Source organism: Nitrospira sp. (genome assembly GCA_029194665.1).
Taxonomy (GTDB): domain Bacteria; phylum Nitrospirota; class Nitrospiria; order Nitrospirales; family Nitrospiraceae; genus Nitrospira_D.
The window spans coordinates 1-57,671 of the sequence record JARFXO010000007.1 but is presented as its reverse complement, the minus strand read 5'-3'; the positions used below and the strand labels follow the sequence as shown (position 1 = coordinate 57,671).

56 protein-coding genes (1 of these 56 running past the window's edge) are annotated in these 57,671 nt (G+C 55.7%); 7 read left to right on the top strand and 49 right to left on the bottom strand.

The features are described from left to right. The 43 genes from P0119_20160 to bamA form a co-directional block, all read right to left on the bottom strand. Positions 1-608, bottom strand: the 5' portion of a protein-coding gene (locus P0119_20160) for an ABC transporter permease (GenBank protein ID MDF0668369.1). It extends 256 nt beyond the left edge of the window; the window shows 608 of its 864 coding nt (coding positions 1-608); it begins with the start codon at positions 606-608; its stop codon lies off the left edge, out of view. 88 nt (positions 609-696) lie between these two features. Continuing rightward, on the bottom strand, positions 697-1,581 hold the full coding sequence (gene rfbA / locus P0119_20155) for a glucose-1-phosphate thymidylyltransferase RfbA (protein ID MDF0668368.1): 885 nt from the start codon (positions 1,579-1,581) through the stop codon (positions 697-699). Continuing rightward, entirely contained in the window at positions 1,578-2,474 is an 897-nt protein-coding gene (rfbD, locus tag P0119_20150; protein ID MDF0668367.1) for a dTDP-4-dehydrorhamnose reductase, read from the bottom strand. Before rfbD ends, rfbA begins: the two co-directional genes overlap by 4 nt. A gap of 5 nt (positions 2,475-2,479) precedes the next feature. Next, positions 2,480-3,541 (bottom strand): dTDP-glucose 4,6-dehydratase, encoded by a 1,062-nt coding sequence (rfbB, locus tag P0119_20145; GenBank protein ID MDF0668366.1) that lies wholly within the window; start codon positions 3,539-3,541, stop codon positions 2,480-2,482. A gap of 74 nt (positions 3,542-3,615) precedes the next feature. Continuing rightward, positions 3,616-5,511: a nucleoside-diphosphate sugar epimerase/dehydratase gene (locus P0119_20140; GenBank protein MDF0668365.1), complete on the bottom strand. Its 1,896-nt coding sequence runs from the start codon at positions 5,509-5,511 to the stop codon at positions 3,616-3,618. Then, positions 5,508-6,608, bottom strand: a complete 1,101-nt coding sequence (locus P0119_20135; protein ID MDF0668364.1) for a glycosyltransferase family 9 protein — start codon at positions 6,606-6,608, stop codon at positions 5,508-5,510. The genes P0119_20140 and P0119_20135 overlap by 4 nt, the downstream gene beginning before the upstream one ends. A 55-nt stretch (positions 6,609-6,663) precedes the next feature. Further along, positions 6,664-7,479 (bottom strand): glycosyltransferase family 2 protein, encoded by an 816-nt coding sequence (locus tag P0119_20130; GenBank protein ID MDF0668363.1) that lies wholly within the window; start codon positions 7,477-7,479, stop codon positions 6,664-6,666. Continuing rightward, positions 7,476-8,276, bottom strand: a complete 801-nt coding sequence (locus tag P0119_20125; protein MDF0668362.1) for a glycosyltransferase family 2 protein — start codon at positions 8,274-8,276, stop codon at positions 7,476-7,478. Before P0119_20125 ends, P0119_20130 begins: the two co-directional genes overlap by 4 nt. After that, positions 8,273-9,484 (bottom strand): O-antigen ligase family protein, encoded by a 1,212-nt coding sequence (locus P0119_20120; GenBank protein MDF0668361.1) that lies wholly within the window; start codon positions 9,482-9,484, stop codon positions 8,273-8,275. The genes P0119_20125 and P0119_20120 overlap by 4 nt, the downstream gene beginning before the upstream one ends. Positions 9,485-9,504: 20 nt before the next feature. Beyond that, the gene (locus P0119_20115; protein ID MDF0668360.1) at positions 9,505-10,323 is read right to left on the bottom strand and encodes a class I SAM-dependent methyltransferase; all 819 of its coding nucleotides are present in this window, start codon (positions 10,321-10,323) and stop codon (positions 9,505-9,507) included. After that, positions 10,304-11,332, bottom strand: coding sequence for a glycosyltransferase family 4 protein (locus P0119_20110; protein ID MDF0668359.1), 1,029 nt, complete (start codon positions 11,330-11,332; stop codon positions 10,304-10,306). The genes P0119_20115 and P0119_20110 overlap by 20 nt, the downstream gene beginning before the upstream one ends. 214 nt (positions 11,333-11,546) lie before the next feature. Next, positions 11,547-12,554, bottom strand: coding sequence for an NAD-dependent epimerase/dehydratase family protein (locus tag P0119_20105; GenBank protein MDF0668358.1), 1,008 nt, complete (start codon positions 12,552-12,554; stop codon positions 11,547-11,549). Between the two features lie 53 nt (positions 12,555-12,607). Further along, a complete protein-coding gene (locus tag P0119_20100; protein ID MDF0668357.1) occupies positions 12,608-13,768 on the bottom strand; it encodes a glycosyltransferase family 4 protein in 1,161 nt (386 codons plus the stop codon). Between the two features lie 10 nt (positions 13,769-13,778). Beyond that, complete coding sequence (locus tag P0119_20095; GenBank protein MDF0668356.1) at positions 13,779-14,681, bottom strand: glycosyltransferase family 2 protein; 903 nt, start codon at positions 14,679-14,681, stop codon at positions 13,779-13,781. Between the two features lie 155 nt (positions 14,682-14,836). Next, on the bottom strand, positions 14,837-16,039 hold the full coding sequence (locus tag P0119_20090) for a glycosyltransferase (GenBank protein ID MDF0668355.1): 1,203 nt from the start codon (positions 16,037-16,039) through the stop codon (positions 14,837-14,839). 4 nt (positions 16,040-16,043) lie between these two features. Beyond that, entirely contained in the window at positions 16,044-16,787 is a 744-nt protein-coding gene (locus tag P0119_20085) for a class I SAM-dependent methyltransferase (protein MDF0668354.1), read from the bottom strand. Continuing rightward, complete coding sequence (locus tag P0119_20080) at positions 16,780-17,661, bottom strand: DUF268 domain-containing protein (protein ID MDF0668353.1); 882 nt, start codon at positions 17,659-17,661, stop codon at positions 16,780-16,782. The genes P0119_20085 and P0119_20080 overlap by 8 nt, the downstream gene beginning before the upstream one ends. Before the next feature lie 209 nt (positions 17,662-17,870). After that, positions 17,871-18,773 carry a glycosyltransferase family 2 protein gene (locus P0119_20075; protein MDF0668352.1) on the bottom strand — a complete coding sequence of 301 codons (903 nt, stop codon included), beginning with the start codon at positions 18,771-18,773 and terminating at the stop codon, positions 17,871-17,873. Continuing rightward, entirely contained in the window at positions 18,770-19,951 is a 1,182-nt protein-coding gene (locus P0119_20070; GenBank protein MDF0668351.1) for a glycosyltransferase, read from the bottom strand. The genes P0119_20075 and P0119_20070 overlap by 4 nt, the downstream gene beginning before the upstream one ends. Beyond that, complete coding sequence (locus P0119_20065) at positions 19,927-20,844, bottom strand: NAD-dependent epimerase/dehydratase family protein (protein ID MDF0668350.1); 918 nt, start codon at positions 20,842-20,844, stop codon at positions 19,927-19,929. The genes P0119_20070 and P0119_20065 overlap by 25 nt, the downstream gene beginning before the upstream one ends. After that, positions 20,837-21,676: a class I SAM-dependent methyltransferase gene (locus P0119_20060; GenBank protein MDF0668349.1), complete on the bottom strand. Its 840-nt coding sequence runs from the start codon at positions 21,674-21,676 to the stop codon at positions 20,837-20,839. Before P0119_20060 ends, P0119_20065 begins: the two co-directional genes overlap by 8 nt. Further along, positions 21,648-22,121: an acyltransferase gene (locus P0119_20055; protein MDF0668348.1), complete on the bottom strand. Its 474-nt coding sequence runs from the start codon at positions 22,119-22,121 to the stop codon at positions 21,648-21,650. The genes P0119_20060 and P0119_20055 overlap by 29 nt, the downstream gene beginning before the upstream one ends. 89 nt (positions 22,122-22,210) lie before the next feature. Next, positions 22,211-23,035 (bottom strand): methyltransferase domain-containing protein, encoded by an 825-nt coding sequence (locus P0119_20050; protein ID MDF0668347.1) that lies wholly within the window; start codon positions 23,033-23,035, stop codon positions 22,211-22,213. A gap of 35 nt (positions 23,036-23,070) precedes the next feature. Next, positions 23,071-24,339, bottom strand: coding sequence for a flippase (locus P0119_20045; GenBank protein MDF0668346.1), 1,269 nt, complete (start codon positions 24,337-24,339; stop codon positions 23,071-23,073). A gap of 210 nt (positions 24,340-24,549) precedes the next feature. Next, entirely contained in the window at positions 24,550-25,056 is a 507-nt protein-coding gene (locus tag P0119_20040; GenBank protein MDF0668345.1) for a UpxY family transcription antiterminator, read from the bottom strand. An 85-nt stretch (positions 25,057-25,141) separates the two neighbouring features. Beyond that, complete coding sequence (locus P0119_20035) at positions 25,142-25,504, bottom strand: four helix bundle protein (GenBank protein ID MDF0668344.1); 363 nt, start codon at positions 25,502-25,504, stop codon at positions 25,142-25,144. 132 nt (positions 25,505-25,636) lie between these two features. Further along, complete coding sequence (locus tag P0119_20030) at positions 25,637-26,194, bottom strand: winged helix-turn-helix transcriptional regulator (GenBank protein MDF0668343.1); 558 nt, start codon at positions 26,192-26,194, stop codon at positions 25,637-25,639. Between the two features lie 133 nt (positions 26,195-26,327). Next, on the bottom strand, positions 26,328-27,353 hold the full coding sequence (locus P0119_20025; GenBank protein ID MDF0668342.1) for a glycosyltransferase family 9 protein: 1,026 nt from the start codon (positions 27,351-27,353) through the stop codon (positions 26,328-26,330). Continuing rightward, on the bottom strand, positions 27,344-28,492 hold the full coding sequence (waaF, locus tag P0119_20020; protein ID MDF0668341.1) for a lipopolysaccharide heptosyltransferase II: 1,149 nt from the start codon (positions 28,490-28,492) through the stop codon (positions 27,344-27,346). The genes P0119_20025 and waaF (P0119_20020) overlap by 10 nt, the downstream gene beginning before the upstream one ends. 13 nt (positions 28,493-28,505) lie before the next feature. Beyond that, positions 28,506-29,405, bottom strand: coding sequence for a class I SAM-dependent methyltransferase (locus P0119_20015; protein MDF0668340.1), 900 nt, complete (start codon positions 29,403-29,405; stop codon positions 28,506-28,508). Between the two features lie 223 nt (positions 29,406-29,628). Next, on the bottom strand, positions 29,629-31,362 hold the full coding sequence (gene waaF, locus P0119_20010; GenBank protein MDF0668339.1) for a lipopolysaccharide heptosyltransferase II: 1,734 nt from the start codon (positions 31,360-31,362) through the stop codon (positions 29,629-29,631). A gap of 10 nt (positions 31,363-31,372) precedes the next feature. Beyond that, complete coding sequence (gene lpxK / locus P0119_20005; protein ID MDF0668338.1) at positions 31,373-32,446, bottom strand: tetraacyldisaccharide 4'-kinase; 1,074 nt, start codon at positions 32,444-32,446, stop codon at positions 31,373-31,375. Between the two features lies 1 nt (position 32,447). Then, a complete protein-coding gene (locus tag P0119_20000) occupies positions 32,448-33,785 on the bottom strand; it encodes a 3-deoxy-D-manno-octulosonic acid transferase (protein MDF0668337.1) in 1,338 nt (445 codons plus the stop codon). Between the two features lie 111 nt (positions 33,786-33,896). After that, positions 33,897-34,553: a lysophospholipid acyltransferase family protein gene (locus tag P0119_19995; protein MDF0668336.1), complete on the bottom strand. Its 657-nt coding sequence runs from the start codon at positions 34,551-34,553 to the stop codon at positions 33,897-33,899. Between the two features lie 16 nt (positions 34,554-34,569). Next, positions 34,570-36,285 (bottom strand): lipid A export permease/ATP-binding protein MsbA, encoded by a 1,716-nt coding sequence (msbA, locus tag P0119_19990; protein ID MDF0668335.1) that lies wholly within the window; start codon positions 36,283-36,285, stop codon positions 34,570-34,572. 17 nt (positions 36,286-36,302) lie between these two features. Then, the gene (gene lpxB, locus P0119_19985; protein MDF0668334.1) at positions 36,303-37,445 is read right to left on the bottom strand and encodes a lipid-A-disaccharide synthase; all 1,143 of its coding nucleotides are present in this window, start codon (positions 37,443-37,445) and stop codon (positions 36,303-36,305) included. 83 nt (positions 37,446-37,528) lie between these two features. After that, positions 37,529-38,542, bottom strand: a complete 1,014-nt coding sequence (locus tag P0119_19980) for a Gfo/Idh/MocA family oxidoreductase (protein MDF0668333.1) — start codon at positions 38,540-38,542, stop codon at positions 37,529-37,531. A 41-nt stretch (positions 38,543-38,583) separates the two neighbouring features. After that, a complete protein-coding gene (gene lpxI, locus P0119_19975; protein MDF0668332.1) occupies positions 38,584-39,426 on the bottom strand; it encodes a UDP-2,3-diacylglucosamine diphosphatase LpxI in 843 nt (280 codons plus the stop codon). 22 nt (positions 39,427-39,448) lie between these two features. After that, positions 39,449-40,267 carry an acyl-ACP--UDP-N-acetylglucosamine O-acyltransferase gene (gene lpxA, locus P0119_19970; protein ID MDF0668331.1) on the bottom strand — a complete coding sequence of 273 codons (819 nt, stop codon included), beginning with the start codon at positions 40,265-40,267 and terminating at the stop codon, positions 39,449-39,451. A 115-nt stretch (positions 40,268-40,382) separates the two neighbouring features. Continuing rightward, a complete protein-coding gene (gene fabZ / locus P0119_19965; protein ID MDF0668330.1) occupies positions 40,383-40,835 on the bottom strand; it encodes a 3-hydroxyacyl-ACP dehydratase FabZ in 453 nt (150 codons plus the stop codon). Between the two features lie 38 nt (positions 40,836-40,873). Next, a complete protein-coding gene (locus P0119_19960; GenBank protein ID MDF0668329.1) occupies positions 40,874-41,416 on the bottom strand; it encodes an OmpH family outer membrane protein in 543 nt (180 codons plus the stop codon). 19 nt (positions 41,417-41,435) lie between these two features. Then, a complete protein-coding gene (locus tag P0119_19955; GenBank protein ID MDF0668328.1) occupies positions 41,436-42,011 on the bottom strand; it encodes an OmpH family outer membrane protein in 576 nt (191 codons plus the stop codon). A 13-nt stretch (positions 42,012-42,024) separates the two neighbouring features. Then, a complete protein-coding gene (gene bamA, locus P0119_19950; protein MDF0668327.1) occupies positions 42,025-44,346 on the bottom strand; it encodes an outer membrane protein assembly factor BamA in 2,322 nt (773 codons plus the stop codon). Between the two features lie 490 nt (positions 44,347-44,836). Here bamA and galU point away from each other — a divergent pair, with 490 nt between their 5' ends. The 5 genes from galU (at position 44,837) to P0119_19925 (ending at position 51,490) form a co-directional block, all read left to right on the top strand. Next, positions 44,837-45,733, top strand: coding sequence for a UTP--glucose-1-phosphate uridylyltransferase GalU (gene galU / locus P0119_19945; protein ID MDF0668326.1), 897 nt, complete (start codon positions 44,837-44,839; stop codon positions 45,731-45,733). Positions 45,734-45,990: 257 nt separating this feature from the next. Further along, complete coding sequence (gene lon, locus P0119_19940; GenBank protein ID MDF0668325.1) at positions 45,991-48,489, top strand: endopeptidase La; 2,499 nt, start codon at positions 45,991-45,993, stop codon at positions 48,487-48,489. A gap of 9 nt (positions 48,490-48,498) precedes the next feature. After that, complete coding sequence (thiL, locus tag P0119_19935) at positions 48,499-49,542, top strand: thiamine-phosphate kinase (protein ID MDF0668324.1); 1,044 nt, start codon at positions 48,499-48,501, stop codon at positions 49,540-49,542. Positions 49,543-49,550: 8 nt separating this feature from the next. Continuing rightward, complete coding sequence (locus P0119_19930) at positions 49,551-50,057, top strand: DUF2062 domain-containing protein (protein MDF0668323.1); 507 nt, start codon at positions 49,551-49,553, stop codon at positions 50,055-50,057. 14 nt (positions 50,058-50,071) lie between these two features. Further along, the gene (locus tag P0119_19925) at positions 50,072-51,490 is read left to right on the top strand and encodes an HD domain-containing protein (protein MDF0668322.1); all 1,419 of its coding nucleotides are present in this window, start codon (positions 50,072-50,074) and stop codon (positions 51,488-51,490) included. A gap of 104 nt (positions 51,491-51,594) precedes the next feature. Here the strand turns inward: P0119_19925 and P0119_19920 are convergent, their stop codons facing one another. Further along, complete coding sequence (locus P0119_19920; GenBank protein ID MDF0668321.1) at positions 51,595-52,362, bottom strand: hypothetical protein; 768 nt, start codon at positions 52,360-52,362, stop codon at positions 51,595-51,597. A 187-nt stretch (positions 52,363-52,549) separates the two neighbouring features. On the opposite strand from P0119_19920, the gene P0119_19915 reads away from it, so the two are divergent. Both P0119_19915 and P0119_19910 read left to right on the top strand, forming a co-directional pair. Beyond that, positions 52,550-52,945 carry a hypothetical protein gene (locus tag P0119_19915; GenBank protein MDF0668320.1) on the top strand — a complete coding sequence of 132 codons (396 nt, stop codon included), beginning with the start codon at positions 52,550-52,552 and terminating at the stop codon, positions 52,943-52,945. Between the two features lie 53 nt (positions 52,946-52,998). After that, positions 52,999-53,322: a hypothetical protein gene (locus P0119_19910; GenBank protein ID MDF0668319.1), complete on the top strand. Its 324-nt coding sequence runs from the start codon at positions 52,999-53,001 to the stop codon at positions 53,320-53,322. A gap of 168 nt (positions 53,323-53,490) precedes the next feature. Here the strand turns inward: P0119_19910 and P0119_19905 are convergent, their stop codons facing one another. The 5 genes from P0119_19905 to prcA form a co-directional block, all read right to left on the bottom strand. Then, positions 53,491-54,102, bottom strand: coding sequence for a hypothetical protein (locus tag P0119_19905; protein ID MDF0668318.1), 612 nt, complete (start codon positions 54,100-54,102; stop codon positions 53,491-53,493). A gap of 164 nt (positions 54,103-54,266) precedes the next feature. Then, a complete protein-coding gene (locus P0119_19900) occupies positions 54,267-54,530 on the bottom strand; it encodes a hypothetical protein (protein MDF0668317.1) in 264 nt (87 codons plus the stop codon). A gap of 89 nt (positions 54,531-54,619) precedes the next feature. Then, the gene (locus P0119_19895) at positions 54,620-55,564 is read right to left on the bottom strand and encodes a M23 family metallopeptidase (GenBank protein ID MDF0668316.1); all 945 of its coding nucleotides are present in this window, start codon (positions 55,562-55,564) and stop codon (positions 54,620-54,622) included. Positions 55,565-55,614: 50 nt separating this feature from the next. After that, positions 55,615-57,009, bottom strand: a complete 1,395-nt coding sequence (gene pafA / locus P0119_19890) for a Pup--protein ligase (protein MDF0668315.1) — start codon at positions 57,007-57,009, stop codon at positions 55,615-55,617. 73 nt (positions 57,010-57,082) lie between these two features. Then, on the bottom strand, positions 57,083-57,671 hold a 589-nt coding region (gene prcA / locus P0119_19885; protein ID MDF0668314.1), incomplete at its 5' end, for a proteasome subunit alpha.

Here is a 57,671-nt window from a genome sequence, read left to right as displayed (position 1 = left end):
ATCGTTTGCCCCACATCCCGCACAAACACTCCCAAGGATGCCAGCATCCAGGCCAGGCCAAGCGTTATGATGATCAGTAGCATCAATACGAATGGAGCGAACACTGCGGTCCATTGCACGTACCCATTCAATAGGGCAAACGCTGCCAGCCAGATTCCAACACTGATAAGACTGTGAAACAATGCCGCCCCCATGGTCACGACCGGCAATATCTCCAATGGAAACACAACTTTCTTGACGTAATTGACGTTAGAATAAATAAGCGCCGGCGCTCGATTCAAGACCTCTGCAAACAAACCGTGCACGATCATGCCGACAAACAGCACAAGGGCAAACTGCGTTCTGGTTTCATCCTCTCCTCCGCCCCAGCGGGCCTTGAACACCACGGAAAATACAAAGGTGTAGACAGTCAGCATAAACACGGGATGAAGGAATGACCACCCCAGACCCATCATTGATCCTTTATAGCGACCGATCACCTCGCGCCTGGTCATCTGTACAATAAGCCCTCGGTTCCTCCAGAGGCTCCGCAGCAAGGCCGCAATCGATACCGCGTGCGCGGCATGAGGATTGACGCTCTGAGATAAGGACCTGGTTGCGCTGGTCACTCGAAACACTCCGCTTCTAACAAGACAGCCCCTTCACGAGACGCACCACCTTGCCCTGCAATTGTCGGATCGAGCAGCGTGGCCTTCATTAAAAGACGTTTTCTTCCAGCAGGCGACACAGATACCGCCCGTAACCGGTTTTGTCCAGCGGCTTGGCGAGTCTTTCAAGCTGAGTGGCATCGATCCATCGCTGTCTGTAGGCGATCTCTTCGGGACATGCCACCTTCAATCCTTGCCTGTTTTCTAGTGTGGCGATGAACTGGCTCGCATCGAGGAGCGATTCATGCGTGCCAGTGTCCAGCCAGGCATACCCACGCCCCATGATTTCGACTTTGAGTGTGCCTTGTTCCAGATACAAGCGATTTAGGTCCGTAATTTCCAGTTCACCGCGTCGGGAAGGTCTGAGGCTCTTGGCAAACTCAACCACCTGATGGTCGTAAAAATAGAGTCCGGTCACGGCATAGTGCGACTTGGGCTGCCTCGGCTTTTCTTCCAACGAGAGGACGTTGCCCTTTGCATCAAATTCGACCACACCGTACCGCTCCGGGTCATGCACATGGTAGGCAAAGACCGTCGCCCCTTTCGTGCGCAGCATGGCGTTGCCGAGCAGATTGTGAAAATCATGGCCATAAAAGATGTTATCGCCCAGCACCAAGGCAGAGGGATTGTTCCCGATGAACGACCCGCCGATCAGAAACGCCTGTGCCAGCCCATCGGGCGAGGGCTGTACGGCATACTGGATATCCAGCCCCCACTGATTACCGCTCCCCAGCAGCTGCTCGAAGCGTGGGGTGTCCTGAGGTGTGGAGATGATGAGGATATCCCGGATCCCCGCTAACATGAGCGCACTGAGCGGATAGTAGATCATCGGTTTGTCGAAGACCGGGAGCAACTGCTTGGAGACCGCTTGCGTCACCGGATACAGACGAGTGCCGGAGCCACCGGCGAGGATGATGCCTTTGCGTGTGCTCATGAGTCAGTCAGAATCTGTTGAAGAATGTGCCGGACGCCGCTTTGCCACTCAGGCAATTCCAGGCCAAAGCAACGGCGTAGCTTCGTGGTATCCAACCGTGAATTGGTAGGACGCTTCGCGGCGGTGAAATATTCCGACGAGGCAATCGCACAGATCGAATCCGGTGAAAGTTTGAGCGACTTGCCAAGAGCCTTGGCCTCCGACAGGACCACCCGCGCATACTCACACCAGTTTGTCTCCCCACCTGGCACGAGATGATACAGGCCGAAGGGAAAGTTTTCAGCCCCCTCACGCTGTCTCTGCCTAACCAACTGCGCCGTCACGTCCGCGAGCAAGGCCGCAGATGTCGGCACCCCATATTGATCCGCCACGACGTTCAAACTTTCTCGTTCACGAGCCAATCGCAGGATCGTTTTCGCAAAGTTTTTCCCCTGGGCTCCGACCACCCAACTCGTGCGAAGGATCAGATGCCGCGCGCCGGTTGCTTCCAGCGCGATCTCGCCGTCCCTTTTGGTGCGCCCATAGACATTGAGGGGGTTCGTCAGGTCCTCTTCTGTATAGGCACCTAGCTTGGTGCCATCGAACACATAGTCGGTTGAATAATGCACCACCCATGCACCCAGCTTCGCCGCTTCTTCTCCAAGGACACCCGGCGCGACAGTATTGACGGCGTGAGCCAGCTCGGGCTCTGCTTCTGCCTTGTCCACGGCAGTGTAGGCTCCAGGATTGATCACCAGGCCTGGTTTAACCGATCGTACCAAACCGGAGATCGCAGAGGCGTCGGACAAATCACACTCAGCGTAACCCACAGCGACGATCTCACCCAAGGGAGCCAATGCACGTTGCAACTCAAAACCGACCTGACCCTGCTTGCCGGTTAACAGTATCCTCATCGCACTCAGGTGCCGTATTGCTTGTCGATCCAATTGCGGTAGGTACCGCTGGTGACGTTGGCAACCCAACTCTGGTTATCCAGATACCAAGCAACCGTCTTGCGGATGCCTGTTTCAAATGTTTCTTGGGGCTTCCACCCTAGTTCCCGTTCGAGTTTGCTCGCGTCGATGGCATAGCGGCGGTCGTGACCGGGACGATCTTTGACGAAGGTGATCTGGTCGGCATACCTCTTGGCATCGGAACGTGGGCGGAGTCCGTCTAGGATATCGCAGAGGGTTTGCACAACATCGAGATTGGCTTTTTCGTTCCAGCCGCCGATGTTATACGTTTCGCCCACGCGCCCGCTTTCGAGCACGAGCCGGATGGCACTGCAGTGGTCCTTGACGTACAGCCAGTCTCGCACTTGCCGGCCGTCGCCATACAGAGGAAGCGGTTTGCCTGCCAACGCATTCAGGATACAGAGTGGAATGAGTTTTTCGGGAAAGTGATAGGGACCGTAATTATTTGAACAATTGGTCGTAAGAACCGGCAACCCATAGGTATGGTGGTAGGCGCGCACCAGATGATCGCTGGCCGCCTTACTGGCCGAATAGGGACTGTTGGGCTCGTAGCGACTCGTTTCGCTGAAGGATGGAGCCTCTCTCGTTAACGAGCCGTACACTTCGTCGGTGGACACGTGTAGAAAACGGAAGCCCTCTTTGGCCTCGCCGTCCAGCGCTTGCCAATAGGCCCGCAGGGATTCAAGCAAGTGAAAGGTGCCGACGATGTTGGTCTGGATGAATTCGCCGGGACCGTGAATGGAGCGATCGACATGACTCTCAGCCGCGAAATTGACCACCGCACGAGGACGGTGCTCGGCCAGCAGTCGATCGACGAGCGCCGTATCTCCGATATCGCCTCGCACGAACAGATGCCTCGTATCCCCTTGTAGGCCGGCAAGATTGTCCAGATTGCCCGCATAGGTGAGCTTGTCGAGATTGATCAGGCGCTCCTCGTGTTGCGCCAGCCAGTCAAGAACGAAGTTGGCACCGATAAACCCGGCACCGCCGGTGACCAGAATGCTCATGCCTCTATTGGGATGCTTGTATGTTGCATGTGAACGATGCGCGACCGACGATGGTGGGCTCTGTCAACATGCTGTCAGGCCATCCGTTGAGATAGGACAGGGTGAAAACTTGGAACAAGTCGCTTAAGATCTTGAAGCAGCTCTTCTTCGTCCAGCTTCGAAAGAGTAGTCTCCAACGACTCCAGCCATTCACTCAGCTCGCTGACGGGAACAGGAGATCCAATGGCGCGATGAATTTTCGGATGGACGGTCGGCTCGACCCGTTCACAGTCCTCAAACAGCTCCTCGTACAATTTTTCTCCCGGCCGCAGTCCGGTAAAGACTATGTCGACGTCCTTCCCTGGAACGAGGCCGGCCAGCACGATCATGTTTCTGGCCAGATCGGCGACTTTGATCTGTTCCCCCATATCGAGGACGAAGACTTCTCCTCTCCGTCCCATCACGCTCGCTTGGAGAACCAGCTGCACGGCCTCCGGAATCGTCATAAAGAACCGCTTGACCTCCGGATGGGTCACGGTCACCGGACCACCCTTCCGGATCTGTTCGGAGAACAGGGGCACCACGCTCCCATTGCTGCCCAACACATTGCCGAACCGCACGACCGTAAACTTCGTGAGACCGGTGTGATTGAACTCCTGCACCAAATGCTCCGCAATTCTCTTGGTGACACCCATGACGCTCGACGGATTGACGGCCTTATCCGTAGAGATCAGCACAAATCGGTCAACGCCGGTTTGCAAGGCGACTTCGGCGACCACACGAGTCCCAAGGATATTGTTCCGGATCGCTTCCTTCGGGTTCAGCTCCATAAGCGGAACATGTTTGTGCGCAGCAGCATGGAACACGATATCCGGACGCGTCTGATTGAACACCTCCGATACTCGGTCCGGCACCGTAACATCTCCGATGACGGGGAGGATCATCGCCTCAGGATGTTCCTCTCTCAACTCGAGCAGGAGCGAATGGAGGGCATTTTCATACCGTTCGAACAACACCAGACATGCCGGTTTGTATCGCGCGATCTGCCGGCACAATTCCGATCCGATCGACCCCCCCGCTCCGGTCACCAATGCCGCCTTTCCAGCGATGAGAGGGCGCAGTTCCTGACGATCCGTTTGGATCGGTTCGCGCTGCAGCAAATCTTCCAGTTTCATCGGCCGTACTTGCTGCAGAGAGATGGGATCGACCAAGAGTTGCTTGATATCGGGCAAGGTTTTAATCGGCACGCTGCACCCTTCTGAAGCCGCCAGAATTTTCTGTTTCACCGCCGTCGAAGCCGATGGAATGGCGACGATGATTTCTTGGGCATCCAGCCTATCGGCTGCCTGCTTGGTATCGGCAATGGTCCCTACAACCGGGATTCCATGGATCCTTTTTTTACGCTTGATAGGATCGTCGTCCACGAACCCCACCGGACGGCAGTCATAATTTGCATCGGACAACATGTCCCTGACCAACAGCTCGCCCGCATTTCCGGCACCGACGATCAACACGCGTCGTGCACGAGGACCGACGACCTGGAGCCACTCACGGAACCCCCGCACGGCTAATCGGATGCCCGCCAAATACAATCCATTCAACAGCCCGGTCAAGATGATCACGGATCGAGGATACTGGGTAATACCTCCGATAAGATGGATCACTCCGTAAAATACCGCTGCGCTGGTCAGAGAGGCCAAAAGGATCTTGCCCAGATCGTGAAGACCGACATATCTCCAAAGCCCTCGATGAACCCCAAATGCCCATAGACCGGCACCGAATATCAGCAAAAGGGCGGGCAGATGATCCCACATGATCTGCCGATATTCGTGAGGAATATCGCCCTCAAAGCGCAGCGCAAAGGCGGTCACATTGGCCGTCAGGATCAGAACCAGCTGCGCGCCGATAACGAGAATCGAGCGATGATCGAGCACCCGGCTCCCATACCGACCGGCGATGGAGTGAAATAATTTGGCTACGGCCTGTTTCATGCGAATCCTGATGTCCGAACGAAGGACTCACGCTCCGCCAACAGTATTTCGACGACCTGAATGACACGATTCACGGACAACTCTTGCAGACACTTGCTCAAACTATTGATATGGCGATCGCAGCCCTCGCCCAAGCAAGGCACGCAGTCTCCTTCTCCTTGAAGCAAGTAGACATTCTCCAGCCGTTGCGATCCATGGGTTTTCCACGGACTCTGTGCTGTGACAGGGAAGTTCTTCGGCCAGGGCCCCCACTTCACCGGGTTCGATGGCCCAAACAGGACGACGGTCGGTGCACCGATGGCTGCTGCCATATGACTCACGGCGGTATCCGTTCCGACATACAGAGCTGCGCGGCTGAGCAGATACCCGAGCGCCGGCAAGGTCAGATGACCGACAAGATTCACCGCATCCCGGAGACCCTCGACCACTTGTTCGCTGTAGGCTCGTTGATCCGACGCCCCTCCTGCCACCACGACCACAAGCCCCTGATCGACTAGCCACCGTCCAAGCGCGACCCAACCGGCCACCGACCAGGTTTTGTAGACAAACTTCGGCGAGACATGCAGAACGGCATATCGCCGATGAGTCTCTACCCCGGGAAACCGGCGATGAACGGTTGCTTCATCCTCGTTTTTCCAACTGACAACCGGTGTCCCTAGCGGTTTGACTCCTAACGGTGCAAGCAACCGCAGATTCATCACGACCGTATGAGTAGACAAGTTATCGAACGGAATCCATTCATGGAGCAGGGTCCGTTTCCACCACGACTTGCCGTCCGGTAACAACGTTCCCACGCGATATCGGCCGGCGACCCACGCGTGAAAGGTGGGGCGATCGCCGGCTAAGACTGAAAGGGCGACATCATAGCGGCGCCAGATCGAACGGAGCAATCTCAGATGAGTCCCGATCGGAGGATGTTCAGGAATGGTCCAGATTCGTCGGATATCACGATTAGACGATACGATATCCTGAGTCCCTTCGAACACGAGCATATCGATCATCAGATGGGGCAACGCCGCCTTGAGCGAACGAACGACCGGCGTGGCCAACAGCACATCTCCGATCCGACGCGTGCACACCACCAATGCACTATGCATTTCGCCCTTCATTTCGCAATCCGGATTTTGTCATCGAGACGATGGCCTGTCGGCATCAGCGACCACCATAGTGGTCGAGTCCAATGGCGGCTCGAACCTTGGTCGACCGCAAAAGATCATCCAGGCGTTGCTGATTGTCGGGTAGCCTCATGCGATCCTGTTCAGGATGCCATAAATGAAACACCGTCGCAGCCATGCGAGCATTCTTATGCTTGACTCCGGCACGGCGAAGCCGAATGATCAAGTCTGAATCCTCCAACCCCCACCCTTCGTAGGACTCGTCCAGTCCGTTCACACGGATCAAGTCGGTCCTCCATATGGAGAGATTGCAGGTCTTGATCCCTCTCCAACGATCCGGCATCCATTTTCGGAACGGAGCATCGGGCAGTGTGATCAGGGGAAGCAGCCGATTGACTTCGCGCCGAGACCAGGATTGTATCCAATCGATACCACTCCAGGCGTGAATCGGCAGCCGCTGACCCAACACATGGCTCGTCAACCCGGCCGAGAGCAACACACGATTCGATCCGAGAAAGTAGCCTGGTTCGGCGAGCTGCTTATGGACACGCACGAAATGACGCGAAGGAACACAGTCGCCATCTGTGAACACCACATAGTCGGCATCCGTCGACGCGACGGCTCGATTGCGGATGGCGGCCGCTCGAAATCCCCGGTCTTCGTGCCACACATGCGTCAGCGGAAACGGCGTGCGCCGTGCATATTGCTTCACGACCTCAGCCGTCTCCTCCTTCGACCCGTCATCCGCGACCACAAGCCCGAAATCGTGATCGCTTTGACTACTGTAACCTTCCAGTACAGCTGCCAGTGCATCAGGGCGATTGTATGTCGTCACGATCACCGCTGTTTTCATTTCGATCGTGAGTTGCCATGGCGTTGAAGAGGCACTTGTTTAGGAAGCGGCCACCCCTCTTGCTGTTCAAACCGCTTGGCATAGCGATAAAACGTTCCTTCGAAATTTCCGAAGGCAATGACAAACCCGGCCCAGCCATCCAGAAACCCCCGCTTTGCCACATAATGTTTGAGGAACGACCAGATGCCATGAAACAACGCGGTCCCCATCGACACCTTTTGATCGGCCAACTTCAGCGCCCCGAGCGACGAATACCGGTTGGCCTTCTTGACGACCTCTTCGAAGTCCCTGAACGGAATCTGCCAAATCGCATGCTCCAACCGACCGACCGGCTTGGCAGTCAATACTTCGTACCCTTCATGGACGGGAGATTCCGCGTATTTCATAGACCCCTTTCGAAACAATTGAGGCTGTCGGAAATTCGGATACCAGCCGGAATGTTCGATCCAACGTCCCATGAAGTAATTCTGTCTCGGCACAAGATATGCGTCATGAGCGGGAGTTCCGGCAAGAATCATGAGGATTTCATCACGGACCTCCGGCGTGCACTGCTCGTCCGTGTCGAGACTGAAAATCCATTCATGCGTACAGGCATTGATGGCTTGATTCCGCAGATGGCCGAATCCCTGGAACGGGATCTGGACGACACGGGCTCCCAAGTCCTGCGCGATCCGAGCCGTTTCATCGGTACTGGCGGAATCGGCCACAATGATTTCGTCGGCCCACAGCACACTGTTGATGGTATCGGCGATTTTCTTCGCCTCGTTGAAGGCAATGATATAAGTCGAAATCCTCATGTCCTCATATCGAGTTGGGGATCGGTCCTGGAATACATGAGACCGGAAAACAAACAGTAAAACAGTTTTTCAGTATGGTCCACGAGAAAGGGGTTGAAGAAACTTCCGACCGCTATAGTCACCACTACCCCTTTGGCAAGCAATCCGTACGCTGCATCACGGTTAAGAGCGGTCCATCTCCACTGTTGCACGAACAACCAGAGCAGTAAACCGAGCCCGACTATACCGACTTGCACCAAGATAAACAGGTATTGATTGTGGGGATGGGGCGGAACATCCAGACCGGCTTGTTCCGTACGCGATCGGTACGCTTGAACAAACCCTCCCGTACCTACTCCGATCAGTGGGTGGTCCTGAATGATCTCGGCTGTGTGATAGAAATATTCCAATCGCCAACCTACAGCATCATCGACTACAGCCACCTTTGGATTCCACTGTGTGACACCGGAAACGGCAAGATTCACTCGTTCGTGGAATGAAGACGAAGCCTGGTACGCGGTCGAAAATGATACGGTGAGTACCACAATCGCTGCGAGTATTCCTCGCCACCCCAAGGTCGAATGAAAGGCCAGGATGGCAAGTCCGGCCAGCACCACATACCCCGTTCGGCCCTGGACCATCAACAAAACATTCCCGACAGCCAAAAGCGAGACAAGACTCCACCCCCATCGCACTCGTCTGTCTTGAGACTGCCAGGCCAACACGGCAAAGAGTAACGCGCCGAACGCCATCAGCACGTTATGGGTGGTGTGTTTTTTGAAAACACAGGGATTGGACGGGTCGCAATTAAGGGCTCCGCTGGTGGGGAGAAGGGTTCCCATGCTCAAGACAAGGGACAACACCAACGTCACGACCAACGAGGCCGCGAGCGCCAGGATCGCGCGATTTCGCTCCTGAACATCAATCGCCATCGAAATCAGCACAGGGATGAGTAAGAGGTCCGCATATTTCTTGATCGACAGGGCTCGTTCCTGTAAAGATCCCCCACCCCACAGGGTTCCCAGCAGCAGCCATCCAAACAACAAGAGCACGCTCACCGCCACAGGGTTCGCAGTGATTCGACGAAGCTTTTCTCGCCATTCGCCGCTGGCTGTCCAACAGACAATGAGGAGCCCGATCAGGATGCTGTCGGCAACAACCCACATCGGAATGGTGAACCCGAGCGCGGTCGTCGTCCAGCCCGCCGCTCGCCTCGCCTCCATCTGCATCCTGTCCTTCGTCCAACTCATCACTTGTAGGCGAACGCGATCAAGGATTTCCGAAGGGACGGAATCATGTCTTTCATCGCCGTCCCCACTGATTTCATCCGCTCCATCCCCTCGCGGTACCGCCTGGACTTGAGGAAGGACACCTCATATCTTTCGAACCCCGCCGAGTCCAGCAGCAACTCCAACTCACCCCGGGTAAACTCGCGATTGTGTCGGAGAGGATAATACGACATCCCTTTGTAGAGAATCGGGGTCGCATGGAGATAGTGATCGGCATAGTCGTAGGTAATATGCTTTCCTCGCAACAGACGACTCCGGTTTCTAAAGCTGGCAACGTTGGGCACGTCGACCTCCAGGACTCCTCCCGGCCGCAACACTCGCCTCATTTCACGGACCGCCGGCAGATGAGAATGTGAAAAATGTTCAAGCACCTGGCAGCACACCACGGCATCGAACGATGCATCAGGATAGGGAATCGCATCGGCTTCCACATTGCAAACCTGAAACGTGATGCCTTTCCCATACGTATCAGGGTAAATCGAAGGCTGATCCTTCACATCGAGCCCATGACACTCATGACCCAGTTCGGCCAGAAACAAGAGCAATAAACCTTGTCCGGACCCGACATCAAGCACCCGCTTGGCTCCGCTCAGCCGGGCCGCGATTTCGCAGAACCGATCGATGCTGCCCTTGAACAAATCCTCCATTTCGGAATTACCGCGACGAAAAAGGCGGCCTTCATCGCGTAGCCGAACAGCAAGACCCAATAAGTCGCTTGGATTCCTCTGTTGGGAGGAGGCAGAATTGAGCCCGGTCACGCTATGTCTTGACGACGACATGTGGAGGGTCTTGAACCGACACAACCGGCGCTTCAGCGTCTCTGCCGGATGGAACAGGATCTCGAAGGGAGCCGGCGATCTTCCCATTCCCTTCCAACTTGCCAACCAAGCTTCGGAACAGAAAAAACATGCCGACCCATACAGCAAGGATAATGAGTCGCACTTTGTCCGTCGAGTGGTGATACAAAACGGCCAGTCCTCCGCACAGAACCATGACTCCATACTCTGCAAGCACGGTCCGACGATGGCTCCATCCGCTCAAGACCAATCGCTGATAATAATGCTCCCGGTGAGCTTGCCAGATATTTTCGCGACGGAGCACCCGTCGGATCAGAGTCACCGTCGCGTCCACAATGAATGGGGAGAAGATCATGACCGGGACCCACAACTCGAATATTCCGTCGCGAACTCCAAGGATCATCAATGTCCCTGCCAAGAATCCAATGGTAATGCTCCCCGCATCGCCCATGAATATACGTGCAGGTGGGAAATTATGGGTGAGAAATCCCAGCGCGCCCATCGCAACGAACGTAGCGATGATGAGCATGACCGGAAAATGGGCCTGCCACCCGAAATATGCGAGAAATCCGAACCCAAAAAACGTCATTCCGCCTGCGAAGCCGTCCATACCGTCCATAAAGTTATAGAGGTTCGCCATCCAGAGGAGGACAAGGACACTGACCGGAATTGCGGCTATCCCAAGCGGGATATTCGGTCCTCCTGGTATTGGGATGGAAGACAAAGTCAAGCCGATACCCCCAATGATGATGAAAGCGGAGAGCGCTTGAACACCCAGACGCAGCCTTGCAGGAAGACCTATACAGTCATCGATGAAGGAGACGACAAAGATGAGGAGCATCGAAATCACAATCCACACACTCCCTGACGCCAAGCCTTTCGGCAATATAGGCTTCGAGGGTTGGAGAATCGCCAACACACTGGCAGCCAGAACGAGACTGATCACCACACCGGCAATGACGGCTAACCCACCGGTCTGGGGGGTCGGCATGGAATGCATTGTCCGTTCGTTGGGATGAGCGAGTATTGAGAGGAACGAATTCGGTGAGCACAACTTTCTTGTGATCCACCAAGCGGAAACAAAAGCCAAAACTGCAGGAAGGGCGAGGATGATGATCGGCATGGTGGTGTCGTGAGCTGCTAACGCTTGCCTCTGGAAGAAACAAGCAGAAACCAACGTGTATGGTTCATCAGGTCGGTCCGGATCAACCCGAGCGCTTTCGGCAAGCCGGACCCGCAGCTTCGCGATAAAACGCAATCAGCTCAGGGACCGCTTTCTCGAAGGAGTACGTCGCTCGATAATCCAATTCTCGCTCGATGGCCGCTGAGCTATACCAGGCACAGCCGATAAGCTTGGTCAGTTGTTCCGTCGTCAAGGGAACCTGCGGGCCACCGATGAATCGAAGCCCATCGCCGCACCGCGCACCGCTTTTGAGCATCCAGAGCGGTACTCGCCATCGGGGATGAGGCTTCCCTAATCCGGCCCGCAAGCAATCATAGATGTCGGTCACGCAATACGGCTCGGTATCGGTCACGATATACGCGGCTCGATTAAAACACGGCACACGAAGGCACAGCAACACCGCCTGCACAAAATTCTCGACATGCAAAAGACTCCGGACCGCCGAGAGGCGAGGCAAGGCCGGAAACCGCCCCTGATCGATCGCTTCCATCATTCGATACAGGTTGCCTTTCTTGGTCGGACCATAGACCATCGGAAGCCGGAGCGAAACAGCCGTGAGGCCATATCGCTCAGCGTACTCCGAAACTAGTTGCTCCGCCCGCCATTTTGATCGACTGTAGGCAGTCTGGGGATCGGGAACCTGCGTTTCATCGACGCACCTCCTCGTCTCCTCGCCGAACACTTTGACCGAACTTACAAATACGATGCGATTGACTCCGGATTTCACGGCTGCATCAAGGATATGTCTCGTGCCTTGGACGTTGACGGCTTCATAGTCCGTCTCGGCTCCGGAATCATCGATGGCATGGACCTTCGCCGCCAGATGCACGATGGCGTCGCAGTCTCTCGCCATTTCTTCGGTTTGTAATGAATGACAGATGTCGGCGGCTATCGTCTCGCCCCTCGAGGGGAACGCGAGGTTTCGGTTCGGTTCGCGAACGACCGCACGTACTTGGCATCCCGATTGACAGAGCTCCGGAACAAGAGCCGATCCTAAAAACCCCGAGGCGCCTGTCACCAGAACCCGCATGCTACGTCAAACAGTCCGATCAACCCCTGGCATTTTAGGCAGATAGACCCCCATCAAGAATCAGGCGCAGCTCTTTTGAGCAGCTCGTGATACAGAGCCAAGGTTTGTTGAATCACTATTGTCGAGGAAAATTCCTTCACCACAATCTCCCTCCCTCGACCGCCCAACTCATGCCTCAATTCAGCATTTTCCAATAACAATATGATTGCATCTGCTAACGCAATGGCATTCTTTGGAGGGATGAGAAGGCCGTTGACACGATCGCGGACGACTTCACGACAACCCGGAACATCGGTAGCAATAATAGGTTTGCCACATGCAGCCGCCTCTAACAGACTCACAGGTAATCCCTCGCGATAGGAGGGCAATACGACAACGGCGGCATTTCCAAACACCACCGGCATATCACTCCTGTGTCCCCACCACTCTATCACCCCTTCTTCCTGCCATTGATGTAATTGCTCCGACTGAATGCTCGCCGGATTGCTTTCGTCACATCGCCCAACAAGCACAAAACGAGCAGGGGATTTCATCCGCCCTATCAACCGTGCAGCTTCGACGAATTCACCAACGCCCTTATCCCACAACATCCGACAGGGCAAGAGAATGATCGGTTCTGGGCTCTCTTCGGAAGTCGGCCTAAATCTATCAGTATCGACGCCCGTCCCTCGAATGATTCGAGTTTGACTTTGCCGCACAATGCGATCACGCACGAGTTCGACCTGATCCTCGTCATTCTGAAATACGGCAATTGCGCCGGCATATCTGCAGGCCACGCTCAACCCGAACCTTAGGAACAGACGGAGCAGTCTCGCTCTCAACTCTTCGTTCGTATATGCATACCCTAATCCTGCAAAAACATTCATCACGAAAGGAACGCCTCCAAGACGAGCGGCTATGGATCCATAGAGAATCGGCTTGATGGCGATATGATAGACAAGATCGGGTTTTTCAGCCCGGTAGAGCCGAGCCAGCTCCACAAGGGTGAGAAACTCTCGAATAGGGTTTATACTCCGGCGAAGAATGTTGACGGGGAAAAGTTTGAAACCTTGTCCGCGGATCTCTGAACCGTGTTCTTGAACACGCATGGCAAGCAACACTTCAAACCCTGCATCTCGCGCAGCTTGAGCAAGTCCCATCCAGTGGAGGCGAAAATACCAGTCCTCGGTGACTAGAAACAAAATTTTCGGAGTCGAACGTATCCGCAAACTCACACCCGACCAATCAACTCTTGACGGACATCATACTGCAGTCCGTCTCCTGTGAAATAATGTGCTTCCACACTACCTGCCACTCCTTCAGAACCCTGTCGTTGGCAACCTGAAATGAGCTCCGTGACCATCGGTTCAGCGTTCCTGCGAAATCGAGCAGAACGTCCCGTCCAAACCCGAGGCTATGAACTAACACTCCTTGCACAGAAATCATCGCGGAAGGGATATCGTCCACTCGCCGTAAAAGCCGGCGACAATAGTTCAATCGACCTCGCCCCAATTTTCTGGCCGAAATGTTGTCCAGACGGTAGCCCAAGAGGATTTCCTCCAACGCCGCAAAGCGACTGTAAGAAAAACTTTGAAGAAGGAGCGCTTGATCTTCGCACCGGGTATCTTCATCGGAATAGGGATGAGATAAGAACCAGGTCCGTTTGCCCATCCATGTCGGATGGGCAAGCGGGAACCCCCACCATGGTCGTCGGCAAATGGCTTCGTGTGAGCTTGCCGTCGGGTAGCACCCGATGACCTCGCCTTCCCCCTTGAAAATCATAGCACCGGTTCCCAGCAGATCGATCCCGCGATGTTCTTCAAGGAACTGAACCTGCCGTTCAAGACGCTGTGGATACGCTACATCGTCGGCATCCATCCTGGCGACATACCGTCCCCTAGCTAGATGCACACATTGATTCAACCGTGCGGCGAGCCCCAGATTCCCTAACGGCTCTTGAATGAATCGGATTCGGGAATCCTTCACATGCAATATGCTCTCTGCGGTCCGATCGGTCGAGCCATCATCGACGACGATCAATTCCCAGTCTTGATACGTTTGGGCCAGAATGGACCGCAACGCAAGATCAATCGTCCCGGACGCGTTGTACGCCGACATCGCAACAGTGACCAGAGGGCTCGCATTCATTTATGATAGACAGTTGACAAATTGCGTTGTTGCAGGATGTTCAAAAAGGTCTTCCAGCGAGGCCGCAGTGAGCGAAAGGCCGAGGCGTACGTGGTCGGTACATTGAGGCCTTGAGCGATACGAGAACAAAGCTGGAGAACTTTTTCAACATCCTGTTAACTTTCCCTGTAAAACATCCGCCCCGGCCAACCAGCGGCGCTGTAGGTCCAGGCTCCTCGCAAACGCCAGGAGAGTTCGAAGGTCAGCCGACGTGCGGCGCGCGGACCCCGTCGCTTGCCAAACATCACAGACGCGACACTGATCAAAAAAGCTCGGATCAGCTTAAGCGCAGGACTTCGTCGGTGGTGATCGGCCGCAGCCTCAAACGTCGCCCAGTCGATCGGCTGATGAGGTCGTCGTGCCGCCCGTTCGTTAAGTTCAGCCAATATTCCTTCAAAGCGCCTCCCATACGTATGGTCGCGTCGCACTCGGTCAAAGCCGCGTCGCGCAATCTCATCTCGCCGCTCAGGATGAGCGAGCAGCGATTTGACCTGTTCGACCACCTCGTCGGCGCCTTCGAAGGTCAGAACTTCTTCCCCGATGTGGAAGTACTGATCGAGGTTCGGAGTCTTCTCAGTCAAAAGACAGCCTCCATATCCCGGCACCTCGAAGATACGCGCCTTGATCTGTCGCCTTGCAGGATCCGAACGACCGTGGGCTCCGTCGCTGAAATTAAGGCTAACCTGCGATTGACGAATAATTTCTCCCATGCGCTTGGTCTCAACGGGACCTTCCGGCCATCCATGGCCGAAACAGGCGACCTCGATCCCTTCGTGACGAAGCCTGGCGATCATGGCTCGACGATTCCCGTATGCTGCGCCGACAAAGCTCACAGGATATCGGCAGGCAGCAGCAGGCAGGGGGAGCATCAGGGTATCGGCATTGGCTGCCCACTGAGAGAGGCAGACCGAATCGATACCGTCCTGATGGTAGCGTTCGATCATCTGCCGGTAGGTCGTCACGAAGAGATCGAATTCCGAACCGATCAGCTTGGAGAACATCCGATATTTCCAGGAATCATCAGTCGACCAATTGACGACCCAGGCTCCGCTGTTCCGGATGATTCGGATGGTCTCGGTCCAAACCTCATAATGCATCAGAACGCAGAAAAGGACATCCGGGCTCGTCTCCTCCACACGTTTCAACAATGCTTGATTCAACCGAGAAAAATCATCGTGGGGAGTGCGGGACAAGGACTCGAAGAAATGCACTTGATGCCCCAAACGCCGCAAACCAGGGAGAAAGTTCGCGTATTCTGGGCCTTCTCCGCGTGAGGGGTCGCCGTAGGCATGCTCTCCCAATACGCATAATATCTTCATGACATTACGCCGACCAAGCCCGTCGCGCCGTGACATGGTAGCCGACTGTAAAACGCCTCTCGCGGTCGAACTTATCCAGCCATTTGCAGCACAGGGGAACGATCAAGCCAAGGACAGGAAACAACAGAATCCACATCGGAAGCCAGAGCAGCCGAATGCCCACTGGAAGCGGGCTCAATGGACCGGTCGTTTGAATAAACCTTACGGATTCCTGCCCGAAGAATCGAAACGAGCCCTCGTTCGGTTCAATGTTGATTTCCTCGAATCCGGCCGCCTTGAGAAAGCGTTCGTACCACCAGGGTGTATAGCCGCCGTAGTAATGGTAGGGCTCTTGATGAATTCCTGATCCAAGCGGCGCGGTGAGAATGAGCATTCCTCCCGGCTGAAGAATCCTCGCTAATTCGTAGACTACCCGGATGGGCTCGGGATGATGCTCCAGCACCTCTGTACAAAGCGCAACTCCAAAGGTGCCGTCGGGTACCGGGATGGCGGTCACATCCGACACGAAGTCGAGTACTCCATAGCCGCCATGTCTCAGCTGGTCACCCCGCAGCGGAGCGAGGTCCTGCGTGCGGTAGTCGCAGTGTGCGAACAACGCTCGATAGGGACAGGAGCCGGCACCGACATCCAGCACTCTTGTCCCGCTCGGCACCAGCGACGCCTGTTGCGCAATCCAACGATCGCGCCGCACCACGTTATAGGCGAACAGTTCACTCTGAGCCAGCCAAGCGCGTAACCCGTTACTCACGTACCTTCACGAACTCAAAAAGGCCGCACCCATAGTCGAGATCGGCGGCAGCTTCCGGTGCAACCTTCTCGTTGAACTGTCCGGCATCGTCCACAAGGGAGAAAGCCTTGAGCTGAAGCTCCTGGAAGAACCCGCCGACCGTGCTAGGCGAGAATACTCGATGCGCATTGAAACAAACCCGCTCGCGTCCGAGCGGCACCGATAGAAACAGCGTTCCGCCAGGCTCCAACACACGCTGTAGTTCGGTAGCGGCTAGAAGGCTCCCAGCCGGATTGATGGGGTCCCCATACCGACCAAGTCCGACATGTTCGAGGACATGAAGGCACGACAATGACGTGATGCTCCCGGTGTGGAAGGGCAACCGAATAATATCCCCACCAAGCGGAAGGAAGTTTGAGAGCTGGACTCGAAGAGGCCGATAGTCAACAAACACGGTCTTCGCACCGGCACTTAACACGTTCATCATCATGACACTTGAGCCGACATCGACATGGAGAGAGGGCTTCTTCTCATGTAACCGCCGCGCGAGCCACGCGGCCTGAAAGAAATAGTGCGGATCAAACGGCGTGGCCACGACACGATCAGCAAGGCATGGGTAAGAATCTCGGAAAGCAATCAGTTGTGTGGCGGCCTTCTTATTATAGATTTTCCATTCCACAAGATAGCGAGGCAATGCTCCAAGGCTGGTAAAGAAGTGGGGGCCCAAGAACGCTGTACCCCACCGGACAATCGCACTGTTGCGGAACTGATGTCTCACGACGGCGGTGAGAGATGAAGATTTGCTAAGGGCATACCCGATGGGTGATACTCCAGTATTTGAAGACATCATGGAAAAACGGGCTTGCGTGCTCAAACTGCTTGGCCATGGCGGCATGGCTCATGAGACCTCGAATGTACAGCGATGCGGACAGGCTCGAAACCAATCAGTCGCTCGCATGTCGGGGAACCACGTCTTGATTACGCATAGCTCTTGGCCAAGGATTCGTTCGTCACAGCTCAAACACCTCATCGGGACGATAGTCCGGCTTGAGATCCCAATACCAGGCATCGCCCTTCTGGTTCGATGATGAGAAAGGAAGCCTGTCATAAGTCTGCGCAGCGCGTCATTTTCTTTTGCCGAGGCCGGTTTGGGCCGGCTTCCAACGGCCAATATTGGAGGCATGGCAACATCTCAACGGGCTGCCCAACCAGATCATCTCGTCTCCAACGTCGCTGTGAGACATGCACTCGCCACCGGATCGCGGCTTCGTGCCAAGCGCAACGAAAAGCTCTTCCCAATTTGGACCCTGGCAATCCATCAAGCACCGCGCGACGGAGATCCTCCCGTTCCCTCCGATAGCCATCAGACCCAGCGATCGACTTCTGGCCGGCATGACGGCGAAAGGCGCTGAAGGTCAGAGGAACGTATCGGCATGTTCCATGAAGCGCCATTCGAAGAAACAGGTCGAAGTCCGCCGCATACCGAACAGCGGGATTTATCCTACCGATGCGCTCATACAACTCTCGCCGCCAAAAACACGCGTCTTGGAGCGGTGTCCATCCTCCGTATAACATGGGGGTTTGAAGAGCTTTTACATATCCCCTGCTGAAACAAATCACGTACCCTGCCTCATCGATGTAGAAATCGTCCCCAAAAATCATATCGGCTCCGGTGTCAGTCAGTACTCGCCGAGCCGTATCCAGTGCTCCCGACAAAAGCAGATCGCCGGAGTTGAGCCAGCACAGAATGCCGCCTGTCGCCCGGGCGAACCCCTTCGCCAATGCGTCCGCATAGCCTTTATCCGACTCACTGACCCAACCGGTCAGTCGAGATTCGTACTGCCGGATGATGTCGACGCTCCCATCCGTTGAGCCACCGTCGATGATGAAGTATTCGTCACCGGGATCGAGATTGCGCAGGACCGACTCCACGGTTTGCGACAGATATAGACCAAGGTTGAGATTCGGTGTTACCACCGTGACGGACAACCGAGGGAACCGGTTCATACCGCAGCCTCTAGGACGATGTTCTCATAGGCCATGGCGAATGCGCGACGGCGTTCCGGCAAAGAGGCCTGGGCTTCCCGAATCGCCTCGCGCTCAACGCCGGAATCGTAGGACTCCAGCGTCGCAGCCATACCGGCTGCCAGTTCTTCGGCCTTGTCCGGCGAAAAGTACCAGCTTCGTTTTGGAGCCTGTTCCCGATGCACGCCAAGATCCGACAACAGGACCATCTTACCGAGCGATTTCGCCTCCTCAACCGTGGTGCTCCAGCCTTCAAACCGGGACGGATTGATGACCGCCACCGAACCTACCATAAGAGCGTACAGATCTTCGTACGCCACCGTACCCAGCATGGCGAAACACCCCTCGACACCCCCGTCGCGTACCCGTTGCATGAGCGCATTGAAGTAGGCCGGCTGACGGTAGTCGGAGGTGTTGCCGGTGGCGACGACTCGTGCCTTCACGCCTCGCTCCTGCAAGAGTCGGAGGGCCTCCACCACCAGCAAGTGATTCTTATGATTCCAGAACTGGTTCGGCAAATGAAAATAGGGCTGGGTAACCCCCAGCCGCCTCGTCGTGGCACATGTCACCTCCTCGGAAGGAGCCCTGGCATCAGCGACGAAGTGAAGGATCTTTGCCTTGCTTGCACATCGCCGATCGAGGGCTTCCAGATCTTGTCGGGCATCCTGGCTTGAGAGAATAACGACGGGACATACGCGGCAGAATAGGTTGCGTTTTCTGACCCTGGCTCTGATCTCCGTTGGGGAGAAAAATTCAGGAAGGTGTCGCTCCTGAAAATCCGGTATCCAGCCGAGCGCCGGAATCCGCCTCAAACCACCGAAAAATCCTTGGTGGGAGAGCACCTGGATGCCATGACGCTGGAGCAGACCTTCCAGCAATAGGTCTCTTCCGCACAGCTTGGCGCTGATACGACGTGCATTCCATGACGAACTGCCCACATCCAGCAACGATGAGCGTACTGTGGTTTGAGCAGGAAACTGCGCCAACACGCTCTCCTCCGTGCGTTCACCGCAGAAGATGATCGGTTCAATGCGAGGATGCGGCAAGTCTCTCAACGCACGGAGTAGGTTTCGGAAGTAACTGACTCCCCCCAACCATGTTGTTCCGTCAAACGTCAGGATAAGGCCGACACGAATCACAAACGTCGAGCCTTGAACCATTGGGCGTACGCTCGCACGCCGTCCCGCCAGCCAACCTTCGAACGCCAACCCCACCGCCGTGCCGCGTCCACATCAGCCCGATAGTGGAGCGGATCTCCCTGTCGAGCCATTCCGGAAAAGACCGGTTTCTCATGGATACCAAGGCCATAAAACAGCACTTCCAACACCTCGGCGATCGTTGGGGAATCGCCCGTACCTCCATTGACCACCGGAGAAAGCGATGATGCATACTCGACTGCAGTGAACAGTAACTCAGCCGCATCCATGACGTGAAGCCAATCGCGCGTCTCCTCCCCCGACCCGGCAAAAGTCAGATCTCCACTTGCAGCTCTATTGCACGCATCCCACAACAACTGCTTCCGTAAGTTGTCCCCGTACACGGAGAAGAATCGTACCACCGCAGAAGAAACTCCATACTGCGCTCCATACATCCGGCACAACATTTCCCCGAACATCTTGTGAACACCGTATGGGGACACTGGATTTAATGGACCATCTTCTCGAACAGCCTCTGTCCCTCCTTGCCCGTAAACGGCTGCGCTTGACAATAGAACGAGGCGCGTGAGCGGTGCGCGCAGTCTCACGTATTCCAAGACTGCCGCTGCAGTCCCTGCACTTCGTTGAAAATCTTGATACGGATGGCTCAACGAATACCCGACGGTCCCACTGCCCGCACAATGGACGAGGGCATCGGGCACCGCTACCAACGCCGAGAGCGCATCGAACGAGATGTCGGCTGCATGCCACTCCTCTATACCCCATGACCGGGCTTCCTCGAAAGACCATGTGCCATGGCCCAATCCGATGACGGACCATCCGGCCTCTGAAAACCGCCTGGCGACATGCCGACCAATAAATCCGGCCGCACCGGTGACGAGAACCTTGCTAGGCATCCAACGGCTTCTCGGCGACGAATGAAAAGTGGCGGCCCGGCTGGTCGAGGCGCTTCCCAAGCCAGTCGATCATGAATCCGGGGACAAGTGTCGCCCAGGGCAAATACAGTCGGTCCGCAATTCGTCGCTTCAATTCAGCGCGCGAATCGGGAAACAAATTGATGTCGGACGCATAGGGATTTAACACGTGAGTCATCTTGAGACCTGCAGCTTGGATCGCCGCCTGATATTCGCTGAGGAGATAGGCGTGCTCGCCGCCGTACAAGCGATGGAGAGGATGAGACTCGAGAAATGCGGGGAGATCGGCTTTCCGGGAAATCACATGTTCTCTCGTAGCAATGGAAATCCCCCCTGGTTTGAGCACCCGACTGACTTCTCGGCACAGTGCTGAAAGATTGCGCGCATGATGGAGCACGGCGCGACAATGAACAAGATCGAAGCAGTGATCTGGGAAGGGAAGCGCTTCGCCATACTGAGCTACCACTTCGATAGGAAGACCAGTCTCCTTAGCCAATTTTCTGATGGCCTCGGCACCGACAACAGCGCTCGGATCAGGTTCCACGGCGGTTACTCGCCATCCGTCGCGTGCCAATGCATAGGAAGCGATGCCCCGGCCGGCGCCAAGGTCGAGCGCCTGACCCTGCTCCTTCGGAAGATAGGGACACACTGCTCGCCATTCCGTACTTGCATGGTAACGTTGTGCCGCTTCTACCAGTGGATCGTCGTAGAAGCACGCCCGCACAAGTGCCCACTGATCGGGTTGGTGACGAAGCCGGAGAACGGCCTCCTCCCACGATGACAATTCAGGCACGTTCTGCTTGTGTGAGTTCACGAATGACTCGTGCCGGATTTCCGGCACAGATCGTCCAGGGAGGAATAGAGGTTGTTACGACACTACCCGCTCCTATTATGGCACCTTGCCCAATCATAACCCCTTTAAGGATGACAGATGAACATCCGATCCACACATCGTCACAAATCTTCACCGGTTGCTCGTCCAGATCCAATACCTTGGGATGTCCTTTTTCGAGGATAGCTCGGTAGTGATCATGGCGGGCACGAGCCGAGATTGGATGAGTCAGATTATCAAGAATCGTGACAAGATGGGCGATCAAGACTCGGTCGCCGATGTGAATGTGAGCAGATGACCACAGCCTGCTCTGTTCGCCGATATAACAGTAGTTGCCGATCGTGATTTGTCCACCGTGAGCGAAGGTTAACAGCTCGCCGCGAACGTGCGTGAATGCGCCGATTTGTATGTGTTCAGGGGAACGCATATTCGTGATCTTCGCTTCCGAATGAAAAACTACTCCGGGCTCCGACTTGACTGTCCGGCTCTGCTTGTAAGCCCGTAACCTGCCCAACATTACTTGAGGAGATCTAAACAGACGACCGCCCTCGATGCGGCAGCAAAGTCAGCGTCATAGGTTTTGGTGTTATGAATGTCGAAATAGGTCGAGCCGGCAGATTGCTCGCGCGTCGACACCCTCCACCCCTCGGGCAAGTATCTGAAGTGAAATTCGCTACACGAGGTGGGAGCAAACGCCTGAATGAGTGCATCGACCATCGGCGCATCGAATATCTGAAACCATCCGTAAGTCTGGGCTTTTCCGAACGGAACGGTCACATAGAAATGCCCTCCAGGTTTCAGAACGCGCTTGAGTTCTTGTACCACACCCAAATAGGCAAGAGGAGCGTCTTCCCTTTTAGAGACATCACTCGTGTACAGCATCGTGTTATCCATCCCGACATGCTCCAGGGTCGAGAGGCTGACGATCCAATCGAAGTAGTCGTTCTTAAAGCCACTGTCTCGAAAATCTTCGTAAACATACGACACACCCAACGCATTAAATGAAATGGGCTCCGGCGCAAGAGTAGAAATGAACACGCGTTTATTTCTGAATACCGCTCGTTCTAGCAGAAAGCGATGGTTGAGAACGGATCCCGCGTCTAAGAGGACCCCCTCATCGGCACGAAGACGATTGAACAGCCAGGGATACTCGATCACCCGCTCGTCAAGTCGGAAACCGTAGTGTTGAGGAAGCTGGTCGGCACTAAACAGTCCATGATCGAGTATTCGCTGTATCTCACTTTGTCGATATTCACCATACCCTCTGGACCATGGCCGACGACCGGTATGTAGATACGCCTGTCGATTGATCTCAGCCTTGAACGCTCGCCAGAATTTCATCCATCCACCTGCGCGCGCGGTTGAAGAAACCCGCTTCAGCGCCATAGCACTGCGAGCATTCTTGGATAAAACAGACTCCTGACCATCAAGTTGAGACATCTACGCGACACTACATTTTGGAACAGGAAGCAGGTGGCTATCCCATATGCGATCAGAGAAGCCCACGCAGCACCGACAATTCCGTACCGGGGTATCCAGAGAACATTTAACATAATATTGACGGCCGCACCCAATGCCGTCCTCTGCAATAAAATACTGTTGAGGCCCTCAAGGAGAAGGTATTGACCACTGGCAACCCCTAAGGCCGCAAATACCAATGCCCAGATATGAATTTGTAGCACCGGAGCAGCCGAAGCGAAGTTCGGACCAAAGACAAACTTTATCAACGGATCGGCGAAAACTGAGATGGGCACGGCAATGAGAATGGCACCGATAGCCACTATTGAGAACATCTCCTCCACTCGTGCGAGATAGTTCGCACCATCCGATTCCCTTGCCTGCACAAGCGCCGGCACCAACGACATCACAAACGCACTAGGAATGAAATAAAACACCTCTGATATTTTGGTTGCAACGGTGTACATGCCGACTGCTTCATCATTCAACAGTTCGCCGAGCATGACTTGATCGATCCGCATATACAGAATGATCACCATGGCGGACAACGCCAACGGAAAGGCATCCTTCAGCAAGGCACGAACTCGCCCGGAATGGATCCGCCACGGGTTGAACCCTTCCCCCAACCACATGAATACGCCGAGCAGAGCGACGCTCCCTACCACCGCCTCAGCAAGCCCCATCCATGCAAATGCGATGAGCGGAGCACCAACGAGTATGAGGCCGGACTTCCCCAAAGCCCCTGCAGTAATTGCAATCATCTTAGGAATAACAGAGAGCCTCGACTTGAGTGCCGAGCGAAACCACATATCGATCACATCCACACTTTGAAACACAAACACGCCAGCAAACAGAAACACCAGCCAAAAGCTAAGAACATCATCAGGCCGGATCCACGAGATCACCACTATTGCCAGGATAAAGGCCGCACCTGAGCCTACAAATTTGATCAGCCACGCACTGCCTAATGTAAGTTCCTTGGTGTGAGGCGCCCGTGCAAGATCCCGAACTACCACGTTATCAAGTCCCAGCGTGGACAGTCCCGAAAACAGTGCGACAAATGCTGCCGCAAAACTGAGTTGCCCGAATTGTTGAGGGCCAAGATACCGTGCCATCCACACGTTCACAACCACACTGATACTCAATCGATACACATGATCGGACGACAGCCAAATGGCATTCGTCATCACTCTCTGAGCGGCGATCCGGCCCTCGAAACGACGCCGCAACACCGCCGGCAATAGCCGCACCCACCACGAATCCATAGGTTCAGTTGCCCAGAGACGCCCGCAATCTTGCAGCCGCTGAGAGTCTAAGAAATCCGTTTGCTTGAGAGCCCCTTGAAACAGGCACTGGCCTCCTATGCTTTCCCTGCTGATCACGCAGCATCTGTTCGTTCACATCGGTACGACATCGTTCACGTCGATTTCTACTACTGCGGCCTGCTGGACCACTCGAACTCCGATCACGAGTCGATGTCGCTTTTCCTTCCGTAAGAGAATGCCTTGAACTCCCTGTAAAGGGCCCCGAACGACTTCCACCCTCATCCCTTCATGGAGATAGGGATGGGGATCATACGGAAGCACGCTCATCATGAGGCGGCGTAGCGCAGCGATTTCTTGCTCAGGGATCGCTTCGGGTCGACTTCCGCTGCCGACGATTTCGACGACGCCCACGATCTTTTGCACCGGCGTCTTTTCGGGCTGAGAAAACCGCACGAAACAATAGCCGGAGAACAGCGGGACCTCGATTTCCTTTTTCCTGTCCTTCCACTGGCTCAGCCGTTTGACCGTCGGCAGCAACGGCTCGATTCCTTGCTTGTCCAACTGATCTCGTACCAGTTTTTCATGGCGTGATTTGGTACGGAGTGCGTACCAGCGAGGTGCGGGCATGAACTCGTTCATGCCCCACCTCGCGCGCGACATGCGGGAAATGCGAGCGATGCGGGACACGCCAAAGTGGATAATCGAGCGCTCATAAGGAATCTCGCTACTTCGCTTTGAGTGTTCGAATCAAAGCGCCGAGTTTGGCGCTGATCTTCTCAGCGGCTTGTCTGAGATCTTTGGCACGGTCTGACCCGATGTAACCCACTCGCTCGGCAATGAAAAGCTGCGTCTTGAGTTCACCGGATGATCCTTTTGCGATATAGAGATGGCGAATCAACTCCGGAATCGTCTCTCGCTCCTTGCCTTCGGCGATATTTGAAGCAATCGAAACAGCCGATCGTCGCAGTTGATCCCTGAAACCGAAATCCTGTGAAAAGCTGCCATCTTTCGAGACGGCATATATCTCAACCGCCAACGAAGTAGATTCCTGCCATACCTCAAGATCCTCAAACCGGATTATGGCCATTCGCCCTTTCGGCAACTCTCGCGAGTCACACCTTTCTCACGAATCCCGCCAGTCGCGCTTGTCGCGCATCCTGAGGACACAGCTCCGCCCTTTCACTTACAGGGAACAGAAAAAACAACCGCTCCGCAGCACTCAGAATGATGGAGCCAGCGCTATGATCTTGCCATCAGGAACGAGGCGTTGCTGCAATGTTGCACGGTGCCCCGCTGCCTGGTCGAAATCCGCCAGTAACACCGCATCAAATTCCCATTCACTCAACACCTCCGGCGGCCAGACCGGATAGGATAAAAACGCCTCCTGCCGGCTATCATCTACAAATCCAACCAAGGTCATATGCATTTCTCGGAGCGACAGATACGCCATCTCCGCCAGTTCACCTGTTCCATAAATGACGACCCGTTTCGTTCCGTTTTGGGCCGTATCAGACAGCGCTCCTCGTAGCCGCGTCCGCATATCGCGGTAGTGAGACAGGGAATACTCCATATAGAGATAGGCCAGCCTGGATTTCTCAGCAAGCCCTTGTGGAGTCAGTACATACCGACCCCGGTGTGAGGGAATCGTGGTTATTTTAATATAGCCGCTCCGCACCAACCGCTTAAGATAGAGATTCGTCAGACCTAGAGCAACCCCTAGCTTTGTCGCAAGAGACCGCTGGGTGACCGCACCATCGCGCTCCAGCTCGCTCAGCAAGAGAAGATCTCGTTGCCCCTGGAGATTCATATAGTTAGATGGCCGTACCCAACGTTCAGAATATGAACGCAGAAGCGCATTGGAGTCAAGCGCAGCATCCAGAACCAACTCTCCACAGCAACGATGAGACGTCTTACAGATGAAGCACGGTCAGCGCTGACGGGGCCTCTGAGACCTTGGCGATTGCGGACGTGACCTTTGCAACAGTGAATCGATCAAGACAATCCCAGTAGGGGCAGACCTCCCCGATACATTTTTCGCAAGTGGGAACATCCGGTCGCAGCAAGACTCCCGTCCCAAGAGGTTTCCATCTCACAGGCAAGTTGTTTCGTCGCGGGTCAAACAAGGTGACGGCGGGGACACCTAGGGCTGCCGCCAGATGAGCCGGTCCTGTCGCTCCTGAGACGACGACATGAGCATTGGCGATCACCGACATCAGCTCCCGCAACGACAGAGTACCCATAAGATCCACTACCCCTGAGGAAAACGTCGTAAACGGCAGCGGACCTTTGCCGAACTCCGCTCGCTCCTGATCGCTTCCTGTGAGCAGGACACCATACCCTTTTTCCGTCAATGCAACGACCAGGTCACGGTAATGGTCCAGCCGCCAGCGGCGCGCAGAAACTCCTCCCGGGTGGACCACGACGCGAGGACTCGGCAGTCGCGACCACCGAGCTGCACCGGCGTCCCGTTCCGCTTCCGTCAAGGTGAGTACGGGCGGGATTACAGGCTGGGGGCGCAATCCCAACCCTTTCAGCATTTCAACGTTGTATTCCGACTCATGCTTCGAAAATTCGCTGCGATGTTCGTAAACATGGCGGTTGGCCAATAGGCTATACCAACGGTACCTCGTCGCAACTCGAATTGGGACAGCAGTCACCCATGCGGCCCACATCAGACGACGAAAGGGCTTCAGAAAAATCGCCGCCTCAACTCCTTGTGTAAAGGCGCGACGGAGTTCTTTGAATGGGTCCATGAAGCGAATCGTTCGCACATAGTCCACATCGGGATGGCGATCGAGGAGCGGCGCGACCGTAGGACTGGTGAGAAAACCGATCGTGACCCCCGGCACAAGCCGCCTGAGTTGGGTCGCCACGGGAAGCGAGAGCAGGACGTCACCGATACCGTCCGGGCGAACGATGAGGACATTCATCGACATGGTACGTGAGCCGCCAACAGCGGTCGTATCAGATCGACCACGTGGGTCGGTTTAATGAGATGAAGGCATTCCAATTCAGGATCATGTCTGCAGACACGACTGAAACAAGGGCTACAGGATACCTGACCGGCTAATACATGATGGCCGGCCCCATAGGGACCGGTCCGAACCGCACTGGTCGGGCCAAACATCGCAATGACCGGAACTCCAAGCGCGGCGGCAACGTGCATCGGTCCGGAATCGTTGGTGATCATGACGGTCGCCTTAGAAAGCAGGGCCGGTAAGTACCCCAATGGGATCTCACCGCTCAGATCGATGAATGGGCGGTCTGTCAGAGTTCTCACCTTATTGGTGTAGGCACGTTCATCCGCACCTCCTATCATGACGATCGGATCAAGCTGTGTCTCATGCAGCTGATCCACGACGGCGGCGAAGGACGCCTGCGGCCAGCGCTTTGTCGGCCAGCGCGCCCCCATGTTCATGGCGACCCATGGCCTGTCCACCGAAAAGCCTCTGCGCCGGCAGAGCTCCCGAACCGCTGACATGTCCTCCTCCGACAACCTGAACCCAAATCGCGGTTTGTCAGGCAGAGCTGCTCCCAACGCCGCGACAACCGAAAGATATCGGTCGACAGCGTGAATATCGGGGCTGAGCACCGGTACCCGTTGAGTATAAAACCATGGGCTCCCTTCCCTCCCATTCGCGAATCCAATACGCGTCGGTGCGCCGCTGAAACGCGCCAAAATGCCACTGCGAAACAGGCCTTGCAAATCGATGGCGAGATCAAACCGCTCTGCTCGCAATGCCTGGCCTTCTTGAATCCAACTCTTCACCGTCATCTCCACAGGCCAGACACGGTCGACTTCCTCCGCACGCTCGACAAGGCCAGCCCACTGACGCTTCACCACCCATGTTATATGCGATCTCGGCCATTGCGCTTTGATCGCCGAGACGACTGGAAAGGCGTGAACGATATCCCCGAGAGAACTGGGCTTGATCAGAAGAATACGGGCGCAGTTCAACGTCGACGCGGAACGACTAGAGAGAGAGTTAACCGCTGGTACCGGACAACCTTCCGGCGAACCCCGTTCGTCAGAGCCTAAAGACGAAGGAAGAACGCCTGTCGTCAATCCTTGCACGGTCCGACTCGCTTCATGGCCGTCCGACAGAATGGAGCGGCAGCTGAGCAGAATAGAGTTTGTCGAGCAGTGCCTTACCGTTCCGCTCACCCGCAGTATCTCGCCTCTCTTGGACTGTTCGGCAGAGGCGTTGCCAAACGCGAACGTACGGCAACGACGTCAAGTGGCGTCGCACGTTGCTGTGCTGACGCACGATCCTCGAGATCCATTCGCAGTTGCCGGGAATCGAGGCATCGTAATGATCGTCGACCAGCGGCTCCATGCGGGAAAAGAACATCGTGATGTTCCCACCGTCGCGAGAGATCAGATGCTTGACCTCGTACAACCCATGTTTTTTGGCCAACCTACGCAATGACACCACGTTGAAATTATAAAGATGGGCTTCATGGAAGGTACTGTGAGGAGCCTGGCAGGTTGCCTCCACATTCGGAACTTCCACCACAAGCGTACCGTCCGGTTTGAGCCAGGATCGGAGCAAGTCCAAAATGAAACCGGGATCTTCCGTGTGTTCGAGCACATGCCAGATCGTGACCACATCGAACGAGTCCGGTGCCAACCCCGCGTCTTGCACGAACCCGACCTGTACCGTGAGCCCATATTCGCGAATGGAATAGTCGGCATACCCTCTATTCGGTTCAATCCCGTTCACACCGTGCCCCAACGATTGAAGCAGATAGGCGAACTCTCCTCCCCCGGTGCCGACATCCAGAACTGTTTTCCGATTCGACAGCAACCGTTCAATCTTCTCGAATCGCGAGAGGGCCACATGGCCCGCGCGCAAGACATGTTTGGGCTTCGGGCTATAGCTGTGTTTATAGGAGAGTCGATACTCTTCCTCGTAAAACCGCCTGGCGTCATGAGGACGTGGGTCCGACCACACGAGCCCACAGGCTTGACAGATGACGGTACGCAATGACTTCCCGCTTCGACTTCTGTTCGAAAGAACCGACACCTCGGTGCCACCACAAAGGTTACAAGGAATGGAACACGTGGTCACTGGTCGGCTCACTGCCATCCTCCTCTCTCCCCGAACAACACCGCCAACTCCTTCGTCACATCGCCGCTGACACAACTTACGCCGGCTCTTCAGTCGACACAAGCCGGACCGAATAGCGCCTCTCCATCTCCATCCGTGCTCACGGATGCGTGACCTGACGCGCGCCGATCGGTGCGGACAACCGGCTGACATCAGACAAGAGCCAATCGACAGCCTCCGTCAACGAAGCGGCGATCCAATCTGGCGCCGCCCCTGAGACTTTCAGCCTTTCTCCTTCCTCCCGGGGAACGACTCCAGTCGTCACCAAAACACTTCGCGCCCCGATACGCTTCGCCAACTCAATATCGCGGATGTGATCGCCGATCACGTAGGCTCGATCAAGATTCACCTGCCGTTCTTGCACGGCTTGGTCGATCATCCCACGGTTCGGCTTTCGACAGTCGCAACCGTCGTCAGGATGGTGAGGACAGAAATAGATCGCATCGAGTGACGCACCTGCAGCAGCGAGAAGACACTGTAGCTTCGTGTGCACGGCATCGAGGTCATCGCGCGTCAAGAATCCCCGCGCGATCCCCGATTGATTGGTGACGGCGATCAATCTGGCACCGGCCCGCTTCAACCTGGCGAGCGCCTCAGGCACCCCTGGGAACAGCTCAAACTGATCGGTGGACTTGATATAGCCGGGATCGGGGTTGAGCGTTCCGTCTCGATCGAGAAAGATGGTGTAGCCGGAAAGCATGTTCGTTTGGTCCGTCTGGTTTGTCTGAATCACTCTCTCCGCGTCCTGCACCTTCGTCCCAGCCAAACGAGATACGCCGGATGAACCTGCGATCTGTTGCACTGCCGCTTCATAGACCCGGTCAACGGAGACGCGAGTCATACAACGGTGATCGATCGGACATTCCCTGAGGAGGCAGGGCGCACAGTCTACGGCTTCCCGCACGATCGACCGTTCTTGCCCATAGGGAGCAGTGGTGCGCCAATCCGTGGGACCGAATACCGCCACAACCGGCACACCAAAAGCCGCCGCAATATGCATCGGCCCTGTATCGTTCGTAATCAGCAGGCGACAACGCTTCACCACCGCCATGAGTTCCCGAATGGTCGTCGTACCGGATAGGACTGCCGATCGCCCGCCGAGCTGAGCGGCAATATCCTTCCCCAGCGGTTCCTCTCCCTTTGCTCCAAGAATGACCACTGCAACTTGCGCGTTCTCAGTCTGTTCCAATCGCCGCACAAGTCGCTTCGCGACTTCGGCAAATCGGTCTGACAACCACCGCTTGGCGCTGCCATAGATTGAGCCGGGGTTGATCCCGAGCATGATGTCCGACGAGGAGATACCGACCGAGGCAAGCCGCACATCGACCGTTCGATCCTCGTCTGTCGAAACGAGCAGCGTAGGAAGAGTGGCTCCACCAGCCAGTCCCAATGGTCGCAATAAATTCCAGTAGTACTCGACTTGATGTACCGGAACAGGGCCTTTCGCAACGGCCACCGGTTCGGTCAGAAATAGGACTCTCCCATCGGTTGCATAGCCATATCGTCGTGGGATGCCGGCGAGCCACGCAAGGAATGCGGCTTCGAACGCGTTCTGAAACAGTACCGCCAAATCGAAACGATGCCGTCGCAAGGTACCGGCGAGCGACCACTTTCCCGACATTCCCGCATGCGCTCCCTTGTCATCGTACCGCAGCACGTAATTAACCCCCGGGTGGGCGTTGAACAGCTCTGCGATGGCAGGTTTGGCAAGCATGGTCAGCTCGGCCTCAGGGAACAGAGACCGCAGCCCACGGACAGCCGGCTCGCACATGACGGCGTCGCCGATCCAATTCGGCGCCCGCACCAGGATTTTGCGAGGCAAATTCTTACGCACGAGAGTCCACTTATTCTACCTCACCCTGTAACGTCCCATCGATTAACCTGTGCAGCCGCTCTTCTCCACGCACGACTTTCGTCCCAAGGCGAAGCATCCACCAAGGGTCGCTTGGAGTGAGCAAGGGGAGCAGCTTCCCTCCGTCCTTCTCAGTCGTCAGAACGATCTCGCCGCCGGTGCCCTGTAGATTGGCACGAATCCGCTCAATGTCGCTGTGCTGATAGCCATGATGATCTTCAAAGGCAGTCTCACCCAGGACCTCAACCTCCATCGATTCGGCTGATCGACGGAATGATCGGCTATTCCCTATACCGCTGACCAACCACGTTTTTTTTCTTCGACACCATTCAACCGGTTGCGGCTCACCCGAAACGAGCGACCTGACGGACTCCGGTTGGAACACAACTTCAACGGCGTCTTCGGGTAGGCATGAGATCGTTCGCAATCTGCTATAGATCGCATCCACATCATGACGCGAATCGGCACGGGTAATCACAATCGCACTGGCTCGACCAAGCTCCGTCAAGGGTTCCCGCAGTCTGCCGGCCGGAAGCAGCGCATCAAGTCCTGGGGCATCGGTGGCATCCAGCAACACAAGATCGACATCACGGTGAAGTGCACGATGTTGGAAGCCGTCATCTAGAACGATGCAGTCGACTGGATACCGATCCAACACCCACCGACCAAGCGCGACCCGATCGGCTCCCACCGCCACAATGGCGTGGGGGCAACGTTGCGCCATGAGGAATGGCTCATCCCCCGCTTCCAATGGGCCAGCTACGATTCGAGAACCATCAGAGACGAGAAGTTGCCGTACCCCACTCGTCCGTTTGTATCCCCGGCTCAAGATCGCCACTCTCCGCCCTTTGGCCGACAGCCGGCCCGTCAGGAGAATGACGATGGGGGTTTTTCCTGTCCCCCCGACCGTAAGATTGCCCACGCTCACCACAGGACAGGGCAGCCGCGTGGTACTGAGCCACCCCTTCCGATAACACCACAGCCGAAACCGGATGATCAGGCCGTACAGCCCAGCAACCCAGTAAAGCCCTTTACGGACCGGTTGTCCAGGCTGCAAGAATGCCATGTTAATGTTTGGCCATAAGAGGTCCCGGCCCTGTTGCAACACAGGAGCCGGAATACGAAGGAGCTGCAAGGAGACAGGTTTCAATGAACTCCAGACTCCGTGTCAGTGCGCCTTGATTGTCCAGCACCGCCTGCCTTGCAGCCTGGCCTACCCGATATCGAGCTTCAGGCCGACCCAGCCATTCTTCAAGAGAGGCGACAAGATCCTTTTCTCCCGTCACTCGTCGACCTCCTCCTGCTTTGGACAAGAGCGTCGCGACCTCCGCACAATGGTCTGTGTGGGGCCCAAACATAACGGGTGTGCCCCACACGGCCGGTTCCAATAAATTGTGTCCTCCGACGGGAACCAGAGTCCCGCCTACAAACGCCACGACAGCTTCTCGATAGGCGCGAGACAACTCTCCTCTGGTATCCAAAATGACCACGCGTGGCCCGGATCGCTTCTCTTGAATCCGACTCCTCCGCTGGACGACCAATCCGGCTTCTCGAACCGTCGCTTCGAGTCGTTCAGTCCGCTCGATATGGCGCGGCGCCAACATCAACACCGTTGAGGGATAGGTCTTCACGATCTGTCGATAGGCCGAAACCAACAGCTCCTCTTCGCCGGGATGCGTACTGCCGGCGAGAATCAACTGTTCCTGCCCATGGATCCCGAAGCTTCCGCGGAGCGACTCCTCGGATCGAACGTCCGGCAGCGGTTGATCGAACTTGATATTGCCGGTCACGTGAACCCGCTTCGGGTCGGCCCCCAATGCAACCAGACGATCCCCATCCCTATCGGTTTGCATCAGACAGAGCGTCAATGTCTGAAGCACGGAGCGATAGAAGGACCGAATCATAGGCAAATCCTGACGGCGAAAGGACCGGGAAGACAGCCGCCCATTCACCAATACAGAGGGCACATCCTGATCTCGTAATGTCCACAGTAAGTTGGGCCATATTTCGGTCTCGACGAACAGATAGAGCATTGGGCGCAGGCGCCGAACCATACTTGCCACGGCCCAAGGAAAATCCAGCGGAGCGTATCTGTGTTCGGCGATGCCCCCTAAACGTTGTTCGACCGCCTCACGTCCGGTCTCAGTCACCGTCGTCACAATGTAGCGAAACTCCGGATGGCGCTCGTGCAGCGCCTTCACGAGCGGTGCTGCCGCCACCACTTCACCGAGCGACACTGCGTGTACCCAAATAAGCGGCTGCTGCGACCCACCGCAGTCTGAAGAGTGGACCTGCAGGCCCATCCGCTGGAAAAATCCCGGTCTGCAACGTGGCTTGGCTAGGAGGACGCCCACAATCACAGGTGCCGCAAGAAGTAGGCAGATGTTATAGAGAATCTTCCACATGAAAAGACCGCTGACCGCCACTCGTCATGGGTCAAGCGTAGAATAATCCGAAACGCCGCCTCTGAGCTGCGCATGACGGTTAACGAACGACGTCTTGTTCCGCTTGATCCGTCAGGCGATTGAGGATCGTCTCAAGCTCCAAGCGAGCCGCCTCGAGTGAGGCTTCATCGGCTTCACGCGAGATCCAGAGCGGATTCCCATAAAGAAAGAGGCCTCTGGAAAACGGGTATGGGACCATGTAGCGATCCCAGCTCGCAAAGAGTTTTTTTTTGAACAGGCAAAGGCAGCCGGCACGATGGGAAGGCCTGTCGCCTTGGCCAGATGAATCACGCCGAGCTTTGCGACATGACGCGGCCCCTTGGGGCCATCGGGAGTCACCACGAGATCCCGACCGGACCTTGCAAGCCTAATCATGGCCCGAAGCGCGCCGGCCCCTCCACGCGTACTCGACCCGCGAACAGCTTCGTGGCCGAATCTTGCAGCGATGCGAGCGATGATTTCCCCGTCTCCATGTCGGCTGATGAGCACGTGCAAACCTCTTCCTCGATAACCGATCGGAGTCATCAATTGCTGGGCATGCCAAAACGCGAAAATGACGTTCTGCCCTTCACGATACAACCCATCGAGCGCCTCGTGACCGCGAGTCTCCCAACGCATCGACCGTGCGAGGGTGCGAATGGCAACGGCTCCGACCGGCGGCAGCAGAGAGAATTTCACCCACTGTTCGGCGCGCTTCTTCAGGCTTTTTCCACCCTCAGCCCTCAGCACTCAGGACCTCACATCATCACACATTGGTCATATCCTGGAATTGCATAGCATGCAGGCGATGATAGACCCCTCCCTGCCGAAGCAGTTCCTCATGAGAGCCCATTTCCACGACAGCCCCTCGATCCAAGACGATGATTCGATCCGCGTTTTGAATGGTCGAGAGCCGATGTGCAATCACCAGGGTGGTTCGATTTTTCATCAAATTGCCCAAAGCCAACTGTACGATCCGTTCTGATTCGGTGTCGAGTGCCGATGTCGCTTCATCGAGGATCAGAAGCGGCGGGTCACGAAGAATGGCGCGAGCGATCGCGAGACGTTGTCGCTCGCCGCCCGATAACTTGAGGCCGCGTTCCCCGATAATCGTATCGTATCCTTCCGGCAAGCGGAGAATAAAGTCGTGGGCATAGGCCGATTTCGCCGCCTGCTCGACGTCGGCCTGGCCAGCGCCGGTCCTTCCGAACGCGATATTGTTTCGGACGGTATCATCGAATAAGACGATTTCTTGCGAAACGGTTCCGATATGCGCCCTCAGCGATTGTAACTCGTATGAGGTCAATGGAATCCCGTCTATGTAAATGCCTCCCACGGTCGGTTCATAGAAACGAGGCAGCAAACTGACCAATGTGGTCTTTCCGCTCCCGCTGCTGCCGACGAGCGCAATCACTTCGCCGGGCTTAATCGTGAGATCCACATCGGTCAGAGCCGGGGCCGTCTGATTCTCATACCGCAGGGAGACGCTCTGAAATTCGATGGCTCGTTTGATCCCAGCCAGCGGGACCGTACCGCGGTTCTGAGACTGCTCGGTTTCCAAGTCCAACACGTCGAAGACCCGTTCAGCCGCCGCCAGCGCCTGTTGAATCAAATTGTTGGCGCCCGATAGTTTTTTGATCGGGGTATAGGCCATAAACATCGCCGCCAGGAACGAGAAAAAGGCGCCGGGAGTCATCGCCTCATGAATAACCAGATAGCCTCCGTACCAAATAATGGTCGCGACACCGATCACCCCGATGATTTCCATATGCGAGTGGCCGAGCGACCAGACCTGGTTGGACTTCAACGTGGTCGAGAGAAAGGTCTGGTTTCGCTCCTTGAATCGTTCAGCCTCCGCCTCCTCCCGCCCGAACGCTTTCACGACTCGGATACCCGCGAACGTTTCTTGGAGCGTTGAGGCCATGTCCCCCATTTGCTCCTGTCCGCTGGTCGCCAGCCGCTTCAATCGCTTTCCCACCCGTACCATCGTCAGTGCCGACAGCGGGATCACAACCAGAGAGATCGCCGCCAACCTCCAATTCTGATAGATGATGACGCCCACCATCGCCAGAAACGTGAGCCCGTTCTGGAAAATATCCTTGACGACGCTCGATGCGGCATTTGCCATCATCCCCACATCGTTCACGACCCTCGAGACCAGACGTCCCGATGTATTGGCGTCATGAAATCCGACAGACAGTCGCATCAGCTGTTGAAACAATTGCTGTCGGATGTCCGCCACGACCCCGTTGCCGACATAGGCCATCAAATATCCCACGCCGTAGCTGAAGAGCGCCTTGAGCGTTGCGACCGCCAGGAGCGCCAGGGGCAGGACCAGCAACATCTGTTCATTTTTCTGGATGAAGATATCGTCCAAAACCGGGCGTGCAAGCCAGGCATAGGCCCCACTGAGTAGTGCCACCAAACCTGAGCAGACGAAGGCCGCCAAGAACCGCATACGGTACGGCTTCACATAACTCATCAGCCTCTTGAATCGCTCTAAGCCTGACATGCTTTCAACACCACCTCCGCAGCTCTGGCTGACGCACCCGATTCGCCCAAAGCGGCCCGAACCTTTGCCAACTCCCGTTTCATCTCATCGTACGCCGGTCGATCGTCCAAGATTCGAAGAGCCTCTTCATACAATCGCTGCCCTGTCGCAGCCGATTGGATCAGCTCCGGCACGATCGTCCGACCAGCCACCAGATTGACCAGCCCGATCCATTTGACTCGAATGACGAAACGAATCACCGCATTCGCAAACCAAAAGGTCAGCGGCGTGGTTCGATAAAACAACACCATAGGAGTGCCGACCACAGCCGCTTGCAGCGTGGCCGTACCAGAAGCCACCAGCACAAGGTCCGACAAGGCCATCACTTCGGCGGCCTGCTCCTTGACCAGCGCGATAGGAACGGGGCTTCGGCTCAGGAGGGGCTGCAACAGATTATCCTGTATGGTGGAGGCCTGCGCCAGGATAAACTTCGTTTTGGGTTCCCTGCGCGCCAATTTCTCCACAGCCTCGATGAGGATCGGCAGCAATACTTGTACCTCATGAGGTCGGCTTCCCGGCAACAAGGCAATCACGCGTTCGTCATCGGAGAAACCGAATGTGCCGCGTAACTCCCTTCGATCGTACCGTCCTGCGACCGCATCCAATATAGGATGGCCGACAAACGTACAGCGTACACCCGCCTTGTCGTAGAGGGGCTTCTCAAACGGGAGTATGACCAGGGCGTGATCGACACGCTGTTTGATCCACCGAATCCGCCAAGGCGCCCAGGCCCAAATCTGTGGCGCGATATAGTACACCACCCGCAAGCCTGCCGCCTTGGCAAAATATGCAAGACGCATATTGAGTCCAGGATGATCGATAAACACCACCGTGTCCCATTGATTTGATCGGAATAACCGCCGCATCGTGATCAACCGCCGTATGATCGACAGCAACGCCAAGGGGCCGACCATCCCAATGACGTCAAATCGCCCCATTTCCTCCACCAACCGCACACCGGCCGCCTCCATCGCGCGGCCACCGATTCCTGCCAGCGAGACCTGAGGATCGCGCGATTTCAGCGCTTTGGCAAGATTGGCTCCGTGAAGGTCGCCGGAGGCTTCACCGGAAATAATCAGGATACGGGCCATGACGATCTACGAAGATGCAGACGGTGATGACGATCCGATGGACTAAGCCGAAGCGACTGCCACGCCGATCCGCAAGCGGCGGCCTATGCATTGCGTTGCAGAAACTCTTGGATTGCGGACAGCACCAGATGACCAACTTCCAGAGCGGCCGCCCCGTCTTCGCCCGATACCACCGGGCATGATTCCGTCCGGATCGCATGCAGAAACGATTCAAGTTGTAACTTTAGGGGCTCGGCGTCGCCGGCTTTAAATTCTTCAACGGCCACCCTCGGTTTTTGGCCCGGCTCAGCCGACCGGCGGCCGATCATGCCCTGACGGGACTGAAAATCCATCGACACATAACTGTCGCGCTGGAACAGACGCAACCGCCTCATGCTATGTAAAGAAACTCGGCTCGCAGTTAAATTGGCGACACACCCGCTTCTAAATTGAATGCGTGCATTCGCGATATCGCTGGTTGAGGAGAGCACCGGCACTCCGGCAGCCCGCACCTCTTCCACCGGCCCTGGATTGAAGGACAAGATCAGGTCCAGATCGTGAATCATCAGATCCAGCACGACATCGACGTCGGTGCCCCGCTCATTGTACGTACCGAGCCGGTGACATTCGAAAAACACCGGCCGCTGGATATGCGGCAGCATCATCTGGATGATGGGATTGAACCGCTCGCTATGGCCCACTTGCAACCAGCGCCCCTTGACCTTCGCCAAGTCCACAAGTTCCTGTGCCTCGGATGGAAGGACGGTGATGGGCTTCTCAATCAGAACATGTTTTCCGGCTTCAAGACAGACTTTGGCGACAGAATAGTGAGCGGAGGTAGGGACGGCAACACTCACGACATCGACCTGCTTCAAGAGTTCGGGGAGACTGTCGAAGACCTGTGCGTTGTGCCGACCGGCGATGAGTCGAGCCCGTTCGGGGTCCTGATCGACCACGCCGACCAACGTCGAGCCGGCCAGCGTGGCATAGAGCCGCGCATGGTGTCGCCCCAGATGCCCAACCCCGATGACACCGGCACGAAGCTTGGTCATACACCTCTTTTTTGTCTGAATTTGAGGATCTATTGATCTGACGATCTGTTGACTTCCCAAAATCACTCGATCGACAGATCTTCGGATTTCGAAGCTTCTCCGTTGACTCAGGTCCCCGTGCTCGCTTCTCCTTCGCGAGCGAGGCCGACGACGGCGATTCCGGCGTCCTCCGCCTGGCTGATCAACAATTCTCGATCCAGCATCACGGATCGGCCAGCCTCGACCGCAAGCACCGAGGCCTTGACAGAACGCATGACCGCGATCGTCCTGGGACCGACTGCCGGCAGATCAAACCGGAGGTCCTGCTGCGGCTTGCTCCGCTTCACCACCACTGCACCATCCTTGGCCAGTTCGCCTCCACGCTTGATCGCTTCATCGGTTCCTTCGACCGCTTCGACCGCCACAACGACCCGGTCTTTAATCACGACACATTGGCCGATGTCCAGCCTCCCCGTCTCTTTGGCCACGTCCCAGCCATAGCGGATGTCGGCCCACTCTTTTTTGGTCGGTTGGCGAGAAGTGAGCGTGCCTTCTTGAACCAAGATCCCTTCCAGACCGAACGTCGACTCACAGATGGTGATTCCATCCTTTTCGAGTTCTGTGGCGAGCGCACGTAAGATATCGTCGTCCTTCCAGAGGACCAATTTCGCGGCCAGAGCCAGCACGCGAAAATCAGGACGTGCATGGCTATAGAGGTGCGTTTTCTTGATGCCTCCCAACATGACCACTTTCCGGACGCCATCGGACTTGAACGCGTTGATCAGTTTATTGAGTTGGCCGATCTTGACCCAATGGATCCGATCGACATGCCGTTCGAGCTCCGGTTCGGTTTCGCCCTCGTGGGCCACCGCATAGACTTGAAGACCCATGTTCCGGGCGTTATCCGCAAAGATGATCGGAAATCGTCCATTTCCGGCGATTACCCCGATTCGGCCGTCTGGTATCGGCATGGTCAGATGCATAGTGCTGACATCACATTTGTTGATCGAACTCGCGCTCCGAGTCGAGGCTGACCGCCCGCGAGATTCCACGCTTGGTGCCCTCCATAAACGTCAGAATCTTGGTCACATCGGCCTGTCCCTTAAACTCCTTTTTGGCAAGTCGAATCGCTTCGGCCGTTCGGTGGCCGGATCGAAAGAGCAGATCAAAGGCCTTCTTGAGCAGGGCAATGCGATCGGCAGAAAAACCATGGCGCTGCAAGCCGATCGAATTGAGACCGTACAGATGGGCTCGGTACCCGCCTGCTGCCAACGCAAATGGAGGAATATCCTGACCTATCGCGCAACAACCGCCGACCATCACGTAGTCCCCGACGCGCACAAACTGAAGAATACCGGTCAATCCTCCGATGACGGCATGATCCCCGATGGTGATGTGTCCGGCGAGGCTTGCCGCGTTGGCCATAATGATGTGGTCGCCAAGCCGACAATCATGTGCCACATGCACATAGGCCATCAGAATGCCATTTGACCCAAGAGAGGTCACTCCACCCCCTTGGACGGTTCCCCGGTTGATCGTGACGTACTCCCTGATAATGTTGTCGTGACCGATGAGGACCTTGGTCGGTTCCCCCTTATAACCTAGGTGTTGTGGAGGACCTCCAATCGAAGCAAACGGGTGCACTTCGTTCCGCTCCCCAATCTCCGTCCACCCATCGATCGTCGCATGGGAGAGCAATCGGCTTCCCTTCCCGATCGCGACATGCTCCCCGACTACACAGAACGGCCCGATCTCAACGTCACCATCGAGACTCGCCTTGGGATGAACGATCGCTGTTGGATGTATCTTCACGCATACCCCCCTTCACTCGCGCCAGATATCACAGACCATTGGTCAGCCACTGGACCACTGCCTTGCTCACCACTTCACCTTACCGCATCAGGGAATGAAGAACGATCAGGATCGCTCACCGTGTTTCCGCCTTCTCTTCGATCACCATCGCCGTTATTACGGCTTCACAGACCATCTCATTGTCTACATATGCCTTTCCTTGCATTTTCCAGAACGGAGGACGCTTCTTGAGGACTTCGATGTCCAAACGGAGCTGATCGCCTGGCACCACCGGTCGCCGGAACTTTGCCTCGTCGATACCCGTCAGATACATGACGGTTTTTCCGACCGATCCCCCCGACTTGAAGACCAGCACACCGCCTGCCTGCGCCATGGCCTCGATAATCAGCACTCCGGGCATCACCGGGCGTCCGGGGAAATGTCCTTGGAAGAACGGTTCATTGACGGTCACGTTTTTGAACCCAACGATGCTCTTTTGCGGTTCAAACTCTTTGATTCGATCCACCAGCAAAAATGGATACCGGTGGGGAAGTAACGCCTGAATCTCAGCCTGCTCGACCGATGCCATTGGCTCTGCCTCCTCTCTGCCCCAGGTGGTTCTGCGCCTCACGGGTTCTGTCGATCAAATTCCTTGACGACCGCGTCCGTCACGTCCAGTGCCGGCTGATAATAGAGAACAATGCGGATAAGCGCCTCGTTGCCTTTATCGAAGATGGCCGTATATCCCTCTTTCTGAGCCACGACCCTAGCTGCCGCTGCGATCTTTTGTCCATATTCCGAGACCATCTCGCGCTGTTTTTGTTGAACTTCACGATTAAACTCTTGCAGGCGGCGCTGATACGCTTCCATCTTACTCCGCAACTGTTCCTCTTTCTCTTGCCTCGCCTGGTCGGTGAGTTTGGCGTTTGAATCTTGTAAAGACTGTTGCAGATCTTTGATGTCTTGCTCATCCGAATTGATGATCTTCTGTCTGGTCATGGAATATCCCTTCACATCTTCCAAGGCCAGCTTCCCGCCCTTCGTCCGTTCCATCACCATCTGTTGATCCATAACCCCGATCCGGAGCGCGTCCCCAGCGAAGAGCGGCTCCTCCCACTGCACCAGCGATAACGCGATGCCTGCTATGATCACTCTCGCTGTCCCCGTCATAACCCACCTCCAGCAGATATTACGGATATTCGCGGTTGAATTCATCGATGACCAGACCTGAAATGTCCATGTCTGCTTCATGATAGATGGTCGGACCACCCTTGCTCTTATCAACGACCACCTGCAGCCCAAGGCGCTTGGCGACCTTTGCCACGACCGTTTCGATCTTATCGCGAAACCCTTCCAGGACGTCTTTTTGTTTTTCCTGGACTTCTCGATTCAATTCCGAGGCCTTTTGCTGGTACTCTTGCATGCGCCGGCGAAACTGTTCTTCCCGATCTCGCTTCGCGGCAGGGCTGAGGACAGAGGACTGCTTGGTAAAGTCCTCTTCCATCCTCCGCAACTCCTTTTCTTCCAATTCCATCAGTGCCTGTCGATTTTTCGAGAAGGCGGTCAGATTCTCTTTGGCTTTTTTGCCAGCGCTCGTCTCGTTGAGCAATCGCTGTGAATTGATCACGCCGATCTTGGTGTCGATTTTGCCCCCGCCTCCGGCACATCCACTGAGAACCAGCATCATGGCGACCGACACCGACATCACTGTCCATTCGATCCGCCCCGCCGATTGCCTCCATCGATCCCTATCCCAACGTACCACGCCAAGGCTCCGACTAAAACAAGGTCCCGATCGTAAACTCGAACACGCCGACTCGCTCACCGGGTCGTGGGTCTAGGTTGATCCCATAGGCGACACGCAAGGGACCGAAGGGAGAAATCCAGCGTCCCTCAATACCGGCAGCAGGTCTCAAATTGAACGACCACGGCTCACCGTTGTCAAAACCCTTCCCGTAGTCGAAAAAGAGCACACCGTTCAATTTCGCCTCGGCGGAGATCGTAAAGATCAACTCGGTGTTGAAGATCAATTGTCTGACCGCGCCGTAGGGGGAATGGGTCGTGGGGACTGTGGGACCGGCCCGTCCGAAGGAAAACCCACGCACCGTGTTGATGCCTCCCACGAAAAACCGTTCATTCAGCGGAGTGTCTGTTCCTCCCAGCGCCTCGAGCGCTCCCGCGCGAGCCCGCACCGCAAACCTCATATCGAAGGGGAGGGGCGTGTACTTGACCACGTCCACATAATATTTAATGAAATTGTAGGTACCCCCAAGATAGGGTGTTCCGACGTCAAACCCTCCGCCGCTACGCCAACCGCTTCTGGGATCGAGATAGTAATCTCTGGTATCTCTGAACAGCGACGTCCGAAATCCCGTACTCGAGTTCGTCCCGAGCTGTTGACACACGACCGGAACCAGATCCGGACAGATACCGGGTGCGGGATCCCTGTAGGTGAGTATTTCTCCGAAGAGGCTGATACTGGTCGTCACATATTCCGATATCCAACGGCCGAGTGTGACGTTTCCGCCGGTTCGTTCCTCAAAATAACTAAGGTAATTCGTCATCGTGCGGTAGCCATCGATCTGCAGCGACGTCAATGAGTCGTACAGATAGGGATTGCGAAACGTGATGGACCCGAGAGTTCTTCGCTGACCGAGTTGCCCGCGGACGCGCAGGAGGTAGCCGTACCCGCCCAAGTTGGCTTGGGTGATATCGGCAACCGCCACGAGTTGGTCCAATGTGCTGAACCCGCCGCCGACGCTGAACATCCCGGTCGGTTTTTCCTTCACACGCACATTCAGATCGACCTTGTCCGGCTCGACTTGCGTCGGCAGGATCTCAACCGTTTCGAAGAAATTCAAGTTGTTCAAGCGTTGGAAACTTCGCTTCAGGGAGGCGGTGTCGATCACATCCTGTTCGTCCACTCGTATTTCCCGCCGGATGACGTTGTCTCGTGTCTTATCATTGCCGTAGATGTTGATCTGTCGGATCCGCATCATCTGCCCTTCTTTGATGTTGAAGAGGATGCCGACCGTCCGTTCCTCATTGTTCGGATTCACGCTGGGTACAACTTCCGCAAACGCATACCCCCTGCTCCCATACAGTTCCGTGACTCGGGAGATCTCATCTCGGATTTTGGCACGCTGAAAGATTTCCCCCTCTTTCATCCTCAATCCTGCTCGAAGCTCCGGCTCCTCAAAGACTGTATGCCCTCGAAACCCGATTTCTCCTATGGTAAACGGCTCTCCCTCGGTGATGTGGTAGGTGACGAGGAACCATTTTCTATCGTCGGTGAGCTCCACCGACGGCTGACCGACCCGCACATTGAAGTAGCCTTTGTTCAGCAGTACTTCCCTGATCCGCTCCACATCATTGGCCAGCTCTTCACGCTTCAAGACGCCCGCGTCGGACACCATCGAAGGCAACTTGAACTTCGTGACGAGCCCGTACCAAGGAATCCATTCCCGAGTCGACATGACAGCGAGCATCTCGTTCTTCGTTGCCGCACGCAGCCCTTCGAACGTCACCGTCTTGACCTTCGCCTTCTCTCCCTCCGTAATATGGAAGGTCAGGCGCTTTCGTTCCTCGTCCAATGTCTCGGTCACGGGAACAACCTGCGCGTTGAAATATCCCTCATGCTGGTAGGTCAGGCGAATGGCCTCGGCGCTATCTTTCACCTGTTGTGGATCAAGAAATGTCTGGCTTTTGATGGTCGTTTTTTCTTTCAGCTTCTCGTCGGTCAACTGCTCATTACCGTCGAAGACGATCTCGGTGATGAACGGCTTTTCCTGCACGACAAAGGTCACCGCCATCCCCTCGGCGATCGATTCTGTTTCAACCTGCACATCCTCGAAAAAACCCGTGTCGTATAGAATCTTCACTTGTCCGCGCACGGTTTCCGGAGAATAGCGGTCGCCGACCTTCAGTGTGAGCCGACCGGCAATCGCCGGAACTTCGATTCGTTTGGCTCCCCGAATGTCGATCGAAGCGACCTTGAGGTCGGGTGTCTGAGCAAGTGCTTCAAGCACGCCCCACAACACGGAGACGGCCATGGCCGCGACCAGGAACGATCGAGGGCTGTAGACGGCATGTTCGATCACCGATAAGGATTCCTGTGGCAAAGTATGGAGACAGGGCGTGCGGCTGCAACCCTCACGCAGATCCTCTCCGTTATCGATGGCGCCGGTTCTCGACCAGTCCGTCCCGCTCTGGAGAACACGCTGAACCGCAAGAGGCTCGTTGTCGGGAATCCACAGTCCGGCAGCTCTACCACGCGGACATCCTGCACCACCCGCCCGCGCAAAACTTCCGGATTATATTGAGGCCATCCTGCATTGTAAAGCAGCGCCCTCCGCTCCGACACGACTTTTCCGATTTGAGGTGCGTACATCTGGCGTGGCTCTACGACGGACGTTCTCAAGGATCGCATCGATTGTGACAGTCACACGCCACTCCGCAGAACCGACACGACACACGACTCGTCCGTGAGCGTGTTCATGTCTTCTTTGCCCAGGAACGAAAACGTCGCTGTCGATGAGATGAGTTCGTTGGTTTCTTGACTTCATACACCCCATCACATAGTATCCTTCCATGTCACGTCTGACTGTCAGAAAAGCGATCATTCCCGCCGCCGGCCTTGGGACACGCTTCCTTCCCGCCACAAAGGCATCCCCGAAAGAGATGTTGCCGTTGGTCGACAAACCGCTCATTCAATATACGGTCGAAGAAGCGGTGGCCTCTGGCATCGAGGACATCATCGTGATTACCGGCCGCGGGAAACGTGCCATCGAAGATCACTTTGATCGTTCGGTCGAGTTGGAAGAAAATTTGAAAGGCACCGGCAAGAGTCAGGTGCTCCATCAAATCCGACAGATCTCGAACCTCGCGAATTTCTGTTACGTGCGGCAATCTGAAGCGCTCGGCTTGGGGCATGCCGTGTTGTGCGCGCAGCATCTGATCGGCGATGAACCCTTCGCCGTCATTCTCGGAGACGAGATCATCGACGCCGACGTCCCAGGGCTCGCGCAATTGATCCACGTCTATAAAAAGCGGCATGGGGCGGTGCTCGGAGTGCAGGAGGTTCCCAAAGCAGATGTCAGCCGGTACGGAATTGTGACCCCCAAGCGCCTCGCTCATGGCTTGCATCGGGTTGAAGATTTGGTTGAGAAACCATCGCCGACCGATGCCCCATCCACGCTCGCCGTGATCGGCCGGTATGTCCTTCCCCCGGAAATCTTCCCGATCCTGAGAAAAACCGCCCCTGGAAAGAACGGGGAAATTCAATTGACCGATGCACTTAAGACACTCGCAAAAAAAACTCCGATGTTTGCTCTGGAGGTGGAGGGGCAGCGCCACGACGCCGGAGACAAATTGGGCTTTTTGATCGCCACTGTTGAGTTCGCATTGAAGAATCCGGCATTGGGATCGGAATTCCGCGACTACCTTTCGACCAGAATGCACACCACATCGAATAATCGTCGAGGATGATCCCATCAGGCCTGATGGACACCCAGTCGCGGGATTTCCAGCAACAGCCCTGCTGCACCAGGCTTGAGAGTGAACGGGTTGTTCGATCCGGTGCATCGCGCGATCCCGATCGCTCATTCAGTTCCATAAGTAATGGAACACCGAGTCTCATAGACGTGAGAGATCATGGCGCTCAAACACAGGATGAGTCGTTGCACAACCCGGTCCCTCGGACCGGCCACCGCTTAGCGATTTAGCGATATCGCACAGGCAGGCACATGACCGACCCAAACGAACAAGAGATTCAACCTCCACAAAACGTTGAGGTTCCGGGCCAGCTCCCGCTGTTGCCGGTCCGAGATATCGTCGTCTTTCCGTACATGGTGCTTCCCCTGTTCGTCGGACGCGACATGTCGATCAAGGCCATCGAAGCGGCCCTTGCCGGCAATCGGATGATTTTCCTCGCGACGCAGAAAGCACTCGACGTCGAAAATCCCGCTCCGAAAGACATCCATGCCATCGGCACCGTCGGCCTCATCATGCGGATGCTGAAGTTGCCCGATGAACGCATCAAAATCCTGGTGCAAGGCATCGCCAAAGCGAAGATCACCAAATACATTCAGACCGACCCCTACTACTCCGTTCGGATCGACAAACTGATTGATACGAAATCGACGTCCACGGGCCTTGAGGCGGAAGCCGTCATGCGGACCGTGAAAGAGCAGATCGAACGAATCGTAAGCTTGGGGAAAGTCCTGATCCCCGATGTCATGGTCGTCATCGAAAACCTCGAAGAGCCGGGACGATTGGCCGACATGGTCGCCTCAAATCTCGGCCTCAAGGTCGACGCCACCCAAGCCGTCTTGGAAATCTCTGATCCAATTCATCGCCTTCGTCAAGTGAGCGACATTCTCGGGAAGGAAATCGAAGTCCTCTCCATGCAGCAAAAGATTCAGGCCCAAGCCAAGGGCGAGATGGACAAGACCCAACGGGAATACTTTCTGCGGGAACAACTGAAGGCCATTCAAAAGGAGTTGGGTGAACTCGATGAGCGGGCGGAAGAAGTCACGGAATTCCGGAAGCGCATCAAAGATGCGAAGATGCCCGACAAGGTCCTGAAAGAATCTGAAAAACAGCTCAAGCGTCTCGAAAAGATGCACCCGGATACCGCCGAATCCGCGACGGTGAGAACCTATCTGGAATGGATGGTCGAATTGCCGTGGTCGAAGCGGTCGAAGGATAACCTCGATCTGAAGGCCGCCGCCAAGGTATTGAACGACGACCACTATGACCTCGAAAAGGTCAAGGAGCGGATTCTCGAATACCTGGCCGTCCGAAAGCTGAAAGAGAAGATGAAGGGGCCGATCCTCTGCTTTGTCGGCCCACCTGGAGTCGGCAAGACATCGCTGGGGAAGTCGATCGCCCGCTCATTGGGCCGCGAGTTTGTGCGTATCAGCTTGGGCGGCGTGCGGGATGAGGCAGAAATCCGCGGCCACCGCCGCACCTATGTCGGCGCATTACCGGGACGCATCATCCAAGGCATGAAGCAAGCGGGCACCGGTAACCCCGTGTTCATGCTTGACGAGGTGGACAAGGTTGGCATGGATTTTCGGGGCGACCCCTCGGCAGCCTTGTTGGAGGTCCTCGATCCGGAGCAAAACAGTGCGTTCACCGACCACTACCTCGGCGTCCCATTCGACCTGACCGAAGTGATGTTCATCACCACGGCGAATTTGATCGATCCGATCCTTCCCGCGTTGCGCGATCGCATGGAGATCATTGAAATTCCAGGATATACAGAAGAGGAAAAACTTGGTATCGCCCAGAAATACCTGATTCCCCGGCAGCTCGAAGAGCACGGCATTACGATCAAACATCTCCGCTTTACCGAGCCGGCGATCCGCCAGATCATTTCGCACTACACACGCGAGGCCGGAGTGCGGAACCTCGAGCGCGAGATCGCCAATGTGATGCGTAAGGTTGCAAAGAAAGTCGCCGAGGGCAAAGGTCTGGGGTTTCCGATCGAGCCGTCCAATCTCCATAGATATCTGGGAGTGCCAAAATATGTGCCGGAAGCGGAACTCGAGAAGGACGAAATCGGTGTGGCGACCGGCCTAGCCTGGACGGAATCGGGTGGCGATGTGCTTTACATCGAGGCGACGGTGATGAAGGGGAAAGGCCAGTTGACCCTCACCGGCCATCTGGGAGATGTGATGAAAGAATCCGCCCAGGCAGCGCTCAGCTACGTCCGCTCGCGAGAAAAAACCTTGCATCTCAGCCCCGTGATGTTCAGCAAACAAGACCTGCACATCCACGTGCCGGCCGGGGCGATTCCCAAAGACGGTCCCTCGGCCGGCATCACAATGGCAACCGCCATTGCCTCGGCGTTTTCCGGCATTCCCGCACGACGTGATTTGGCGATGACCGGAGAGATCACCTTGCGCGGCCGCGTGCTTCCGATCGGGGGACTCAAGGAAAAGATTTTGGCGGCGAAACGGGCAAAGCTCACGACGGTAATCCTTCCACGTCGGAATAAGAAGGACCTTGAGGAAATCCCCAAACATCTCCTCAAAGGCATTCAATTGGCGTTCGTCGATACCATGGATGATGTCATGAAGATTGCCCTCCGCCGAGGCGTCAAGACTTCGCCTGCCTCTAGGAAACCATCAGCCCCTCCGGCACCGACGCGCATCCGCCCCCTACGACCAGGCAAAGGCCGACGGTCGCACGAACTTCCCGCCACAGTGATGGCAAACCGAGAGCCCGCACGGTCATAGGATAGTGCCGTGGTCCGTCATTCGGCCAACGCCCCCCTTCACGAATTTGGTCTGATCCGATCTCTCGAACAGCGATATGCCTGTCACGCGCTAGGGCTCGTTCAAGGCATCGGCGACGATGCAGCTGTGATCGAGACTTCTGCCCGAACCTGGTGGCATCTCACAACGGACCTGCTTGCCGAGGGAATTCACTTTGACCTGAAGGCGGCTACGCCTGAGTCGGTCGGATACCGAGCCGCCATGGCCAACCTCAGCGATATTGCTGCGATGGGCGCCGTTCCTCGCTATCTGCTCATCTCACTCGCCATCCCGAAGATAGTGAAGCAGCCCCACATCGACAAGTTGTACCGCGGCTTGATGAAGGCTTGCCGCCTGCATGACGTGGCACTCATCGGTGGAGACACCTCGACGTCAAAAGCAGGCCTCTTTCTCAGTATCACCTTGGTCGGTACGACAAGCAGGCATCGGGCGCTCTTTCGGCACGGTGCCAAAGTGGGAGATCACATCTATGTCTCGGGTACTCTTGGAGACTCCCTGGCAGGGCTCAACCTCTTGATGAACAGCGCAAGCCCGCACCCCTTGAGCAAGAGGAAGCGAGACCTTTCGCGTTCCCATCGGCAGTTTCTTGTCCGCCGCCATTCCCACCCGACCGCGAGGGTCGCTGAAGGCCGGTGGCTCAACGAGAAGAGACTCGCCTCCGCCGCCATCGATCTGTCCGATGGCCTCTCCGGAGATCTTCGGCATCTCTGCGAAGCAAGTCGAGTCGGCGCAGAAGTGGAACTCGATCAGCTACCGATCTCGCCGGCCTGTCGAGCCTATGCACGGACGGCCGGAACCTCGCCGATTCGACTCGCGCTCACCGGTGGCGAAGACTATGAACTGCTGTTCACCGCTTCTCCGCACGACAGCACTACTATTGAGCGGCAAGCAGGTACCAGCGGCTATCGCATCACCCGTATCGGAACAATTCGCCCGCGCCGGTTCGGGATTCAGATGACGACCGACGGTCGAAGGCAGCCGATGCCCCCCATCAGTTACGAACATTTCCGCTGATGTCCGACATGAATCACCAACCGTCGGTGCGAGGGGCCCGATCATTCCGCGCACTCTTACGTCAAGTGCTCCACTTGCAGGAGTCACCCCAACGCACCGCGCTGGCATTTGCGCTGGGCGTCTTCATCGCATTCTCACCCGCCTATGGCCTGCACACAGCGATGGTCGTGCTGTGCACCTGGCTGTTCGGACTCAATTTCTTGGCCTTGTTCACCGGTGCCTTGATCAACAATCCCTGGACCATCATTCCCATCTTAGGTGCAACCTACTGGACCGGTGCCTTGCTCTTGGGACGGGCCGATGTGCCGAATTTTGACTGGCACGATCTGAGTTTCAGCGGCATCTACGAACAAGTGCTTCCTTACGCAGCCCCTTTCATCCTCGGAGGACTCGTTCTCAGCCTGCTCGGGGCCTTGTTGTCCTATCCAGCCGCCTACTTGTTTTTCCACAAACATCGCTCCACGCCCGCCAAACCCTCAGCCAAACCGTTGCCGCCGTCCGACCAGGTGGGCTAAGATGCCCGCTCGCCATGGAATCGGCAGACCGACCGAACGCTCCGTATGATGGATCGGCGCTCATCGCCGATCCCATCCACCGATACGTCACGTTCACCGTACCGTACGCGCGTCCTGATCCACATGAACACACCGAAAAAGACCTGATTGATTCTCCCTGGGTTCAGCGGCTGCGATACATTTACCAGCTGCAGAGCGCCCGCTGGGTTTATCCTTCGGCGGAACATACCAGATTCGTGCACTCTCTCGGGACGATGCACGTAGCGGGACGGTTCGCTCGACATCTGTATCCTTTTCTCCAGAAAGCCGTCAAAGACGTGCCGTCGGCCAATTTTGTCGAAGAACTTTTACGGGTGACGGCCTTGGTTCACGACATCGGACACGGTCCGTTTTGCCATTTTTTCGATGACAATTTTCTCCACGCCCATGGCCTGACCCATGAACGGTTGGGGCAGATCATCATCCGGGAACATTTGGCCCCCTTCATCAGAAAAATCCGCCGAAGCCCGTCCGGACCATTCGCGAAAGGGGAGGAGCTGAATACCGACCAGATTGCCCATCTGATCCTCAAGGAGAAAGATAAGGACAATTCCCGCCTCCCTCGCTGGTTGAACATGCTTCAGCCTGTGATCTCAGGAAGTTACACTGGAGATAATCTGGACTATGTCTTGAGAGACTCGTATATGTGCGGTGTGGCGGTCGGCCCGGTCGATCTGACGAGGTTGATCCATTACACGATCGTGACGGAGAAAGGGTTCACCATTCACAAAACCGGACTTCCATCCCTCCAAATGTTCCTGAACACCAGGATGTACCTCTACTCCAACGTCTATTTCCATCGCACCACCAGAGCGATCGACATCCATCTGCGGGACATTTTCGGTCAGACGATGAAGCTGCTCTGCCCCAAGGATCCGCGCAAACACATGGACGGGTATCTGACCCTAACAGATTGGTCTCTCTTTGAAGAAGTCCGAGAGTGGAAACAGTCTCGTCACAAAGCCCGCCGGCAGCTAGGACAGGAATGGGCCAGGATCTTAGGCAGAGACGTCAAATGGAAGATGGCCTATAGCACGACGCTGAAAGAAAAAGGACAGGAACGAGGCATGACGTTCCCTAGCCATCGACATTTTGAACAGCAGATCGTCAAGGAGCTGCCCGCCGGCTTGAAACGGCTGCCGTTTCGTGTGGACATGGCTCTGTTGGATCCACGGCCTGACCCAAAGGACAGTCGTGGAAATCATCTTTACGTGTACGACCCCGGAACGGGTCAGGTTTCGACCGAGCCGCTGGAAGAATTCTTGGATCTTCTGCCCACGAAACTGATCCAGTTTCGTATCTATTCGCCCGACCACCACCACGACGCGGCCCTCTCGCAGGCTGCCGCGACCGTCCTCAACAAGACACCGACCAGCCTCGAATCCAATTACTGAACGGTTGGTGAGTCAATCGTCGTGGCGTGGAAGCTCACTGCTTGATCCATCCTCCGTAGCAGCCTCCTGCGGAGGACGGACAGCCGTAGTCTCCTTGGTGGTTCTTAGGCGGACACTTGGAGGGGCAGGTCGTTCAGTAGTTGGACCCTCTTCGTCTTCATTGTCTCCCTCTGCTCATATGATGGGAAATGGGGGCCGCGTTTTGTTGGTGGGAACCGGTTCTCAAATCGCTCGATGGTCTCAAGCGCTTCAGCCTCTTCTCCCACACGTAGCAACAACTGCGTGAGTCGAAGGTAGGCGGGAACAAGAAACATCAGATGCCGCACTTCTTTCACCTCGTTCACCACATACCGATAACCTTCGATCGAGACCTCTGGATTGATCTGTTCATAGCTGAAAGCCTCGATCATATGGATCCCCAGGCGATCTGTGTCGGCGCTGATGCACCGTTCCCACTGCCCGTTTACCAATGCCCGCACTTCTTCTGAAGACAACTGGAGGCCGGCATTTGGGGCATTTTTCCGAAGGTATTCCAAGACACCTCTTGCTTCCAACCAAGCCCCGTACAGTCCGATCAGTACCCCGATACAGGGGATCGGTCGTTGACATTCCCCGGTAAGCGGCGAAAACTTCTTCTTCGCGACCTGGGAAGGTAGGAAGAAGCAGCCATTCGATGCGGCACAAACCCCACAGATATGGTCGTCACTGGGCGTCACGTAGATATACATGCGAATGCCGGAGCGATCGAAGATATCGATGGCCAGGATTCGCCCGGCCATGATTTGCATCTGGTAGTATTGCCACACCACGAGCAGGCCAAGAATGGCCACTAAGTAGCACGTCACGTCCGGAAATACCCACTCCTCAAGCATCAGTGCTCCTCTCCGTCCTCAATGAGGTCAACCCCCAAATCCCTCGATTTCTCAAATGGGTATGGAACTGTATCGGTTAATGCCCGAGTGCACTTGACCCTATTTCTTCCCTCTAAACCATCATCCTCCTTCTGAGCGAGAATTGGCAGACATCCTGCAAGGATCGAGTGGGTTGGAGTCTCAACTCATGATGCCAAAAGAGGAGGCTACGATGGGTTTAACAGGAAAACTGATAATTGCTCTCTGTGGGCTTTTGCTTTCGCCGGCCATTCCAACCCTTGCTCAGAGTGGAGGTGGTCGGCACGACGCGGTCAGCATCCTGAACGGTATGCCCCCCGACATCCTGGCAAAAGTGCAGTCTCTAGCACAGATCCTCCAGCAGGGCGTCAAGGACGGGAAAATCTCGGATACCGAGATTCAACAAGGCTTGACGTCCGGGCAACTTGGAGAAAAGTTGAAACAGCTGAGCCCCGAAGCCGCCCAGCTCCTCGAAGAAATCGCTGATGCATCGAGGCAGGGAAAGGGACCAGGGGAAGAGAGCTTGATGCCGTTGATGGGAGGGTTGGGCATCTCGCCTGATTAACTGCGGGAATACCCTAGTGACATCGATGGAACCTATAGAGGTATGATAAAGGCATGGGTAACGCTTTCGCCATGAGTCCTGCGGGCAAGGTGGCCCTCATCACCCCTTGGATCAATCCCGAAGAACGGGTCACCGTGCAGTTTGACGATCAAGGCGATATCAACACCATCGTGACCGGATGCAGCGAGCGATTAGTGGACCTGGAGCTGGAACTGGAATCCAGCATCCCTCATATCCGGCAGAAACTGTCGATCCCTCTCAGTGAGATAGAAGTCTTAGAAGATCCCACCCACTATACGCGTGATCCCGACAAACCATTACAATTTAAACGGCTGCTGTTGATCGTAAACGGCAAACGCCCGCCCATTGTGTATTGAGAAAGCCCCGCGATTCTCGAATTGCCTGGAGCGACACCACATATCGGTGCTCCGAACTCGATGGCGCCCGGTCATAGGACCTATCCGCCCATTTAGATTTGTTTGCTTAGGACTTCTGTTACTGCCGCTTCAGAGGCACCCGCTTGTGGCCGCTGACGCTCCACCATTTCAACTAGGCGTACACTTCTGGCCATATGGAGTACGGTCTGTTATCGAAACCTTCCCGGCATTCTCCGATCGTATTTTTGCCCCACGGGTAGCAAGAGCCTGCGCTTCGGCCGCCCTATTGGTATTCCGTAGGGCAATCGCATATTCATCAAGAATATCAGCGAAACCAATCGGGTCTTCCGTCGAGGCTCGGTTTGCTTCAAGCTCAGGAATCACTCGCTCATAGTAGGCCGCTGCTTCGGCGAATTTCTTTTGCTCCAACATAAGGCGACCAAGTTCGAGGAGGGATATGTAGGTAGGATCACCCGTTTGCTTGTCCAACTCATACGCTCGGGTAAGGGATTTCTCAGCGTCAGAAAATTCGCAAACAACTCCAGAGGCACGGCCATGCTCATAGTGGAGCACGGCGAGTTGCGCCGGGTTAGGACGCCCTAGTTGCGCATCGACGATGGCTTTGCTCAGGTACATCCGTGCTGTTGCCCAGTCTCCCGACTGTAAGGCGTTGCTGGCTGCCTGCGCGTAATCCGTTGCTAGTTTTCCGCCGATTGGGTTTGCACATCCGCTTGAAAAGAATAACGTGCAAATCGATACCGTTGCCACGACAAATCGCATTGGTTCCTCCAGATGAGAGAATCTCGCATGCTCCACAAGGTGCGGAATCGGCTAGGTCTCTTTCAGAACTTCAGAAGTAGTTGACGCAATGGTCGGCTTGGGGAGGAGAACTGCTCAGATCAAAACCCCATCTGTCTGATCCAACTTGGCAAGCTCGTTGTCCCTCACGAATTTGTCCCTTGTTCTTCCGAAGCCTCCCCTCTGCTTTGTCTGGCCTCGTTGCGATCTTCCTTTTCGGTCGATGTCGGTGACTTCGTGGCGCGTTCTTCTCGATGGTGACTGATCAGTGCTGCGGTAATCAGCAGCTGGATGCCGATGAGGAGAAAGAACAACCCACTCTGATTTTGCCCCGTCCCCTCAGCGATCGAAAAACGATGCGCGGCAAGCAGGAGAGAGAGCGCCGAACAGAGGAACAAGAAGATTCTCATTGCAGATGCCTCATCTCAAAATGGTATTCTCGCGGTGGGGCGAGGTCAACCAGAATTCATGCGGAAAGAGGCAATGAGACCGGTCGCAACTATGGAGCCGTCGCACCTACGGTGGAAATCGGATCACCAGCCGATACAGGAGCTGCCGACTGTACCGTTCTTTTAAATGGCAGATCCAGCAAGGCATAGGGGTTGACGCGCGCACCGTTGAGTTTCACACCCCAATGGAGATGCGGACCGGTGGCTCGACCGGTGGCACCCACCTTCCCGATGATCTGTCCGGCTTTCACCTGCTCGCCGTCCTTGACCAGGACTTCGGACAGATGAAAATACATCGAATAGAAACCCAACCCATGATCCAGAAACACGCCCTTCCCGGAGAAAATATGATCGACGGTGATACGCACCACCCCATCGTTCGTCGCGGCGACGTCGGTGCCCAGCGGAGCCCCGATATCTTCACCGTTGTGCGGGTTTCGCGCCTGGCCATTCATGATTCTCACGCTGCCGAAGATCCCGGTTCGCTTGCCGCTCACCGGCTCCACAAAGCCCGATTGCCAGAGTTTGGTCTGAGAATCTGTCGAGAGTGACTCTTTCACTTGCCCCTGCTCGGCCTTCCAACGCGCCAAGTTTTTTTCATCGAGATCGACCTTGTCTTTGGGCAGCGTGAGATGCTCGACGTGAAATTTCCCTTTGACGACTGTTACGCTGTAGCGGAGCAGGCGACTCTGCTCATCCGTTTGCAGCTCGACGGTCAATTCATGAGTTCCCGGGCCGTCTTGTAGGTCTATCCCGAGCAATCCGACAAATCCTTTCGGTTCTTCGAGTCGAGTGTCGCGAAAGAAGCTAATGGAGCGTCCCAAGAATTTCCCCTGCACGCGAGCAGCTGAATCATCGACCGGGACTTTGACGACGATAATTTCTCCCTGTTTCCCAGTATAACTGCCACCAGCCCCCTGAGCAGAAGGTACAGACCCTCCCGGAACGAGATTGGCGAGCAGATAACCGGCAAGCATACCTACGGCACCGATCACGAAACGCCTTAGCAGGGTACAGCATCGAGCGCTCAGATCGCCTGCCGGCCTCATCGATAAAACCGCCCTCCGGACACTTGAGAAATCAGTTCCTCGACGCGCCGATTCACCGCGCTGAAAGGGTCCATGCAAAGGATGGTTTCCTCCCAATACCCGTTCAGCTTCAGATACGTCCAATCCACCGTATAGGATCGATTCTTGGCGCGAGCAAATCGAATGAAATCCCCACGGACCTTGGCCCTGGTCGTCTGAGGGGGGGTGGACATCGCCCGTTGGACGGCCTCTTCCTCGACGATTCGTTCGATATGCCCACGAGATTCCATCAGGTAATACAACCCTCTCGTCCGCTTCACGTCATGGAACTGCAAATCGAGGAGAAACACTCTCGGGTCGTCCCACCCGCAATTCTTCTTGTCCACATAGGATTGGATCAAATGCTTCTTGGTGACCCAATCGACTTGATGGATGAGTTGCATCGGATCTTCTTCCAGCTGCCGGAGCATCCGTTCCCATTTGTCCCACACATCGTCGAGAATGGGTTCATGCGCCTGTTGGTTCAGATATTCTCCGGCCCTCTTGAGATAGGCCATCTGAATTTCAATGGCAGTCATCTGCCGTCCGTCATCGAGCTTTACTTTTTTCTTCAATGTCGGATCTCGCGAAACCTCTCGGATCGCCTTGACAGGATCCTCGAGTTCTAACCCATGCACGGTGTACCCCTCTTCGATCATCGACAAGACGAGTGCGGCGGTTCCCACTTTGAGATAGGTGGCATACTCCGACATGTTGGAATCCCCGACGATGATATGGAGGCGCCGATACCGCTCGGCGTCCGAATGGGGCTCGTCGCGGGTATTGATGATGCTTCGGGAAGACGTCGTCGACGATGACGTCTTCTCGTGAATATGTTGCGCACGCTGGGAGATGAAATATTGCGGCTTCCCCGACACTTTCAGGACTTTACCGGCCCCGCTGAACACCTGTCGGGTCACGAAAAAGGGGATCAATTGTTCGGTGACCTTCCAGAAATCGACGTCGCGCCGCATGAGGAAGTTTTCATGACATCCGTAGGTATTCCCCAGGGAATCTGTATTATTCTTGAAAATATAGATTTCCCCGGACAATCCTTCCTCTCGGAGCCGTTCCTCTGCCGCGGGCAGACAGGCTTCCAACAGGCGCTCACCTGCTTTATCGTGGACCACGAGTTCAAGGATGTTGTCGCACTCCGGAGTCGAGTATTCGGGGTGACAGCCGGTGTCTTGATAGAACCGCGCTCCGTTGACCAAGAATGCGTTCGACGGCCAACTGTTCGGGATCAGTCCTTCGAAGATGTAGCCCAGGACCTTTTCCATAGGAAGATAGATACGGCCGTTAGGAGAAAAAATGAGGCCGTATTCGTTTTCGAGACCGAATATTCGTTGCTTCATGGGACCGGCAGACATCATGAATGGCCTTCAGACAGATTATACGCCGCCTTTTGGATCTTCAACAAAAGAGGCCTCTACGGAAAGCAGAGAGTCATGGAGAGAGGATGTGCCGAACGTCGGTGATTGATAACCGTCGAAATTTTCTGCCTGTACGAGTTCGGTCCAGGACCGCGACTTCCAACCCTTCCGGCTGCAGCTTTTGATTGGCCGTTTGCTCCAGCGCCGCGACACACAGTTTCAACGCGACGTCTAAGGGCGGAACCTGACTGGGACTTTTTTCTTTCAGCACAGCGTGTACCACTTCAGATCGTCCGCCGATCACGGAAAAGTTCTTCTCATCGATGATGCTGCCGTCAAATGAGATACGATAGATCTCGTTCGGACAATCGTTACCACCGGCTTGCACGACGAGGATCTCCACCTCAAGCGGCTTCATTTCCTGGCTGAACACGGTCCCCAGGCTTTGCGAATACCCGTTTGCGAGCGAGCGGCCGGTCACATCTTCCCGGCTATACATGAATCCTCTGAGATCGGCGTGGCGGATGCCCGCCTTTCGAAGGTTCTCGAACTCGCTATACTTGCCAGCTCCCGCAAACGCGATGTTGTCGTAGATTTCCGACACCTTGTGCAGCGAGGCGCTCGGATTGTCTGCCGTCAGCAAAATGCCGTCGCTATACTCT

Excerpts from the sequence above, each read along its gene's own strand:
- rfbA (MDF0668368.1), bottom strand. The coding sequence starts at position 1,581 with ATGAGCACACGCAAAGGCATCATCCTCGCCGGTGGCTCCGGCACTCGT.
- P0119_20075 (MDF0668352.1), bottom strand. The coding sequence starts at position 18,773 with ATGAACCGGTTCCCTCGGTTGTCCGTCACGGTGGTAACACCGAATCTC.
- P0119_19900 (MDF0668317.1), bottom strand. The coding sequence starts at position 54,530 with ATGAGAATCTTCTTGTTCCTCTGTTCGGCGCTCTCTCTCCTGCTTGCC.
- P0119_20070 (MDF0668351.1), bottom strand. The coding sequence starts at position 19,951 with ATGGTTCAAGGCTCGACGTTTGTGATTCGTGTCGGCCTTATCCTGACG.
- P0119_19910 (MDF0668319.1), top strand. The coding sequence starts at position 52,999 with ATGGGTAACGCTTTCGCCATGAGTCCTGCGGGCAAGGTGGCCCTCATC.
- P0119_19905 (MDF0668318.1), bottom strand. The coding sequence starts at position 54,102 with ATGCGATTTGTCGTGGCAACGGTATCGATTTGCACGTTATTCTTTTCA.
- rfbB (MDF0668366.1), bottom strand. The coding sequence starts at position 3,541 with ATGAGCATTCTGGTCACCGGCGGTGCCGGGTTTATCGGTGCCAACTTC.
- lpxI (MDF0668332.1), bottom strand. The coding sequence starts at position 39,426 with ATGCCGATACCAGACGGCCGAATCGGGGTAATCGCCGGAAATGGACGA.
- lon (MDF0668325.1), top strand. The coding sequence starts at position 45,991 with ATGACCGACCCAAACGAACAAGAGATTCAACCTCCACAAAACGTTGAG.
- P0119_20065 (MDF0668350.1), bottom strand. The coding sequence starts at position 20,844 with ATGCCTAGCAAGGTTCTCGTCACCGGTGCGGCCGGATTTATTGGTCGG.
- P0119_20105 (MDF0668358.1), bottom strand. The coding sequence starts at position 12,554 with ATGCGGGTTCTGGTGACAGGCGCCTCGGGGTTTTTAGGATCGGCTCTT.
- lpxB (MDF0668334.1), bottom strand. The coding sequence starts at position 37,445 with ATGGCCCGTATCCTGATTATTTCCGGTGAAGCCTCCGGCGACCTTCAC.
- P0119_20045 (MDF0668346.1), bottom strand. The coding sequence starts at position 24,339 with ATGACGAATGCCATTTGGCTGTCGTCCGATCATGTGTATCGATTGAGT.
- P0119_19960 (MDF0668329.1), bottom strand. The coding sequence starts at position 41,416 with ATGACGGGGACAGCGAGAGTGATCATAGCAGGCATCGCGTTATCGCTG.
- P0119_20000 (MDF0668337.1), bottom strand. The coding sequence starts at position 33,785 with ATGTGGAAGATTCTCTATAACATCTGCCTACTTCTTGCGGCACCTGTG.
- P0119_20050 (MDF0668347.1), bottom strand. The coding sequence starts at position 23,035 with ATGAAATTCTGGCGAGCGTTCAAGGCTGAGATCAATCGACAGGCGTAT.
- galU (MDF0668326.1), top strand. The coding sequence starts at position 44,837 with ATGTCACGTCTGACTGTCAGAAAAGCGATCATTCCCGCCGCCGGCCTT.
- P0119_20110 (MDF0668359.1), bottom strand. The coding sequence starts at position 11,332 with ATGCCGACCCCCCAGACCGGTGGGTTAGCCGTCATTGCCGGTGTGGTG.
- msbA (MDF0668335.1), bottom strand. The coding sequence starts at position 36,285 with ATGAGTTATGTGAAGCCGTACCGTATGCGGTTCTTGGCGGCCTTCGTC.
- P0119_19925 (MDF0668322.1), top strand. The coding sequence starts at position 50,072 with ATGGAATCGGCAGACCGACCGAACGCTCCGTATGATGGATCGGCGCTC.
- P0119_20055 (MDF0668348.1), bottom strand. The coding sequence starts at position 22,121 with ATGCGTTCCCCTGAACACATACAAATCGGCGCATTCACGCACGTTCGC.
- P0119_19920 (MDF0668321.1), bottom strand. The coding sequence starts at position 52,362 with ATGCTTGAGGAGTGGGTATTTCCGGACGTGACGTGCTACTTAGTGGCC.
- P0119_19915 (MDF0668320.1), top strand. The coding sequence starts at position 52,550 with ATGATGCCAAAAGAGGAGGCTACGATGGGTTTAACAGGAAAACTGATA.
- P0119_20135 (MDF0668364.1), bottom strand. The coding sequence starts at position 6,608 with ATGCATAGTGCATTGGTGGTGTGCACGCGTCGGATCGGAGATGTGCTG.
- P0119_20040 (MDF0668345.1), bottom strand. The coding sequence starts at position 25,056 with ATGAACGAGTTCATGCCCGCACCTCGCTGGTACGCACTCCGTACCAAA.
- P0119_20140 (MDF0668365.1), bottom strand. The coding sequence starts at position 5,511 with ATGAAACAGGCCGTAGCCAAATTATTTCACTCCATCGCCGGTCGGTAT.
- P0119_20090 (MDF0668355.1), bottom strand. The coding sequence starts at position 16,039 with ATGAAGATATTATGCGTATTGGGAGAGCATGCCTACGGCGACCCCTCA.
- P0119_20095 (MDF0668356.1), bottom strand. The coding sequence starts at position 14,681 with ATGAATGCGAGCCCTCTGGTCACTGTTGCGATGTCGGCGTACAACGCG.
- P0119_20080 (MDF0668353.1), bottom strand. The coding sequence starts at position 17,661 with ATGCCGCCATGGCCAAGCAGTTTGAGCACGCAAGCCCGTTTTTCCATG.
- P0119_20115 (MDF0668360.1), bottom strand. The coding sequence starts at position 10,323 with ATGTCGTCGTCAAGACATAGCGTGACCGGGCTCAATTCTGCCTCCTCC.
- P0119_20035 (MDF0668344.1), bottom strand. The coding sequence starts at position 25,504 with ATGGCCATAATCCGGTTTGAGGATCTTGAGGTATGGCAGGAATCTACT.
- P0119_20130 (MDF0668363.1), bottom strand. The coding sequence starts at position 7,479 with ATGAAAACAGCGGTGATCGTGACGACATACAATCGCCCTGATGCACTG.
- lpxK (MDF0668338.1), bottom strand. The coding sequence starts at position 32,446 with ATGGCATTCTTGCAGCCTGGACAACCGGTCCGTAAAGGGCTTTACTGG.
- P0119_20125 (MDF0668362.1), bottom strand. The coding sequence starts at position 8,276 with ATGAGGATTTCGACTTATATCATTGCCTTCAACGAGGCGAAGAAAATC.
- P0119_20025 (MDF0668342.1), bottom strand. The coding sequence starts at position 27,353 with ATGTCGATGAATGTCCTCATCGTTCGCCCGGACGGTATCGGTGACGTC.
- rfbD (MDF0668367.1), bottom strand. The coding sequence starts at position 2,474 with ATGAGGATACTGTTAACCGGCAAGCAGGGTCAGGTCGGTTTTGAGTTG.
- fabZ (MDF0668330.1), bottom strand. The coding sequence starts at position 40,835 with ATGGCATCGGTCGAGCAGGCTGAGATTCAGGCGTTACTTCCCCACCGG.
- P0119_19930 (MDF0668323.1), top strand. The coding sequence starts at position 49,551 with ATGAATCACCAACCGTCGGTGCGAGGGGCCCGATCATTCCGCGCACTC.
- P0119_20120 (MDF0668361.1), bottom strand. The coding sequence starts at position 9,484 with ATGCAGATGGAGGCGAGGCGAGCGGCGGGCTGGACGACGACCGCGCTC.
- pafA (MDF0668315.1), bottom strand. The coding sequence starts at position 57,009 with ATGATGTCTGCCGGTCCCATGAAGCAACGAATATTCGGTCTCGAAAAC.